Origin of the sequence: Pseudomonas sp. (assembly GCF_035497915.1) — a bacterium.
GTDB lineage: Bacteria > Pseudomonadota > Gammaproteobacteria > Pseudomonadales > Pseudomonadaceae > Serpens.
In genome coordinates this window covers 1-46,452 of the sequence record NZ_DATJCS010000003.1, presented here as the reverse complement: position 1 = coordinate 46,452, position 46,452 = coordinate 1, and the positions used below count along the sequence as shown (strand labels likewise).

General features: G+C 68.2%; 37 protein-coding genes and 3 pseudogenes. 17 read left to right on the top strand and 23 right to left on the bottom strand.

All coding sequences use genetic code 11. From position 1 onward, the window contains the following. Nucleotides 1-300 precede the first annotated feature (300 nt). Nucleotides 301-989, bottom strand: a pseudogene (locus tag VL129_RS00775) (acyl-CoA dehydrogenase family protein); the annotation flags it as partial. 352 nt (nt 990-1,341) lie between these two features. Between VL129_RS00775 and VL129_RS00770 the strand changes: the two are divergent. The 8 genes from VL129_RS00770 to VL129_RS00735 all read left to right on the top strand — a co-directional run bounded on the left by VL129_RS00770 (nt 1,342) and on the right by VL129_RS00735 (nt 11,314). Continuing rightward, on the top strand, nt 1,342-2,463 hold the full coding sequence (locus VL129_RS00770) for a Re/Si-specific NAD(P)(+) transhydrogenase subunit alpha (protein ID WP_325409070.1): 1,122 nt from the start codon (nt 1,342-1,344) through the stop codon (nt 2,461-2,463). Nucleotides 2,464-2,474: 11 nt separating this feature from the next. Next, nucleotides 2,475-2,786, top strand: a complete 312-nt coding sequence (locus VL129_RS00765) for an NAD(P) transhydrogenase subunit alpha part 2 (RefSeq protein ID WP_325409068.1) — start codon at nt 2,475-2,477, stop codon at nt 2,784-2,786. A gap of 3 nt (nt 2,787-2,789) precedes the next feature. Further along, nucleotides 2,790-4,226, top strand: coding sequence for an NAD(P)(+) transhydrogenase (Re/Si-specific) subunit beta (locus VL129_RS00760; protein ID WP_325409066.1), 1,437 nt, complete (start codon nt 2,790-2,792; stop codon nt 4,224-4,226). Nucleotides 4,227-4,397: 171 nt separating this feature from the next. After that, nucleotides 4,398-5,900, top strand: coding sequence for an acetyl-CoA hydrolase/transferase family protein (locus VL129_RS00755; RefSeq protein WP_325409064.1), 1,503 nt, complete (start codon nt 4,398-4,400; stop codon nt 5,898-5,900). Between the two features lie 152 nt (nt 5,901-6,052). Then, nucleotides 6,053-6,364, top strand: coding sequence for a DUF2388 domain-containing protein (locus VL129_RS00750; protein WP_325409062.1), 312 nt, complete (start codon nt 6,053-6,055; stop codon nt 6,362-6,364). Nucleotides 6,365-6,436: 72 nt separating this feature from the next. Next, nucleotides 6,437-8,389: a DUF7844 domain-containing protein gene (locus tag VL129_RS00745; protein WP_325409060.1), complete on the top strand. Its 1,953-nt coding sequence runs from the start codon at nt 6,437-6,439 to the stop codon at nt 8,387-8,389. A gap of 174 nt (nt 8,390-8,563) precedes the next feature. Further along, the gene (locus tag VL129_RS00740) at nt 8,564-9,457 is read left to right on the top strand and encodes an AEC family transporter (protein WP_414705094.1); all 894 of its coding nucleotides are present in this window, start codon (nt 8,564-8,566) and stop codon (nt 9,455-9,457) included. A gap of 159 nt (nt 9,458-9,616) precedes the next feature. Beyond that, a complete protein-coding gene (locus VL129_RS00735; protein WP_325409056.1) occupies nt 9,617-11,314 on the top strand; it encodes a Na/Pi cotransporter family protein in 1,698 nt (565 codons plus the stop codon). Here the strand turns inward: VL129_RS00735 and VL129_RS00730 are convergent. After that, complete coding sequence (locus VL129_RS00730) at nt 11,259-13,811, bottom strand: TRAP transporter permease (RefSeq protein WP_325409054.1); 2,553 nt, start codon at nt 13,809-13,811, stop codon at nt 11,259-11,261. The genes VL129_RS00735 and VL129_RS00730 overlap by 56 nt on opposite strands. 102 nt (nt 13,812-13,913) lie before the next feature. Beyond that, a complete protein-coding gene (locus VL129_RS00725; protein ID WP_325409052.1) occupies nt 13,914-14,882 on the bottom strand; it encodes a TAXI family TRAP transporter solute-binding subunit in 969 nt (322 codons plus the stop codon). A gap of 262 nt (nt 14,883-15,144) precedes the next feature. Between VL129_RS00725 and VL129_RS00720 the strand changes: the two genes are divergently transcribed. From VL129_RS00720 to VL129_RS00710, 5 genes and pseudogenes are all read left to right on the top strand, one after another. Further along, on the top strand, nt 15,145-17,361 hold the full coding sequence (locus tag VL129_RS00720) for a putative bifunctional diguanylate cyclase/phosphodiesterase (protein ID WP_325409050.1): 2,217 nt from the start codon (nt 15,145-15,147) through the stop codon (nt 17,359-17,361). Between the two features lie 82 nt (nt 17,362-17,443). Then, nucleotides 17,444-17,773 (top strand): annotated as a pseudogene (locus tag VL129_RS17060) (PAS domain-containing protein); the annotation flags it as partial. A gap of 375 nt (nt 17,774-18,148) precedes the next feature. Next, nucleotides 18,149-19,060 (top strand): methyl-accepting chemotaxis protein, encoded by a 912-nt coding sequence (locus VL129_RS17055; RefSeq protein WP_414705093.1) that lies wholly within the window; start codon nt 18,149-18,151, stop codon nt 19,058-19,060. A 131-nt stretch (nt 19,061-19,191) separates the two neighbouring features. Beyond that, a pseudogene (locus tag VL129_RS17050) lies at nt 19,192-19,521 on the top strand (PAS domain-containing protein); the annotation flags it as partial. After that, the gene (locus VL129_RS00710) at nt 19,498-20,793 is read left to right on the top strand and encodes a methyl-accepting chemotaxis protein (RefSeq protein WP_414705092.1); all 1,296 of its coding nucleotides are present in this window, start codon (nt 19,498-19,500) and stop codon (nt 20,791-20,793) included. The pseudogene VL129_RS17050 and the gene VL129_RS00710, both read left to right, overlap by 24 nt. On the opposite strand, the gene VL129_RS00705 is transcribed toward VL129_RS00710, so the two are convergent. After that, nucleotides 20,775-22,004, bottom strand: coding sequence for a nucleoside recognition domain-containing protein (locus VL129_RS00705; RefSeq protein ID WP_325409044.1), 1,230 nt, complete (start codon nt 22,002-22,004; stop codon nt 20,775-20,777). The two genes, VL129_RS00710 and VL129_RS00705, sit on opposite strands and share 19 nt — an antisense overlap. A gap of 96 nt (nt 22,005-22,100) precedes the next feature. Here VL129_RS00705 and wrbA point away from each other — a divergent pair, with 96 nt between their 5' ends. Beyond that, entirely contained in the window at nt 22,101-22,697 is a 597-nt protein-coding gene (gene wrbA / locus VL129_RS00700; RefSeq protein ID WP_325409042.1) for an NAD(P)H:quinone oxidoreductase, read from the top strand. A gap of 22 nt (nt 22,698-22,719) precedes the next feature. Here wrbA and VL129_RS00695 read toward each other — a convergent pair whose 3' ends face one another. From VL129_RS00695 to pdxY, 3 genes are all read right to left on the bottom strand, one after another. Then, a complete protein-coding gene (locus VL129_RS00695) occupies nt 22,720-22,884 on the bottom strand; it encodes a DUF1328 domain-containing protein (protein ID WP_027591118.1) in 165 nt (54 codons plus the stop codon). 409 nt (nt 22,885-23,293) lie between these two features. After that, entirely contained in the window at nt 23,294-24,106 is an 813-nt protein-coding gene (locus VL129_RS00690) for an N-acetylmuramoyl-L-alanine amidase (RefSeq protein WP_325409039.1), read from the bottom strand. A gap of 72 nt (nt 24,107-24,178) precedes the next feature. Then, nucleotides 24,179-25,045, bottom strand: a complete 867-nt coding sequence (gene pdxY / locus VL129_RS00685; protein ID WP_325409037.1) for a pyridoxal kinase PdxY — start codon at nt 25,043-25,045, stop codon at nt 24,179-24,181. 129 nt (nt 25,046-25,174) lie between these two features. Here pdxY and VL129_RS00680 point away from each other — a divergent pair, with 129 nt between their 5' ends. Further along, entirely contained in the window at nt 25,175-25,570 is a 396-nt protein-coding gene (locus VL129_RS00680; protein ID WP_325409074.1) for a DUF3301 domain-containing protein, read from the top strand. Between the two features lie 163 nt (nt 25,571-25,733). Here VL129_RS00680 and VL129_RS00675 read toward each other — a convergent pair whose 3' ends face one another. The 13 genes from VL129_RS00675 to mtlD form a co-directional block, all read right to left on the bottom strand. Continuing rightward, nucleotides 25,734-26,615 carry an alpha/beta fold hydrolase gene (locus tag VL129_RS00675; protein WP_325409035.1) on the bottom strand — a complete coding sequence of 294 codons (882 nt, stop codon included), beginning with the start codon at nt 26,613-26,615 and terminating at the stop codon, nt 25,734-25,736. A gap of 67 nt (nt 26,616-26,682) precedes the next feature. Next, nucleotides 26,683-27,645 (bottom strand): CobW family GTP-binding protein, encoded by a 963-nt coding sequence (locus VL129_RS00670; protein WP_325409033.1) that lies wholly within the window; start codon nt 27,643-27,645, stop codon nt 26,683-26,685. 31 nt (nt 27,646-27,676) lie between these two features. Next, nucleotides 27,677-28,210, bottom strand: coding sequence for a DUF3617 domain-containing protein (locus tag VL129_RS00665; protein ID WP_325409031.1), 534 nt, complete (start codon nt 28,208-28,210; stop codon nt 27,677-27,679). A 91-nt stretch (nt 28,211-28,301) separates the two neighbouring features. After that, entirely contained in the window at nt 28,302-28,685 is a 384-nt protein-coding gene (locus tag VL129_RS00660; RefSeq protein ID WP_325409029.1) for a DUF1850 domain-containing protein, read from the bottom strand. Further along, complete coding sequence (locus tag VL129_RS00655; RefSeq protein WP_325409027.1) at nt 28,682-30,706, bottom strand: TRAP transporter permease; 2,025 nt, start codon at nt 30,704-30,706, stop codon at nt 28,682-28,684. The genes VL129_RS00660 and VL129_RS00655 overlap by 4 nt, the downstream gene beginning before the upstream one ends. A gap of 106 nt (nt 30,707-30,812) precedes the next feature. Then, nucleotides 30,813-31,769 (bottom strand): TAXI family TRAP transporter solute-binding subunit, encoded by a 957-nt coding sequence (locus VL129_RS00650; protein ID WP_325409025.1) that lies wholly within the window; start codon nt 31,767-31,769, stop codon nt 30,813-30,815. A gap of 223 nt (nt 31,770-31,992) precedes the next feature. Then, nucleotides 31,993-33,348, bottom strand: a complete 1,356-nt coding sequence (locus tag VL129_RS00645) for a sigma-54-dependent transcriptional regulator (protein WP_325409023.1) — start codon at nt 33,346-33,348, stop codon at nt 31,993-31,995. Then, the gene (locus VL129_RS00640; RefSeq protein ID WP_325409021.1) at nt 33,345-35,177 is read right to left on the bottom strand and encodes a sensor histidine kinase; all 1,833 of its coding nucleotides are present in this window, start codon (nt 35,175-35,177) and stop codon (nt 33,345-33,347) included. Before VL129_RS00640 ends, VL129_RS00645 begins: the two co-directional genes overlap by 4 nt. Nucleotides 35,178-35,297: 120 nt before the next feature. After that, nucleotides 35,298-36,482 carry a C17 cyclopropane fatty acid synthase CfaB gene (gene cfaB, locus VL129_RS00635; RefSeq protein WP_325409019.1) on the bottom strand — a complete coding sequence of 395 codons (1,185 nt, stop codon included), beginning with the start codon at nt 36,480-36,482 and terminating at the stop codon, nt 35,298-35,300. A gap of 68 nt (nt 36,483-36,550) precedes the next feature. After that, on the bottom strand, nt 36,551-37,063 hold the full coding sequence (gene ubiT, locus VL129_RS00630; protein WP_414705090.1) for a ubiquinone anaerobic biosynthesis accessory factor UbiT: 513 nt from the start codon (nt 37,061-37,063) through the stop codon (nt 36,551-36,553). After that, entirely contained in the window at nt 37,057-37,950 is an 894-nt protein-coding gene (locus tag VL129_RS00625) for a U32 family peptidase (protein WP_325409017.1), read from the bottom strand. Before VL129_RS00625 ends, ubiT begins: the two co-directional genes overlap by 7 nt. 10 nt (nt 37,951-37,960) lie before the next feature. Next, a complete protein-coding gene (gene ubiU / locus VL129_RS00620) occupies nt 37,961-38,956 on the bottom strand; it encodes a ubiquinone anaerobic biosynthesis protein UbiU (protein ID WP_325409015.1) in 996 nt (331 codons plus the stop codon). A 107-nt stretch (nt 38,957-39,063) separates the two neighbouring features. After that, a complete protein-coding gene (gene mtlD / locus VL129_RS00615; RefSeq protein WP_325409013.1) occupies nt 39,064-41,217 on the bottom strand; it encodes a bifunctional mannitol-1-phosphate dehydrogenase/phosphatase in 2,154 nt (717 codons plus the stop codon). Nucleotides 41,218-41,814: 597 nt separating this feature from the next. Here mtlD and VL129_RS00610 point away from each other — a divergent pair. Further along, nucleotides 41,815-42,657: a DUF2092 domain-containing protein gene (locus VL129_RS00610; protein WP_325409012.1), complete on the top strand. Its 843-nt coding sequence runs from the start codon at nt 41,815-41,817 to the stop codon at nt 42,655-42,657. Continuing rightward, nucleotides 42,654-43,283 (top strand): hypothetical protein, encoded by a 630-nt coding sequence (locus tag VL129_RS00605; RefSeq protein WP_325409011.1) that lies wholly within the window; start codon nt 42,654-42,656, stop codon nt 43,281-43,283. The genes VL129_RS00610 and VL129_RS00605 overlap by 4 nt, the downstream gene beginning before the upstream one ends. 1 nt (nt 43,284) lies before the next feature. Here the strand turns inward: VL129_RS00605 and VL129_RS00600 are convergent, their stop codons facing one another. The 3 genes from VL129_RS00600 to VL129_RS00590 are packed head-to-tail and all read right to left on the bottom strand — an operon-like array spanning nt 43,285 to nt 46,394. Continuing rightward, nucleotides 43,285-44,286 (bottom strand): hypothetical protein, encoded by a 1,002-nt coding sequence (locus tag VL129_RS00600; RefSeq protein WP_325409009.1) that lies wholly within the window; start codon nt 44,284-44,286, stop codon nt 43,285-43,287. A 9-nt stretch (nt 44,287-44,295) separates the two neighbouring features. Beyond that, entirely contained in the window at nt 44,296-45,705 is a 1,410-nt protein-coding gene (locus VL129_RS00595; protein WP_325409007.1) for an efflux transporter outer membrane subunit, read from the bottom strand. After that, nucleotides 45,702-46,394 carry an efflux RND transporter permease subunit gene (locus VL129_RS00590; RefSeq protein WP_325409005.1) on the bottom strand — a complete coding sequence of 231 codons (693 nt, stop codon included), beginning with the start codon at nt 46,392-46,394 and terminating at the stop codon, nt 45,702-45,704. The genes VL129_RS00595 and VL129_RS00590 overlap by 4 nt, the downstream gene beginning before the upstream one ends. Between the last annotated feature and the right edge of the window lie 58 nt (nt 46,395-46,452).

Genomic DNA, 46,452 nt, shown 5'->3' with positions numbered 1-46,452 from the left:
CATTCTACAGCGGCCGTTTTGCTTGTCAAGCGTTGCTTTGAAAACTTTTCGTTTCAACTCAACTGCTTACCACTGCGAACCGAATCAACCCAGCTCGCTAGCGGGAGGCGAATCATACAGCGCCAAACGACACTGTCAACCCCGCCTCGACCAGCAGCCCGCTTCCTCTAGCGAGCATTCCAACCCAGACCCGAACATCCAACTCATTGATTTACAAGGAGTTTTCAGCAGCTCTGCGCTGGAAGTGGGGCGCATTATAGGTGAGCAGAAACTGTTGTCAAACTTTTTATTGCGCAGCTATCAAAAGAACGCCTGGATGCCAGTCTGGGCCCGCCCCAGGATCAGGACATATACGTCGTGCGTACCTTCATTAGTATTTACCACCTCCAAATTGACCAGGCGGCGTCATACCGAACTCATCACTGATACCGTTGCCACGCGAGATCCAGCACCTGCCGCAACTGTTGCGCTTCATCATCGAGATGATTTCCACGGCAGCAGCCCCCTCATCCCTCATGCACCCCAGAGGCAGACAACCCTGCAATGCCAGGGCAATGTCCGCCTGCATGTCGGCCAGCTTCTTCTGAATCAGCTGGTTGGCGGCATGCCAGCAGGGTTCCGCCACGCCCAACGCGCCCCAGGCAATTCCATAGCGCGCCGAGCTCAGGGGGACCCTTCAAGCCACACGCCTTGGGGAAGGCCGTCCGAACAGAACGCCTCGTCCATGGCGATCGCGACGCACGCAGCCCAACCTTGCCCTGGAGGCCCGAGGCGCTGAATCCCTGCCAGCCAGCACGAAGCCGCGAACCTTTGCGCACCCGGGTGATCATCGCGCCGGGATCGCCATGATCCGACTCGGTCAGACCAAACCAGCCGATCGATTCGCCACTGGCGAGCCGAGCAGATACTTCTGCCGGGAAGCCCCGGTGCCGCACATACATATAGATGGGCACCATCACCAGCGAGGGCTGCACGCTCACCACCGAGCGATTCGACCAGCACAGCCATCCAGCCCGCAATGTAGTCACGGCCAGAAACGACTACATTTTCCGGACCGCAAGCCGGTGACCCACCATCCCCGGATGCACGAAGCCGACCTTTCTTCGACTTCAGCCCCAAGACCCTTATTTCCAGTCAAGGAATTACCGAGAACCGCACGGCAGAGAGATATGACTGAACGGTCATATATCGACTTGTAGTTCAACGGATGTTTTACTTCAAAAATCTTGATGGCCTATTCGTTCACCTGCACAATGCCGCGCCTTCCTCCGGAACTACGACCTTCGGAGGGTGTAGTCCCAGTATTGGCCGGACAGAACAACGATAAATAGGAGAACGGAAGTGCTCATCGGCATTCCCCTAGAAACCCACGCTGGGGAAACCCGCGTGGCCGCCACCCCCGAGACCGTGAAGAAGCTTGTCGGTCAGGGACATCAGGTGGCCGTTCAGGCTTCGGCCGGCAGCCATGCCTGCATCCCGGACAGCGCCTACGAACAGGCCGGCGCACGCATCGTCTCCGCCGCCGAGGCCTTCGCCGCCGACCTGGTGCTCAAGGTAGTCGCCCCCAGCGACAGCGAACTGGCGCAGATGAAGCCGGGCGCGGTGCTGGTCGGCATGCTCAACCCCTTCGACAACGCCAGCCTCGCGCGCATGGCCCAGCAAGGCGTCACCGCCTTCGCCCTGGAAGCCGCGCCGCGCACCTCGCGCGCGCAGAGCCTGGATGTGCTCTCTTCCCAGGCCAACATCGCCGGCTACAAGGCCGTGATGCTCGCCGCCAACCACTACCCGCGCTTCATGCCCATGCTGATGACCGCCGCCGGCACCGTGAAGGCCGCCCGCGTGCTGATTCTCGGTGCCGGCGTGGCTGGCCTGCAGGCCATTGCCACCGCCAAGCGCCTGGGCGCGGTGATCGAAGCCTCCGACGTGCGCCCGGCGGTGAAGGAGCAGATCGAATCCCTCGGCGCCAAGTTCGTCGACGTGCCGTTCGAGACCGACGAGGAGCGCGAGTGCGCCCAGGGCGTCGGCGGTTACGCCCGCCCGATGCCGCAGTCCTGGATGGAGCGCCAGGCCAAGGCCGTGCACGAGCGCGCCAAGCAGGCCGACATCGTCATTACCACTGCACTGATCCCCGGCCGCAAGGCGCCCATCCTGCTGCAGGAAGCCACCGTCGCGGAAATGAAGCCGGGCTCGGTGATCATCGACCTGGCCGCTGCCCAGGGTGGCAACTGCCCGCTGACCGAAGCGGATCAGGTAGTGGTCAGGCACGGCGTCACCCTGGTCGGTCACACCAACCTGCCCGCGCTGGTGCCGGCGGACGCCTCCGCGCTGTATGCCCGCAATCTGCTGGACTTCCTCAAGCTGGTCATCGACAAGGACGGCCAGTTCCACCTCAACCTCGAAGACGACATCGTCGCCGCCTGCCTGATGTGCCGGGACGGTGAAGTCGTGCGCAAGAACGGCTAAGGGGCACGGACATGGACCTGATTTCCGACGGTATCTACAACCTGATCATCTTCGTGCTGGCCATCTATGTGGGCTACCACGTGGTCTGGAACGTCACCCCCGCCCTGCACACCCCGCTGATGGCCGTTACCAACGCCATCTCGGCCATCGTCATCGTCGGCGCCATGCTGGCCGCCGCGCTGACCGTCACCCCGCTGGGCAAGGCCATGGGCACCCTGGCCGTGACGCTGGCGGCGGTCAACGTGTTCGGCGGTTTCCTGGTGACCCGGCGCATGCTGGAAATGTTCAAGAAGAAGGCCGCGAAGGCCCCGGTGGAGAAGTAATCAATGAGCATGAACCTGATCACCGTCCTCTACCTGATCGCCTCGGTGTGCTTCATCCAGGCGCTCAAGGGCCTGTCGCACCCGACCAGCTCGCGGCGCGGCAACCTGTTCGGCATGATCGGCATGGCCATCGCCGTGCTGACCACCGTCGCCCTCATCTATAAGCTCGGCACCGAGCTGGCCACCCAGGGCATCGGCTACGTGATCGTCGGCCTGCTGATCGGCGGCACCGCCGGCTCGATCATGGCCAAGCGCGTGGAAATGACCAAGATGCCCGAGCTGGTGGCGTTCATGCACAGCATGATCGGCCTGGCCGCGGTGTTCATCGCCATCGCCGCCGTGGCTGAGCCGCAGTCGCTGGGCATCGTCACCTCGATCGCCGACCCGATTCCGGCCGGCAACCGCCTGGAGCTGTTCCTCGGCGCGGCCATCGGTGCCATCACCTTCTCCGGTTCGGTGATCGCCTTCGGCAAGCTGTCCGGCAAGTACAAGTTCCGCCTGTTCCAGGGCGCGCCGGTGGTGTTCAAGGGCCAGCACCTGCTGAACCTGGCAGTGGGCCTGGTCATCGTCGGCCTGGGCCTGATGTACACCTTCACCGGTGATGTCATCTCGTTCGCCATTCTGGTGGCGCTGGCCTTCATCATCGGCGTGCTGATCATCATCCCCATCGGTGGCGCCGACATGCCGGTGGTGGTGTCGATGCTCAACAGCTACTCGGGCTGGGCGGCGGCCGGTATCGGCTTCTCGCTGAACAACTCGATGCTGATCATCGCCGGTTCGCTGGTCGGTTCCTCGGGCGCGATCCTCTCCTACATCATGTGCAAGGCGATGAACCGCTCGTTCTTCAACGTGATCCTGGGCGGCTTCGGCGCCGAGGCCGGTGGCGCCAACGCCGGCGGCGAGCAGGTGCAGCGCAACGTGAAGTCCGGCTCCAGCGATGACGCCGCCTTCCTGCTGACCAACGCCGACAGCGTGGTGATCGTGCCCGGCTACGGCCTGGCGGTGGCCCGTGCCCAGCACGCGCTGATGGAGCTGGCCGAGAAGCTGACCCACCGTGGCGTGACCGTGAAGTACGCCATCCACCCGGTAGCCGGCCGTATGCCCGGGCACATGAATGTGCTGCTGGCCGAGGCCGAGGTGCCTTACGAGCAGGTGTTCGAGATGGAGGACATCAACAGCGAGTTCGGCCAGACCGACGTGGTGCTGGTGTTGGGCGCCAACGACGTGGTCAACCCGGCGGCCAAGAACGATCCGAAGTCGCCGATCGCCGGCATGCCGATCCTCGAGGCCTACAAGGCCAAGACGGTGATCGTCAACAAGCGCTCGATGGCCAGCGGCTACGCCGGCCTGGACAACGAGCTGTTCTACATGGACAAGACCATGATGGTCTTTGGCGACGCCAAGAAGGTCATCGAAGACATGGTCAAGGCCGTGGACTGACCCAAAAAGCGTTGAGCGACAGCCACCTGCGCACAATCGGCGGTGGCTGTCGATGTTTCTGAGCAAGCCCCCTCCGTGATGCGCACTTGACCTTCGTATTACAGGCGTGAGGCGAGCGAAACCCTAGACTCGGGGGCTGTTCAGCCCACAAGAAGATCTAGGAGCCGCTGCATGTCCCAGTACGCCGATCGTATCCGCCTCGCGTCCCTCTGCGAAAAAATCACCACCGCCGAAGAAGCGGCCAAGCTGGTCAAGAACGGAAACACCGTCGGCATGAGCGGCTTCACGCGTGCCGGCGAAGCCAAGAAGCTGCCGCTGGCCCTGGCCGCGCGCGCTCGTCAGGAAGAGCTGAAGATCACCCTGATCACCGGCGCCAGCCTGGGCAACGACATGGACAAGCAGATGGCCGAGTCCGGTCTGCTGGCCCGCCGCATGCCGTTCCAGTCCGATGCCGGCCTGCGCAAGGCGATCAACAGCGGTGAAGTCATGTTCATCGACCAGCACCTGTCCGACACCGTCGAACAGCTGCGTGCCGGCAGCCTGCCGAAGGTCAACGTGGCAATCATCGAAGCCTGCGCCATTACCGAGAACGGCGGCATCGTGCCGACCACCTCGGTGGGCAACTCCGCCAGCTTCGCCGAAGCCGACGTGGTGATCGTCGAGCTGAACCTGGCCCACCCGGCCGCCCTGGAAGGCCTGCACGACATCTACCTGCCGGCCAAGCGCCCGAACCGCGGCCCGGTGCCGCTGATCAACGGCCAGGACCGCATCGGCACCCCCTACATCCCGTGCGACCCGGCGCGCATCGCCGCCATCGTCATCACCGACCAGGAAGACTCCTACTCCGCCGTCCTGCCGTCCGATGAGGACACCCAGGCCATCGCTGACCACCTGATCGCCTTCCTCGAAATGGAAGTCGAGCGCGGCAACCTGACCTCCAGCCTGCTGCCGCTGCAGGCCGGCGTCGGCACCATCGCCAACGCCGTGATGAGCGGCCTGCTGAAGTCCAACTTCAGCGGCCTGACCATGTACTCCGAAGTGCTGCAGGACTCCACCTTCGAGCTGTTCGACGCCGGCAAGCTGGCCGCCGCCTCCGGCTGCTCGTTCACCCTGTCCGAGCGCATGTGCCACCATGTGATGGCCAACCTCGACAAGTACAAGGACAAGCTGGTGCTGCGCCCGCAGGAAATCTCCAACCATCCGGAGATCGTCCGCCGCATCGGCATCATCGGCATCAACACCGCGCTGGAGTTCGACATCTACGGCAACGTCAACTCCACCCACGTCAACGGCACCCACATGATGAACGGCCTGGGCGGCTCGGGCGACTTCACCCGCAACTCCCACCTGGCGATCTTCGTGACCAAGTCGATCGCCAAGGGCGGCGCCATCTCCAGCGCCGTGCCGATGGTTCCGCACGTCGACCACAACGAGCACGACGTGGACATCATCGTCACCGAGCAGGGCCTGGCCGACCTGCGTGGCCTGGCGCCGCGCGAGCGCGCCCAGCTGATCATCGACAAGTGCGTGCACCCGGACTTCCGCCCGGCCATGCAGGACTACTTCGACCGCGCCTGCGCCAGCGTCGGCGGCCAGACCCCGCACATCCTCGAAGAAGCCTTCTCCTGGCACACCAACATGTGCAAGACCGGCCACATGCTGGGCAAGCGCTGATTGCAACGGCCCGCACCACCCACCGGTGGTGCGGGCCGCGGCCGTGCGCGCCGGCGCTGCTGGCTTTTAGCTATCTAGCTAATGGTCGCTGTGCACAAAGCTCGTTACACTCGCGGCTCCAAAATCTGCCAACAACCCCCGAGGTAAACCGCATGACTCCGATTCGTCTGTTCGGCGCCGCTGCTCTGCTGAGCCTGTCGTCCCTGGCCAGCGCCTCCAGCTTCATCGGTACCACCGACATGATCGGCAGTGCCCTGATCGGCACCACCGAATCCACCACCGACATGTCCTCCGGCGATGAAAAGATCGTTCTGGCTGCCCGTGAAGACGCCGCCAGCTTCGTTGCCAGCCGTGGCGAAATCCGCGGCGCCCACCTGGAGTCCGCACTGCAGGTGATCCGCGCCAAGGCGCCCGCCCTGCAAGCCTCCGACCTGGAGCTGGCCGAGGCCATCCTCGCCCGCTAAGCGGTACGACGCGCCGTCGACAGGCGGCGCGTGCTTTCCTTCACGCAGTCATCTGGCTGCGGTCCAACCCGCATGACCCATTCCTTCTCGTTTCGCTTCTTCTGCCTTCTCCTGCTCCTGTCGCTGGCCGCCGGCGCGCGCGCCGAACTGCGTCTGCAGCTGGACGAGCAGGGGCTGAACGATGCCCAGCGCCTGGCCAGTCGCCAACTGCTCGACGAAGCCGTCGCGGCATTGCCACCGCGCCTGATCGAACGCCTGGACCGTCGCGTCACCGTGCGCTGGGCCGAACTGCCCGAGGCCGTGCACGGGCGCATGGCCGGCGAGCGACTGTTGCTCAATCGCACCCTGCTGCCGGGGCTGACCGACGGAAGCGCGCACCGCCAGCCGACCGGGCGCACCCATGGCACGCAATACCGCGAACTGCTGGCCACCGTGCTGCACGAGCTGGCGCACCTGTATGACCGTGCCCGCCTCTGGTCCCCCCTGGATCGTCGCCAGCTGGCGCGCTGCAGCCGACTGGCGAGTACGCTGGGCCCGGTTGGCCTGCCTGACGACTGTCGTGGCGAGAGCGCGCGGCGCTTCACCCTGTCCGACGATCCGCGCCTGCTGGAACTGGCCGGCTGGCCCCAGCGCATCGGCGGACGCGGCGAACCGGTCGACGATAACGGCCAGCACGAGCGCAGCCCGGACCGCTACGAGCTGCACAACCCTCGCGAATTCCTCGCGGTCAATTTCGAGTACTTCCTGCTCGACCCCGACTACGCCTGCCGGCGCCCGGCGCTGCAGCAGTACTTCAGCGAGCACTTCGGCTGGCAGCCGTCCCGCGCCGAACCCTGCGGTCCGCGCCTGCCGTTCCTGAACGCCAGCCGCGACTATGAGAAGGCGCCGCTGGCCTGGATCGACCCCGAGCGTGTTTACGAGGTCGATTACCTGTACGCCGAGGCCAACGACAACTGGGTCAGCCGCTGGGGCCACAGCATGCTGCGCCTGGTGATCTGCGCACCCGGCCGGCCGCGCGGCGCGGATTGCCGCTTGGATCTGGAGCACCATCTGGTGCTCTCCTACCGCGCCTTCGTCGGCGACCTGCAGCTGTCCAGCTGGGATGGCCTGACCGGCGTCTACCCATCGCGGCTGTTCATCCTGCCGCTGTCCCAGGTGGTGGACGAGTACACCAAGGTCGAGCTGCGCGACCTGCTCTCCGTACCGCTGCGCCTGAGCCGCGCCGAACAGGACGACCTGGTGCGCCGCGCGGTGGAAACGCACTGGAGCTACGACGGGCGCTACTACTTCCTGACCAACAACTGCGCGGTGGAAACCCTGCAGCTGTTGCGTACCGGCACCGCCCATCCCGCACTGCGCGGGCTCGACAGTGTCATGCCCAACGCCCTGCTCGCCTCGCTGGCCACCCGCGGCCTGGCCGATCTCGCGCCGCTGGCCGACGCGCGTCAGGCGCTGCGCCTGGGCTACCGCTTCGATTCGTTCCGTGGCCGCTACCAGGCGATGTTCGATGTGTTGCGCCAGCAACTGCCGATTGCCCAGCGCAGCGTCGAAGCCTGGCTGGCCCTGCCGGCGGGCGAGCGCCTGCCGTGGATCGCCAGGGCCGACCTGCGCACCAGCGCCGCCCTGCTACTGCTCGAACAAGCCGCCCAGCGCCAGCAACTGCTGCTGGCCCAGGACGAACTGAAGCAGCGCTACCTGGGCGAAACCGCCGACCCGCAGATGAAGCGCACCGGGGAAACTCTGCAGACCATGCTGGTGCAGGCAGGCTTCCTCAGCCGTCCGGCGGAGTTGCTGAAGAGCGGCTACGGGCTGCCACAACCGGCGGAATGGCGCGAGCTGAACGCGCTGACCGAGGAACGCCACCGGTCGCTGCGCCAGCTGAGCGACAACCTCGACCATGACCTGCGCCAGTTGCTGCTGCCGCAACGGCGCAACGAGCTGGCGGCGGTCGAGACCAACCTGACCCGGCTCGGCGAGCGGGTCCGCAGCCTGCACCGCGAAGCCGGCGGACTGCAGTTGCGCTAGCCGCCGCGCGCGCAAAACCCGGGCGGACCACGACAACCTTGTCCGCCCTGCGATCCGCCCACTAGCAAGCGTGCTAATGATCTTGCGTTCGCCGCGCGCCGCAACCAAGATAGCGGCGTTTTCGTTCTCGCCGGCCGTACGCCCGGCTTCGGTGGATATGTGCTGCAAGTCCTGATGGCCATCTGGCCACTTTTCGCCCTGATCATTGCCGGGCACCTGATGCGCCGCTGGCAATTCCCCAGCGACAGCTTCTGGCCCGGCGCCGAGCGCCTCAACTACTTCATCCTCTTCCCCGCGCTGCTGGTGGCCAGCCTGGTCAATGCGCCGCTGGACAACCCGGCCATGCCGCGCCTCGCGCTGGGTGTGTTCAGCGTCCTGGGCATCGGCTGGGTCGCCCTGCTGATCCTGCGCAAACTGTTCAAGTGGGAAACCGCGCACTTTGGCGTGTTCACCCAGGCGCAGCTGCGCTTCAACACCTACCTGGGCCTGGCCATCGTCGGCAACCTGTTCGGCGCCGAAGGGCTGGGCATCGCGGCGGTGCTGCTGGCACTGATGGTGCCGGCGGTGAACGTGCTGTCCGTCTGGGCGTTGAGCGCCGAAGGCGGCGTCAGCCCGCGCACCCTGTTGCTGCCCATCCTCAAGAACCCGTTGATCCTCGGTTGCGTGGTGGGCGCACTGATCAACCTCAGCGGCGTGGGCCTGCCGGCCGGCAGCGACCGGCTGTTGAGCCTGATGGCCGCCGCCAGCCTGCCGCTGGGCCTGCTCTGCGTCGGCGCCGCGCTGCAGCCGCAGCAACTGCGCAGCCAACTGGCGCCGCTGGCCTGGAACACCGGGGTTCGCCTGCTGGTCATGCCGCTGCTGGCCTGGGGCGTGGCCTTCCTGCTCGGCCTGCCGGCGCTGGAAACCGCCGTGGTGGTGGTGTTCTTCGCCATTCCGACCGCGACGGCCAGCTACATCCTCACCCGCCAGCTGGGCGGGGACGCCCCGCTGATGGCCGGCGTGATCACCCTGCAGACCCTGCTGTCGGTCGCCAGCCTACCGCTGATCATCGGCCTGCTGGGCTTCTGATCCCCCCTCTGGCCGGAACCTGGCGGGCCGAGTAACATCAGTTCGCCAGCTGCGTCACCGCCGGCCTCGCTCACCCCATCCATTACTCCCAAACGAATCCGTCATCCGCCCGGTTGTGCGGTTTAGCTGCCTGTCAGGCTTTTTCTGGGAGGCTTGGTCATGCTGACCCTGCTCAACCTGTTGTCCGCCGTCGCCCTGCTGGTATGGGGCACGCACATCGTGCGCACCGGCATCCTGCGCGTGTACGGCTCGCAATTGCGCGAAACCCTCAACCGCAGCACCCGCAACCTGCCGCTGGCGTTCGGCGCCGGCATCGCGGTCACCGCCCTGGTGCAGAGCAGCAACGCCACCGCCCTGCTGACCACCTCCTTCGTCGCCGAGGGGCTGATGACCCTCGGCCCGGCGCTGGCCATCATGCTGGGCGCCGACGTCGGCACCGCGCTGATGACCCGCGTGCTGACCCTGGACCTGCACTGGCTGTCGCCGCTGCTGATCCTGATCGGCGTGGTGCTGTTTCTCACGCGCCGGCAGACACGCGTCGGCCAGTTCGGCCGCGTGCAGATCGGCGTCGGGCTGATCCTGCTGGCCCTGCAGCTGATCGTCGCCGCCGCGCAGCCGATCACCGAATCCGCCGGCATCAAGGTGCTGTTCGCCGAGCTGACCGGCGACATCCTGCTCGACGCGCTGATCGGCGCGCTGTTCGCGCTGCTCAGCTATTCCAGCCTGGCCGCCGTGCTGCTCACCGCCACCCTGGCCAGCGCCGGACTGCTCAGCCTGCCGGTGGCCATCGGCCTGGTGATCGGCGCCAACATCGGCAGCGGCGTGCTGGCGCTGCTCAACAGCAGCCTGCAGAGCGCCGCCGGACGCCGGGTGGCGCTGGGCAGCCTGTTCTACAAACTGATCGGCCTGCTGCTGATCATCCCCTTCCTCGACCCGCTGGTGGCCTGGATGGACAGCCTGGCGTTGGACAGCGCCAGCCTGGTGATCGGCTTCCACGTGCTCTACAACAGCCTGCGCTGCGTGCTGCTGCTGCCCACGGTGGGCGCCATGGCGCGGCTGAGCACCTGGCTGCTGCCGGAGCGTCCCGAAAGCGAGGACGGCGTGCGCCCGCGCAACCTGGACCCGGCGGCGCTGGCCACCCCCGGCCTGGCGCTGGCCAACGCGGTGCGCGAGACCCTGCGCATCGGCGATCTGGTGGAGCAGATGCTCGAGCAGTTCCATCTGGTGCTGCGCGACGACGATCGCAACGCCGGGCAGCGCATCCGCGCGCTGGACGACGATGTCGACGCGCTGTACAGCGCGGTCAAGCTCTACCTGGCGCAGATCAACCGCGACGACCTGTCGGTGCAGGACAACCGGCGTTGGGCGGAAACCATCGAGCTGGCGGTCAACCTGGAACACGCCGGCGACCTGATCGAACACATGCTCGGCAAGCTGCAGAGCCACAAGACCGCCCGTGCCCATGCGTTTTCCGAGGTCGGCCTGCAGGAGCTGCTGGCCCTGCACGCCGGCCTGCGCGACAACCTGCGCCTGGGCCTGTCGGTGTTCCTTGGCGGCGACCGCGCCAGCGCGCAGCGCCTGCTGGACGAGAAACGCCGCTTCCAGGTCTGGGAGCGGCGCCTGACCCACGCACATGTGAACCGTCTCAGCGAGCGGGTGGTGGCCAGCCTGCACAGCAGTGGCCTGCACCTGGAGCTGATCGCCGACATGAAGCGCCTCAACTCGCTGTTCTGCGCCAGCGCCTATCCGGTGCTGGATGCCGCCGCCGCGTCAGCCGACGCGGCGGCAGCGGCCGAGCGCGTCAGCGCCGAGGTGCCCGCCGACGCTGCAGCCATACCACCAGCGCAAACACCATGAAGCCGGGGATCCACATCCATTCCTTGGCCCAGCGATCGGTGGGTGCGCGCACCCGCAGGATCTGCTGGTCGAAGGTCAGGCCCAGGTCGGCGGCGACACTACCGAACGCCACACTGTCGATCAGCAGCTTGCCGTCCTCTTCGTAGAGCATCAGGCCCAGCGCCTCCAGGCGCTGCTCGCCACTCTCGCCGTCCGGCACCGGCAGCAGCAGGGCGAACTCGCGCGGATCACCCACGTCGTCCTCGCCGAGCACGCGCAGGCGCAGCTGGCTGTCGGCCTCCACCTGGCCCAGCGCCTGCACGAACTGGCTGGGCGGAAGGTCCTGGTAGGGATCATGCACCAGGTCCATCCAGAAGCCCGGGCGGAACAGCGTGAAGGCCACCAGCAGCAGCAACACGCCCTCGTACCAGCGGCTGCGCACCAGGAAGAAGCCCTGGGTGCCGGCGGCGAAGATCAGCATGGCGATGGTGGCGACGATAAAGATCAGCACGCCGTGCCAGAAGCCCACGTCGATCAGCAGCAGATCGGTGTTGAAGATGAACAGGAACGGCAGCGCCGCGGTGCGCAGGCTGTAGTAGAAGGCGGTCAGGCCGGTCTTGATCGGATCGCCCTTGGACACCGCCGCGGCGGCGAACGAAGCCAGGCCCACCGGCGGGGTCACGTCGGCCATGATGCCGAAGTAGAAGACGAACAGGTGCACCGCGATCAGCGGCACGATCAGCCCGTTCTGCTGCCCCAGCGCCACCACCACCGGCGCCAGCAGGCTGGACACCACGATGTAGTTGGCGGTGGTCGGCAGGCCCATGCCGAGGATCAGGCTGAACACCGCGGTGAACAGCAGCATGAGCAGCAGGTTGCCCATCGACAGCACTTCCACCACGTCGGCCAGCACCAGGCCGACGCCGGTCTGCGACACCGCGCCGACGATGACGCCGGCCGCCGCGGTGGCGATGCCGATACCGATCATGTTGCGCGCGCCGCCGATCAGGCCCTCGCGCAGGTCGACCACGCCGTCCGCGAAACCGCCATGGGTCTGGCCGCCGTCAGCGCGCATCCACGAGAGCAGCGGGCGCTGGGTGAGCAGGATCACCACCAGCATCACCGTGCCCCAGAACGCCGACAGGCCAGGCGACAGGCGCTCGATCATCAGGCACCAGACCAGCACCACCACCGGCAGCAGGAAATGCAGGCCGGAGAGCAGCACGGCGCGGGTCTGCGGCAGCTCCTCCAGGGGCTTGTCCGGATCTTCCGCCGGCAGCGGCGGGTTGCTGGCCGCCACCTTGAGCAGGCCCAGGTAGACCAGCGCCAGCAGCACGCCGATCACCCAGATGGCCGCCGCGCCGAGCGCCGGCTTGAGCCAGCCCAGGCCGTAGTAGACGGCCAGCGACAGGCCGCTGATCAGCGCCGCGCCGAAGGCGAAGCCGGTCAGCCGGCGCAGCCAGGGCTTGGGCTGGCGCGTGCCGATCGGCTGCATGTCGAGCTTGAGCGCTTCCAGGTGCACGATGTAGAGCAGCGCAATGTAGGAAATCGCCGCCGGCAGGAAGGCGTGCTTGATGATCTCCACGTAGGGAATGCCGACGTACTCGACCATCAGGAAGGCGGCAGCGCCCATCACCGGCGGCATGATCTGGCCGTTGACCGAGGAGGCCACCTCCACCGCGCCGGCCTTTTCGCCGGAGAAGCCGACCTTCTTCATCATCGGGATGGTGAAGGTGCCGGTGGTCACCACATTGGCGATCGACGAGCCGGAAATCAGTCCGGTCATGCCCGAGGCCACCACCGCCGCCTTGGCCGGGCCGCCGCGCAGGTGGCCGAGCAGGCTGAAGGCCAGCTGGATGAAGTAGTGGCCGGCGCCGGCGCGCTCGAGCAGCGCGCCGAACAGTACGAACAGGAACACGAAGCTGGTGGACACGCCCAGGGCGATGCCGAACACCCCCTCGGTGGTGATCCATTGATGGTTGGCCAGCGCATTCAGGCTGACGCCGCGGTGCGCCAGCATGCCGGGCATCCAGGGTCCGGCCAGGCTGTAGAGGAGAAACAGCAGGGCGATGACCGCCAGCGGCGGGCCCAGCGCGCGGCGCGTGGCTTCCAGCAGCAGCGGAATACCGATACAGGCGGTGACCAGGTCGGCGGTGGTCAGGCTGCCGGGGCGCAGCGCCAGCTGCTGGTAAAAGATGAACAGGTACGCGGCGCTCGCGGCGGCCACCAGGCCGAGGGCGATGTCCACCAGCGGCACCCGGTCACGCGGCGAGCGCTTGAACGCCGGGTAGGCCAGGAAGGCCAGCAGCAGGGCGAAGGCCAGGTGGATGGAGCGGGTTTCCGTGTCGTTGAACACCCCGACGCCGAACACGAACGGCAGCGGCGAGGCAATCCACAGCTGGAACAGCGACCAGAGCAGCGCCAGCCCGGCAATCGCCTTGGCCATGGGCCCCTGCGGCAGGCGGGCGCCAACGTCCTGGGCGATCAGTTCCTGGGTGGAGAGAGTCTTGTCTTGCATGGCAGGAGGGCCTGTCTTTCAGGAGGCGGAGACCGCAAAAACCCGCTGCCGGACGGCTCGCGGGTTTTTGCGGAGAACGGAGTCAGCGGCTCCGGTTTCGGCTTACAGCCAGCCACGTTCCTTGTAGTAGCGCTCGGCACCCTCGTGCAGCGGCGCGGTCAGGCCGACCTGGATCATGTCTTCCGGCTTGAGGTCGGCGAAGGCCGGGTGCAGGCGCTTGAAGCGCTCGATGTTCTCGAACACCGCCTTGACCAGTTGGTAGACCACTTCCGGATCGACCTTGCTGGTGGTGGACAGCACCGCCTTGCCACCGATGGACGGCGTGGCGCTGTCGTTGCCCTTGTACAGGCCGCCGGGCACCTCGGCCTTGGTGTAGTAGTGCTTGTCTGCCAGCAGCTTGTCGATCTCCGGTCCGGTGATCGGCACCAGCACCGCGTCGACGGTGGTGGTGGCTTCCTGGATGGCGCCGTTGGGATGACCGACGAAGTAGGTCATCGCGTCGATGTTGTTGTCGCCCAGCGCGCTGGCCTGTTCGGCCGGCTTGAGCTCGGCGGCCAGGGAGAACACCGACTTGTCCCAGCCCTTGACCTTCATGATCTCTTCCAGCGTGTCGCGCTGGCCGGAACCGGGGTTGCCGATGTTGACGCGCTTGCCCTTGAGGTCGTCGAGGCCCTTGATGTTGGCGTCGCGACGCGCCAGTACGGTGAACACCTCGCTCTGCAGCGAGAACACCGCGCGCAGGTCGCCCATCGCGCCTTCCTTCTCGAACGGCGCCAGGCCCTGCATGGCCTTGTACTGGTGGTCGGACTGCATGACGCCGAAGTTGAATTCACCGCTGCGCAGGCCGTTGACGTTGGCCACGCCGCCGCCGCTGGCCGGCGCGTTGCACTTGAGGTTCTCGGCGTTGCGATTGACGAAGCGGCAGATCGACTGGCCCGCCACGTAATAAACGCCGGTCTGTCCACCGGTGCCGATGGTGACATAGCGATCTTGCGCCTGTGCCGAGGCGGTACCGCCCAGGGCAGTGGCCAGGGTGGCCGTCAGGGCCCATGCCAAGGATTGGCCTTTCATGAGGGATAGCTCCTTCTTCTGATTGTCATGGGTACGACCGCCTTCGTGGGGCACGGGTCGTCGGGGGTAACTCTATACCGAAACGACATCTCGATACCCGCCTGAGTCGACCCTGGTCGCTCGCCGAGGTTTCACCCCGCTTTGCTGACGCAGATCAACAGGACCGTTCGTCGCCCTGATTAACTTGATGGCTTTGTGCCAGTTCAGGCCCGTCCTGACCCGCCACGCTCCGGAGAGCCACCGCTCCAGGAAGGGAATTTCCATGAGCCCAGAGCAGGAACTGAAGCCGCTGTTCCAGCGCATCGGCCTCGATCGCGCCGAGATCCACACGCGTTGCCGTTACCTGGACTGGTCGGCGGCCGACGGCGCTCGGCTCAACCGGCATGCCGAGGCGCTGCGTCCGTTCCATGACGCCTTCGTCAATCGCCTCTACGCCCACCTGCAGGCCTTCCAGCCGCTGTCGCGCCTGCTGCGCGACGACAGCGTCCTGCTGCGCCTGAAGAGCAGTCAGCGCGAGTACTACCGCAGCCTGTTCGAAGGCCCCTACGACTACCACTACGTGCACGAGCGCCTGCGCGTGGGCATGGTGCACGAGCGCATCGGCCTGGAGATGAAGTGGTACCTGGGCGCCTATCGCCTGTACCTGGACAACCTGCACAACGAACTGTTTTCCGACAGTGAGCATCTGCCGCTGTTCTCCAGCCTGCTCAAGGCGGTGTTCTTCGACATCTCGCTGGCGGTGGACGCCTATGCCGCCACCCAGCGCCAGGCGCTTGAGGACAGCGAGGCGCGCTTCGCCCGCGCCATGCGCGGCGCCAATGACGGATTATGGGACTGGGACGTGGAGAACGACCGCCTGTACGTCTCCGAGCGCTGGGCGAGCATGCTCGGCCTGACCCGCGACGCGCTCAACGACAGCAGCCAGAGCTGGTTCAACCGCGTGCACCCGGACGACCTGCCCGCCCTGCGCCAGACCATCGACACCCACCTCAATGGCGAAACGCCGACCCTGCAGCACGAGTACCGCATTCGCCGCGGCGAGGGCGGCTACGCCTGGGTACTGGTGCGCGGCATCGCCGAGCGCGACCGCAACGGCGGCCTGCGCCTGACCGGCTCGCAGACCGACATCAGCGAACGCAAGCTGGCCGAGGAGCGCCTGCGCCACGCGGCGCGCCACGATCCGCTGACCGGGCTGGCCAACCGCACGCGCCTGGACGAACTGTTGCAGGAGCTCGAACAGCGCCAGCTGCAGGGCGAGCAGGACGTCGCCGCGCTGCTGTTCGTCGACCTGGACCGCTTCAAGCTGATCAACGACAGCCTCGGCCACAGCGTGGGCGATCAGGTGCTGATCCAGATTGCCCAGCGTCTGCGCCGCTGCCTGCGCCAGGGCGATCAACTGGCGCGCTTCGGCGGCGACGAATTCGTCGTGCTGCTGCACGACATCCGCACCCCGCAGGACGCCGAGCAGGTGGCCCAGACCATCCTGGACGCCCTGCAGGATCCGCTGCCGGTGGCCGGTCAGGAGCTGGCGGTCAGCGCCAGCATCGGCATCGCCCCGCTGAACCAGCCCGGCCAGGTGCGCGAGGCCCTGCAGGCCGCCGACCTGGCCCTGTACCGCGCCAAGAGCGCCGGCAAGGCCCAGTACGCGCGTTTCAGCAGCGATCTGCAGTCGGCGGCGCAGCATCGGCTGGCGCTGGAGAACGCCACCGCCCATGCCCTCAGCCGCGACGAGTTCGAGCTCTACTACCAGCCCATCTACCGCATCGATGAAGGGCGGCCGCAACTGCGCGGCGTGGAAGCCCTGCTGCGCTGGCGGCAGAACGGCAAGCCGGTCGAGCCGGACAGTTTCATTCCGGTGCTGGAGGAGTCGGGGGAAATCGTCCGGGTCGGCGATTGGGTGCTGCGCGAGGCCTGCCGCCAGGTGCGCGCCTGGCAACTGGCCGGCCAGCCGCTGCTCAGCTGCTCGGTCAACCTGTCCAACCGCCAGTTGCTGCAGCCGGGCTTCGCCGCCCGGGTCATGAGCCTGCTGGCGCAGACCGGCCTGGCGCCCGAATCGCTGGTGCTGGAAATCACCGAAGGGGTGCTCATGGAAGACAGCCCCGAGCTGCACGCCAACCTGCGCCGCCTGGCGCGCATGGGCATCCGCCTGGCGCTGGACGATTTCGGCACCGGCTACTGCTCGCTGGGCTACCTCAAGCGCTTCCCGCTGCACAGCCTGAAGGTGGACAAGAGTTTCATCATGGGCGCGCACACCGATCCCGACCTGTACGCCATCAGCCGCGCCATCATCGGCCTGGGCCGGGCGCTGGGGCTGTCGGTGACCGCCGAGGGGGTGGAAACCGAGCAGCACCTGGAATTCCTGCGCCGCGAAGGCTGCCAGCACGTCCAGGGCTTCCTGTTCAGCCGCCCGCTGCCCGCCGCGCAGCTGGAGCAACTGTTCGCCACGCAACCCGACCGGCGCTACGCCTCGGTCGACTAATGGAACGCTCGATGCCGAGCCTCACTGAAAGGACGCACCACGTGACAACAGCAAGCGGGCAGCTTCGCCCCCGGGGACGGCCGTGAAGATCAATCTTCCCGTCAGCGGTCGAGCCGTCGAGCTCGCCGAGAGCATCAACATCCTCTCCACCACAGACCTCAAGGGCATCATCACCTCGGTCAATCCGGAGTTCGTCAAGGTCAGCGGCTTCAGCGAAACCGAACTGCTCGGCCAGTCGCACAACATCGTGCGCCATCCGGACATGCCGCCGGCGGCCTTCGCCGGCCTGTGGAACGCCCTGGAAAGCGGCCGCTCGTGGATGGGCATGGTGAAGAACCGCTGCAAGAACGGCGACCACTACTGGGTCAGCGCCTACGTCACCCCCATCGTCGAGGACGGCGAGGTGGTCGAGTACCAGTCGGTGCGCACCCGTCCGGAACCCGCCTGGGTGGAGAGCGCCGACGCGGTGTACGCCGCGCTGAATGCCGGGCGCACGCCCAAGCCGCTGCGCTGGCGGCCCGGCCTGTTCGCCCGCCTGCTCGGCCTGTGCGGCCTGGCGGTGGGCGCGGCGCTCGGCCTGGCGATCCTGGCGCTGGATGCCGATCCCTTCATTGCCCTGGCCAGCGGCGCGGCGGGCCTCGGCGTGTTCGCCGCCGGGCTCTGGCAGGTGCTCGCCCCGCTGCGCCAACTGCTCGACGAAGCCCGCAAGGTGGCGGTCAACCCGGTCGGCCAGTGGGTGTATTGCGGCCGCAGCGACGAATTCGGCGAGATCGCCTTCGCCCTGCGCATGCAGACCATGGAAGCCGGTGCCATCGTCGGGCGCCTGGCCGAGGCGGCGCGCCAGCTCGCCGAACAGGCCGAGCGGTTGCAGAGCGCGGTGGCGCACAGCGACGCCAGCAGCCAGCGCCAGCAGCAGGAAACCCGCCAGATCGCCCAGGCCATCGAGGAGATGGCCGCCAGCGTGCGCGAAGTGGCACGCGGCGCCCAGCACTGCGCAACCACCGCCGGCGCCGCCGACCACGCCGCGCGCGGTGGCGAGGAACAGGTGCAGGCCACCGGCCGACGCATCGCCAGCCTGGCGCGCGAGATGCAGCGCGCGGCGACGGCGGTGCAGAACCTGCAGGCCAGCAGCAGTCGCATCAACTCGGTGATCGGCGTGATCGAGGCCATCGCCGAGCAGACCAATCTGCTGGCGCTGAACGCGGCCATCGAGGCGGCGCGCGCCGGCGAGGCCGGACGCGGCTTCGCGGTGGTCGCCGATGAAGTGCGCAACCTGGCGATCCGCACCCAGGACTCGACCCGGCAGATCCAGGACATCCTCGGCGGCCTGCAGGGCGAGATCGAGGGCGCGGTGCAGGCCATGCAGGCCGGCAGCCAGGAAGTCGGCCTCAGCGAGCGCCAGGCCGCCGAGGCCTCGCAGGTGCTGGCGGAAATTCATGCCCAGGTCAGCGCCATCACCGCCCTGAACGGGCAGATCGCCGGCGCGGTGGAGCAGCAGGGCGTGGCCAGCGAGGCCATCCACCGCAGTATCGAGGAGATCCACCAGGCCAGCGAGCAGCAGGCGGTGCACAGCCATGACAGCAATCGCGCCGCCGCCGCGGTCAGCCGCCAGGCCGAGCAGTTGCGCCTGCTGGCCCGGCAGTTCTGGCACAAGCGGGTGGGCCCGCCGCGCCAGCGACGCCGGGGCGGCCTGCGCTGAACCCGGTGTCATGTCAATGTCATGATCCGCGACAAGAATGGGGGGTTACACGCAATGTCATTTTAATGGCAATCTAGCGTGCAACTGACCCCTTTCTGGCGCGATCCCGCGCCGAGCGCAGCAGTCCCGCGATGAAACTCAACCTACCCGTCACCGGTCGCCGCATCGAACTGGGCGAAGACAGCAATATCCTGTCCACCACCACGTCCAAGGGCGTGATCACCTCGGTCAACCCCGAGTTCGTCAAGATCAGCGGCTTCAGCGAAGCCGAACTGCTCGGCCAGTCGCACAACATCGTGCGCCACCCCGACATGCCGCAGGCGGCCTTCGCCGACCTGTGGAAAACCATCCAGGCCGGCCGTTCCTGGATGGGCCTGGTCAAGAACCGCTGCAAGAACGGCGATCACTACTGGGTCAGCGCCTACGTGACGCCGATCATGAAGGACGGCCAGATCGTCGAGTGCCAGTCGGTGCGCACCCGCCCGACACCCCAGGCGGTGGCCTCGGCGGAACAGCTCTACCAGGAACTGGCCGCAGGCCGGCGGCCACGCGGAATCACCCGCCCGGCGCTGGGTCTGTTCGGCACGCAGATGGCCCACAGCGGCGTGATCACCACATTGCTGATCGCGTTCGCCTGCCTGCTGCTGGAGGTGCCGCTGGTCACCGCTCTGCTGTGCGGCGCCGTCGGCCTGGCGCTGCGCTGCGCCAGTTTGTGGCTGACCCTCAAGCCCTGGCGCAGGCTGCTGGACGAGGCCCGCAAGATTGCCGACAACCCCATCAGCCAGTGGGTCTACACCGGCACCCGCGACGAGATCGGCGAAGTCGCCTTCGCCCTGCGCATGCAGACCATGGAAAGCGGCGCGATCATCGGCCGCATGGGCGAGGCCTCACGCCAGCTGGCCGAACAGGGCGAGCGGCTGCAGGAGACGGTGTGCCGCAGCGACAGCGGCGCCCGCCGCCAGCAGGTCGAGGCCGAGCACATCGCCAGCGCCATCGAGCAGCTGAACGGCAGTGTGCAGGCGGTCGCCGACAACGCCCAGCACAGCGCCGAATCCGCCACCCTCGGCGACCACGCCGCGCAGGTCGGCAAGGAGCAGGTCGGCGCCACCGCCCAGGCCATCGCCGCGCTGGCCGGGCAGATCGAGCAGACCGCCGAGCGGGTGCTCGGCCTGCAGGCGCACAGCACCCGCATCACCTCGGTGATCGAGGTGATCGCCACCATCGCCGAGCAGACCAACCTGCTGGCGCTGAACGCGGCCATCGAGGCAGCGCGCGCCGGCGAGGCCGGACGCGGCTTCGCGGTGGTCGCCGACGAGGTGCGCAACCTGGCGATCCGCACCCAGGAGTCCACCAAGCAGATCCGCGACATCCTCGGCGCCCTGCAGGGTCAGATCGAAACGGCCGCCCAGGCGATGCACGACAGCCGGTCGCAGGCCGAACACAGCGAGGCCCAGGCCGAACTGGCCAGCCAGGCGCTGATCGACGTACACGAGCGGGTCGCGACCATCACCGGGATGAGTGCGCAGATCGCCCGCGCGGTGGAGGAGCAGTCCGCCGCCTGCACGGTGATCTTCCGGGGCATGGAGGCCATCCGCCAGGGCCACGCCGACAACGTCGGCCACAGCCAGGCCAGTCGCGAGGCCGCCCTGGAGATCGGCGGCCAGGCCGAGCAGCTGCGCACCCTGGCCAGCCAGTTCTGGGACCGCCGCATTCCTCAGGCGAAGAACCAGTAACACACGCCGATGGCCGCGATGACGCCGGCCAGATCGGCCAGCAGCGCGCAGCCCACCGCGTGGCGGGCGCGCTGGATGCCCACCGCGCCGAAATACACCGCCAGCACATAGAAGGTGGTTTCCGTGCTGCCCTGCAGGGTAGCGGCCAGCAGCGCCGGGAAACTGTCCACGCCGTGGGTCTGCATGGTCTCGATCAGCATGGCCCGCGCCGCGCTGCCGGAGAACGGCTTGACCAGCGCGGTGGGCAGCGCCTCCACGAAGCGGTTGTCCCAGCCCGCCCAGTCCACCAGCCAGCGAATGCCGTCCAGGCCGAATTCCAGCGCGCCGGAAGCGCGCAGCACACCGATGGCGCAGAGCATGGCGACCAGGTACGGCAGCAGGCTTTTCGCCACGTCGAAACCCTCGCGGGCGCCCTCCACGAAACTCTCGTAGACCGGCACCCGCCGCAGCGCGCCCACCAGCAGGAACAGCAGGATGATGCCGAACAGTGTCAGGTTGCCCAGCAGCGCGGACAGCGCGGACAGCGCCGTGGCGCTCAGGGTGGCCAGCAGCGCCATGAAGCCGCCGAGCAGCAGCGCGCCGGGCAGCAGGTAGGCGAGCACCACCGGGTCCCACAGGCGCAGGCGCTGCAGCAGCGCCACCGAGAGCAGGCCGGCCAGTGTCGAGGCGCTGGTGGCCAGCAGGATCGGCAGGAACACCAGGGTCGGGTCGGGCGCGCCCTGCTGCACCCGGTACATGAAGATCGATACCGGCAGCAGGGTCAGCGACGAGGCGTTGAGCACCAGGAACAGGATCTGCGCGTTGCTCGCCGTGGTGCTGCTGGGGTTGAGCTCCTGCAGCGCGCGCATGGCCTTCAGGCCGATCGGCGTGGCGGCGTTGTCCAGGCCCAGGCCGTTGGCGGCAAAGTTCAGGGTGATGAAGCCCAGCGCCGGATGACCACGCGGCACCTCGGGCATCAGCCGGGCGAACAGCGGCCCGAGCAAACGCCCCAGGCCATCCACCAGCCCGGCTTTTTCGGCGATGCGCAGAAAGCCCAGCCACAGGGTCAGGGTGCCGAACAGCACCACCATCACCTCGACCGACAGCCGCGCCATGTCGAACAGGCCCTGCACCATGGCGGCGAACACCGCCGGGTCGCCGCCAGCCAGCCAGCGCGCCAGCGCCGCCAGCGCGGCGACGACGAAGAAGCCCAGCCACAGGCCATTGAGCATCGTGCGATCCCTCGTGGATGAATGGCCGGGATGATACGGAGGCGTACCCGGGCGGTCATCTACGCTGACAGGACCCCACCCGTGGAGAACGACGCCATGAAGAAGATTCTGGTCCTGTATTACTCGATGTACGGCCACATCGAACAGATGGCCGAGGCGGTGGCCGAGGGCGCACGCCGCGTGCCGGGCGTCGAGGTGAGCCTCAAGCGCGTGCCGGAAACCATGCCCGAGGACATCGCCCGCAAGGCGGGCGCCAAGCTCGATCAGGCGGCGCCGCTGGCCACGCCGCAGGAGCTGGCCGACTACGACGCCATCCTGTTCGGCACGCCGACCCGCTTCGGCAACATGACGGCGCAGATGCGCAACTTCCTCGACCAGACCGGCGGCCTGTGGGTGAAGGGCAGCCTGATCGGCAAGCTGGCCAGCGTGTTTACGTCCACCGGCACCGGCGGCGGCTCGGAGACCACCATCACCTCGTTCTGGCACACCCTGGCGCACCACGGCATGCTGATCGTCGGGCTGCCCTACAGCGCACCCGAACTCAACGACATCAGCGAACTGCGTGGCGGCTCACCCTATGGCGCCGCCACCGTCGCCGCCGCCGACGGCTCGCGCCAACCCAGCGAGAAGGAAAAGGCCCTGGCGCGTTTCCAGGGCGAACATGTGGCCCGGCTGGCGGTGCGCTTTACCTGAGCCTTCCCTCCGGTTCGGACGCTCACGGCCCCCGGAAGCGTCCGAACAGGAAGGAAGCGACGAACAGCACCAGGAAGATGATGAACAGGATCTTGGCGATCCCGGTGGCCGTGCCGGCGATGCCGCCAAAGCCGAGTACCCCAGCGATGATGGCGATGATCAGGAAGGTAATGGCCCAGCTCAGCATGGCGTAGCCCTCGTGTTGACCCGATGGCGCGGCTCGGGGCCGCTAGAACACCCAGCTCGACGGTTGCGAGCGTTCCAGCCTGGCCGGCTGGTCAACCGGCAGCGTCTGCCGATGTGCGTCTGTTGGATGGACCGCCGCTGCGTCCGGATGTGCCCCTGCAGCCGACGGATGCCCGCTGCCGGTATGCCCGTAGCCGGTATGCCCGCTGCCGCCATGCCCGTCACCAGAGCCCTGCAGGAGGCCCAGCATTGCCAGCGCCAGCAGAGCAGTCCCCGGCGAACACCTCTTGTGGTCATGCATCACTTCACACCCTCGCCTGACGCGGGAACGCGGTAACACGCATACCCGCCACGCCTGTGAGCGTAGCCCGCTCGCACAGCTAAGCCGGTACAGGCTGTCGGGCGGTCGCCTACATGCCCTCTTGAGCGGCAGGCGCCAACACCGCCTGCGCGGACTGCGCCAGCACCTGCAGCAGGGCGGCGGTCTCGGCATCCGGAACGCCATCGTGGCGCGAGGGCCGGTACTTCATCTGGAAGGCGGCCAGCACCTTGAGGGTCGCCTCATCCAGCTCGCCATGCCGTGGCACGCGATAGCCCAGGGTCGCCAGGCGCTCCTGGTACCAGGCGGGCGGCGGCAGGCCGACGGCGGCGAACAGGCGCTGGCGGATGCCCACCTGGGCGTCGTCCGGCCAGGCGATCAGGCCTTCGGCCGCCAGGCGGTACCAGGGGAACAGCGGGCCGGGGTCCACCTTGCGCTGCGGGGCGATGTCGCTGTGGCCGACGATGCTGCCCGGCGGCAGCTCATGGCGCTCAACCAGCTCCTTGAGCAGGCGGATCAGCACATCGATCTGCGCGCGCGGATAGGGATGCCAGTGGCGGTTGCCTTCGGCGTCTTCCTCGTAGCCCGGATGGACCAGCTCGATACCCAGGCTGCTGGCGTTCAGCCAGGTGCGGCCCTGCCATTCGCTGTCCCCGGCGTGCCAGGCGCGCCGCTGTTCATCTACCAGGCGGTAGACCGTGGGCGGCTCGGCGCCGATCAGGTAGTGGGCGCTGACCTCGCCCCGGGTCAGCAGTTCGAGGGAACGCGGCAGGTCGGTGGAGGTGTAGTGCAGCACGATGTACTGCACCCGGCTGCTATGGCCGATGGAGGGATGGCTGGTATCGATGCGCAGCCCGCCACAGCCGGCCAGCACCAACAGCGCCAGAACGAGAATGGCCTTCATGTCGCCGCTCCGTATCGCCCGGCCCGCCGGACGCGGGCCAGACCTGGCGGGCCGGCACGGCCCGCCCAACGGTTATAGCCGATGCGCCGCGAAGCGCACACGCGGCTGGGCCAGACGGTCCTGGGCGCGCACCAGCTGCAGCTCGTAACTGCCGCAGGCCTGGGTTTCCAGCAGCACCTCATGCACGGCGGCGGCGCAGAATTCAAACGCCTGCAGCGGCTCGTCGCCCAGCAGCAGGCGCGCAAGAAACAGGCCGGAGGTCAGGTCGCCGACGCCCACCGGCTGGCGGGGGAAGGCCAGCAGCGGCCGGCGCAGCAGCCAGGCGTCATGGGCGGTGACCAACAGCATCTCGAAATCCTCGGCGGACTTGCCGGGATAGTCCAGGTGCTTGACCAGCACCACGCGCGGGCCACGCGCCAGCAGGGCGCGGGCCATCGCCACGCAATCGGCCAGGGACTCCGCCCGGCGGCCGAGGAAGCTGTCCAGTTCGAGCTGGTTCGGGCACAGCAGATCCGCCTCGCCGATCGCCTCCTCGAGCAGGAAATCACTGACTTCCGGGGCGACGATGCAGCCCTTCTGCGGGTGACCCATCACCGGGTCGCAGAGGTACAGCGCGCGGGGGTTGGCCGCCTTGATGCGGCGCACCACCTCGAGAATCGCCCGGCCCTGGGCGGCACTGCCCAGGTAGCCGGACAGCACGGCGTCGCAGTTGCCCAGTTCGCCAATGTTGGCGATGCCTTCCACCAGTTGCGGAATCAGCGTGGGCGCCAGCACCTCGCCGGTCCACTGACCGTACTGGGTGTGGTTGGAGAACTGCACGGTGTTCAGCGGCCAGACATTCACCCCCAGGCGCGCCATGGGAAACACCGCCGCGCTGTTGCCGGCATGGCCGAAGACGACATGGGACTGGATGGCCAGCAGGTGGGGCGTGCGCTTCATCGAGGGAGGATCCGGGGGTTTCGAAGCGGCGCAGTATACCGGCGCAAACGCGGCGTCGCTTGCGGTAAGCTGGCGCGACTTCACCCGCCGGAGCCCGCCCCCGTGTCCCTCGCCTCGATCTTCCTGCTGATGTGCGCCGGCGCGGCCGCCGCCTGGCTCTGGCATGCCCATGGCGTGCGCGAACGGGCGCTGCGCGCGGTGAAACGGCACTGCGAGCGCCATGACCTGCAACTGCTCGACGATACCGTGGCCCTGCAGGGGCTGAAGTGGCTGCCGGACGCCAACGGCCGCCGCCGGCTGGCTCGTCTGTATGCCTTCGAATTCACCGTCACCGGCGAACAGCGCCATCGCGGCAGCATCCGCATGTTCGGCGTGTACCCGGGCGGCATCCAGCTCGACCCCTACCCGTGCCCGCGCGCCGCCGAGGAGCCCGGCGCGGTCCACGAGCAGGTGGCCGAACCGCCGCGCGCGAGTCAGGGACAGGTCATCCATCTGGAGCAGTGGAAGCGCGAGCGTTCACGCTGAGCGGCGAACCGGTAGGGCCGGCTTTACGCCGGCCAGCGGAGCCGAAGTCGCCGCCTTGCCGCCGCTCCCACCGCCTCGGCCGGCGTAAAGCCGGCCCTACAAGGGTTCATGCGCCTCGAAGCGGCGGCCAGAACGACGCTGACCGCCCTTCATCCGTACCGCCTCAGTTGCCCAGCAGGTAATCCTGCACCAGTCGCGCCGTGGGCTGCGGGCGCTCCTGCATGAAGCAGTGCCCGCCCTCCACCGCCCGGGCCTGCACCTGGGAATTGAGGCGCGGCAAGCGGCGCGCCGAGTCCAGCACGAACGGGTAGCTGTCCTGGCCGTAGATCAGCGTGCTCGGTGTGCGCACCTGGCGCAGCGCGCGCCACAGCCCCTGCGGCGCGGTGCTGAACACCTCCGCCTCACGATCCGGATGACACTTGAGCTGCAGGCCGCCCTCGGGGTGCGGCTTCATGGCGTTGTCCACATAGGCGGTCAGCGCGGACTCATCCCAGTTCTTGAAGATGCCCCGCCCGCGCAGGCGGTTGCGCGCCTCGTCGGCGTCCGCCCAGTGGTTGCGGCGCGCGCGGGCCCGCTTGGCCTTGTCATTCAAGCGATCGTAGAGACCCAGCGCCCCCAGCACCTGCTTGAGGCGCAGCATGTTCGGGGTGAACAGCACCGGATCGAGCAGCACGGCGCGCTGGAACAGCCCCGGCTGGCGGGCCAGGATCAGGCCGCTGAGCACGCCGCCGAAGCTGTGGCCCAGGGCAAAGCGCGGCACCTCGCCGAACGCTGCACGACCGGCCTCGAAGGCCTCCACCGCCAGCTCGGCGCTGCGGTTCCAGCCCACGAAGCGGCCGCCATGGTCGCTGTCGCCATGGCCCTGGGCGTCGCTGATCCACAGATCGAAAGGCTCGGCCAGGTGCCGCAGCAGGGGTTCATAGGCGCGCCCGCAGAAACCGTTGCCATGCAGGAAGTGCAGCAATGGCTTACCGGACGGCGTGCTGTGCCAGCCGCGCAGGGTGAAGCCGGCGGAGCTGGTGTGGGACCAGGGATGCAGATTCATAGGCGGTTTCTACTGCTGAGATGAACAGGGCCGCGGAACGCGGGCTGGCATCTTAACGGGCGAGCCCTCAATCGGCGAATCGACAATCCTGGAACAGGGCGTTCAGCCGCTGCGAATCCTGTGCCCGCTCGAAGATCAGCTCCAGCCGCGAATCCCGCCGCCAGGCGCTCGGCTGCAGCATCAGCTCGGCACCGTCCAGGGCGTTGGCAGCCATCCAGCCCTGTTCGCCCTGCATCACCAGCTTGGCGCGCCGCCACGGCAGGGTGGCCAGCCGGGCACAGAGTCGCGGCAGATCGAAGCGCTGACTCGGGTGCCAGCGCCAGCCGATACTCCAGCCCTCCTCGGCCTCGCGCATCTCGCACAGCGGCTGCGCCGGATCGCGCCACAGCGCGCCGGCTGGCGCCGGGGCGGCGTCCGGCCAGGCGGCCGCCGGCGTTTCCGGCAGCGGCGTGGTCGGCAACTCGGCCAGCGCGATCCGCCCCTGCTCGGTCCAGCGCAGCGGCGTGGCCGGCCAACGCGCCGCCAGTGCCTCACGCTGGGCCGGCGACAGGGATTCCGCCTTGTTCAGAATCAGCAGCCCGGCCTGGTCGAGCACCGCCGCCTGGCTGTGCGGCAGCGGCGCACCGGCGGCCAGCGCGGCGGCATCCAGCACCAGCACCAGCGGCTGCAGGTGCAGCACGCCGCGCCAGGGCGCCGCCGCCAGCTGGCGCAACAGCTCGGCCGGATGGCCGAGGCCGGACGGCTCGATGAACAGCCGCTGCGGCCGGCTGCGGCGCAGCAGCCGGGCCAGGCCGACCTGGAACGGCGCGCCGCTGACGCAGCACACACAGCCGCCGGCCACCTCGGCCATGGCAATACCGTCCTCGCCGGTTTCCAGCAGCGCGGCATCCAGGCCGATGGCACCGAATTCGTTGATCAGCAGCGCCCAGCGCTCCTCGCCCGGCTTCTGGGCGAGCAACTGGCGCAACAGGCTGGTCTTGCCGGCACCCAGCGGGCCGGCGATCACATGGGTGGGGATCTGTTCGAGCATGGCGCTATGGTGCGCCTTCGCGCGGTGGCCGTCAGCCGTCCCGTGGCGCCAGGCCCCCACAGTCGGCGCCGAGCCAGCGGGCGTGGGATTCCAGGCGGCCATGCCCGGGGCGGGCGGAGCGCAGCGCGAAACGTCCATCGAGCCGGGTGACGAACTCGCGCTCGCTGAGGAACTGCGTTTCACCCTCGCCCCGGGCATCGCGGCAGTCGAACGTGAAGCGCCACAGCCGCTCACCGCGCTCGGTCAGCTGCGGGCGGCAGCCGGGACCCTGGGGCAGCACGAAGTCGGTGGTGCGCAGCTGCGCCTCGCCGAGGCACAGCTGCACCGCGCGCCCGGCCAGTTGCACGCCCTGACGGGCCAGTTGATCGAGCAATTGTTCGCGCTGCGCGCCGGAGAGGTTCTCCAAGCCGACCAGCAGCCGATCCAGGTCGGGCAGCGGCTGACCATCGACCTGCAGATTGCGCGGGGTGAACTCCCACAGGCCCGGCAGCGGTTCCACGGCGTGGACGGCCAGGGATGAGCACAACAGGACACCTGCCAGCGACAGGCGAAGCGGAGGGGGCATGCGGCGATCCTTGCGTGATGGATGCCGCAAAGCCTAGTTCAGCCACCGGGGGAGACGCGGGGGTCGCGGCTAAAGCCGCTCCTACAGATGCCTACCGTTCGCAGGGCCAGACTTCGACGGCCGGGCGATCGTGGCGCGGCGGGCCGAGCCAGTCGGCCAGCGGCCGGCAGGCGCCGGCCTGACACAGCTGGTAGTCGCCGGCCTCGGGGGTGCGCCCCAGGCGCAGCTGCGGCAGGACCGGCAGCTGCGGATGGTACTGCCAGCTGCCGTCACGCAGCACGGCACCGTCCGGCACTTCCATGCCGGCGCCGGTGCCGCGGATGCGCGCCGCGTCGAGCCGCAAGCCCTGCGGCGTGACGCGGTAATCCTCTTCCCAGCGGATCTTCTCGATGGTGTGGGTCCAGGCCAGGGTGAACTCGGTGGTGGGCACTTCTGCCCACACCACCCCGGCCAGTCCCAGGCACAGACCGATCATGCGGCGATCGGCTGCGCCCGGCGCGCGCGCCACAGGTGCTGGGCGACCAGCAGGATGCCGAGGCCGAAGCCCAGCTGATCGCTGATCGGCAGCGCCAGCACCAGCGAGACGCCGGCGGCGAACGCTATCAGCCGTTCCCACCAGGCCAGCGGCCGGCTGATGAAGCCGACCACGGCGAAGCTCCACAGGCCAATGGCGAAGGCGCCCTTGACGAACATGTAGATAATCGCTGCCAGGCTGTCGCCCTGCATCATCAGCGCCGGATCATAGACCGCCATGAAGGGCACCACGAAGCCGGCGGCGGCGATGCGCACCGCCCACAGGCTGATCTTGAAGCCGCTGGCCCGGGCGATCGGCGCGGCCGCGAAGCAGGCCAGCGCCACTGGAGGGGTCAGGTCGGCCATCAGCCCGAAATAGAACACGAACATGTGCGAGACGATCAGCGGCACGCCCAGGTCGAGCAGCGCCGGCGCGGCGATGGAGCTGGTGATGATGTAGTTGGGGATGGTGGGGATGCCCATGCCCAGCACCAGGCAGGTGATCATGGTCAGCACCAGCGACAGGAACAGGTTGTTCTGTCCGATGGCCAGGATGTAGCCGGCGAAGGTGGTGGCGATGCCGGTCAGCGACACCACGCCGATGATCACCCCGACCAGGGCGCAGGCGATGCCCACCGGCACCGCGTGGCGGGCGCCTTCGGCCAGCGCGTGCACGCAGGTGCGCAGGGTTTCCCGACCGCCCTTGACGAACCAGCAGGCCGCCACCAGCGCGGCGATCACCCCGAACACCACGCCGATGCCGAGCTTGAAGAACCCCGCGCAGGCGATGCCCAGGGCGATCCAGAAGACCATGCGCAGGGCATTGGAAGACACCTGGAGGATCAGTGCCGAGCCGAGGATGACGATGGCGGTCAGCGCCAGGCCGACGGTACCCGAGAACATCGGCGTGAAGCCGGAGAACAGCAGGTAGACCAGCACCACCAGCGGAATCAGCAGGTACCAGCGCTGCTTGACCGCGGCCAGCGCGCTCGGACATTCGTCCTTGGGCAGGCCCTTGAGGCCGGCGCGCTTGGCTTCCAGGTGGACCATCCAGAACACCGCGCCGAAGTACAGCAGCGCCGGCAACAGCGCGGCCTTGGCCACCTCGACATAGGGCACGTTGATGGTCTCGGCCATGATGAAGGCGACCGCGCCCATCACCGGCGGCATCAGCTGGCTGCCCATGCTGGAGGTGGATTCCACGGCGCCGGCGAATTCCGGCTTGTAGCCGAAGCGCTTCATCAGCGGGATGGTGAACTGGCCGGTGGTCACCACGTTGGCCACGCCGGAGCCGGTGATGGTGCCCATCAGCGCCGAGGACGCCACCGAGACCTTGGCCGGACCGCCGGTGCGGTGGCCGAACATGCCCATGGCGAAATCGGTGAACAGCTTGATCATCCCGGCCTGCTCCAGGAAGGCGCCGAACAGGATGAACAGGAAGATGTAGGTGGCCGACACATAGGTCGGCGTGCCGTAGAGGCCTTCAGTGCCGAAGGACAGCTGGTTGACGATCTGGTCGAAGCCGTAGCCACGGTGGGCCAGGTCGCCCGGCAGGTACTGGCCGAACAGGCCGTAGGCCAGGAACAGCGCGCAGATCAGCGGCAGGGCGATGCCCATCACACGCCGCGCGGCCTCGAACACCAGCACGATCAGCAATACGCCGACGAACATGTCCTCACGGGTCAGATCACCGGAACGCTGGATCAGATCGGCCTCGAAGTGCCATTGGTAGAACGCCGTGGCCATGCCCGCCAGGCCGAGCAGCCAGGCCAGCGGTTGCCAGGGACGGCTGGCGCCACGCGCCGGGTAGGAGAGGTAAATCAGCAGCAGCAAGAAGGCCACGTGGCCGGCGCGCAACACCTGGGTGGATACCGGGTGGAAGGCGGCGGTGATGATCTGGTAGGCGGAAAACAGCAGGGCGACATAGAACAACGTCTTCGGCCACTGGCTGGGGCTGACGTTCAGCCCTTGTTGCTCGCTCATGGAAAACTCCCCGGAGACGGCGTGGAATCAATCGAAAGGAACGACCAGACCCCCGGCTGTCGTCGGGGGGCTGGCAAGGCGGGCGGAGGCCCGCCGGGGATCGTGCTTACTTCAGCACGCCCACTTCACGGTAGTAGCGCTCGGCACCCGGGTGCAGCGGAATCGGCAGGCCCTTGACCGCGTTTTCCAGGGTGATGCCCTTGGCCGCGGAGTGGGCGTTGCCCAGGCGCTCCAGGTTCTCGAAGGCCAGCTTGGTCATCTGGTAGGCAACCTCGTCGGAAACCTTCTCGTGGGTGACCAGCATGTTGGTGATCGACGCGGTCATCACGTCCTTGTCCTGGCCGTCATAGGTGCCGGCCGGAATCGGGCGCGACTGGTATACCGGGCTGCCGATCTTCTCGACCACGGACGTGGGGATTTCCACGAAGGTGGTCGGCATCATTGCCGCCAGGTCACGGATCGCCGCCATGCCCAGACCGGAGGACTGCAGGGTGGCGTCCAGCTGACGGTTCTTGATCAGCTCGACCGACTCGGCGTAGGGCAGGAACTCCACGCGGCCAAGGTCTTCGTAGCTCAGGCCGGCAGCCTTGAAGATGGCGCGGGCGTTCAGCTCGGTGCCGGACTTGGGCGCGCCGACGGACACGCGCTTGCCCTTCAGGTCGGCCAGGGTCTTGATGCCGGATTCCTTGCTGGCCACCACCTGGATGTAGTTCGGGTAGATGGCGGCGATGGCGCGCAGCTTGTTCAGCGGCGCCTTGAAACCGGCGTCGGCGTTGCCCTTCCAGGCGTCGTCCACCGAGTCGCCCAGCGAGAAGGCCAGCTCGCCGCGACCGGCCTGCAGCAGGTTGAGGTTTTCCACCGAGGCCTTGGTGGCCTGCACCGAGGTGCGGGCGCCATCGATGCCGTTGCCGTACAGCTGGGACAGGGCCACGCCGATCGGGTAATACACACCGCTGGTACCGCCGGTGAGTACGTTGATGAAGGTGGGTGCGGCGACAGCCGCAGTGCTGGCAGTGAAGGCGACAGCGGCCGCGAACAGGCCGAAGCGTTTGCTCATGCGCATGGGTTGCAACTCCTTTTTTATTGGGCAGACCCCGCAAGGGGCGAAGCCATTTCGACCCGACGGTCGAAGGGCTTCCCAATACCCTAGCAGGAGCTGTGCCAGCGGCTCCGCAGGCCCGGCGCAGGCCCGCCTGGCGGACCTTGGCGAGCCTCTGGCGGTTCTCCGACGCCAGAGAATCAGCGGGAATCCGCTCATTACCGGTCGGGCATCGGCAAGAATCCGCCTATTCCGACTCCGTATCGCTGACCCCGGCCGGCAGATAACGACTGCGTTGCAGGCCATGGCGCTGCATCTTTTCGTTGAGGGTGCGCCGCGGCAGCTGCAGCAAGGCCATCACTTCGGCGATGTTGCCCTGGCAGCGTTGCAGTGCCTGGTGCAGGCACTGCGCCTCGAAGGCTTCCATCTGCGCGGCCAGCGATTGGCTGGCCGGCGTCCGCGCCAGCCCCGGGCTGCCCAGGCCCAGCACATGGCGTTCCGCCGCGTTGATCAGCTCACGCACGTTGCCCGGCCAGTCATGGGCCAGCAGCCGCGCCATGTCCGCCGGCTGCAGCGGCGGCGCGGCGCGGCCATGCCGCTCGGCGGCCTGGCGGGTGTAGTGGTCGAACAGCAGCGGAATGTCCTCGCGCCGCGCGCGCAGCGGCGGCACTTCGAGCTCCGCCACGTTCAGGCGGTACAGCAGGTCCTCGCGAAAGCGGCCGGCGCGCACCTCGTCGTGCAGGTCGGGCTTGGCGGCGCTGATCACCCGCACGTCGACGCGGATGCTGCGGTTGGAGCCCAGGCGTTCCAGGCTCTGCTCCTGGATCACGCGCAGCAGCTTGACCTGCTGGGCCAGCGGCATGCTCTCGATCTCGTCGAGGAACAGGCTGCCGCCGTCGGCGTGCTCGATGCGCCCGATGCGCTTGCCCTGCGCGCCGGTGAAGGCGCCGCTCTCGTGGCCGAACAGCTCGCTCTCGAAGATGCTCTCCGGAATCGCCGCGCAATTGAGGGCGACGAACTCGCGCCCGGCGCGCGGGCTGAAGTCGTGCAGGCTGCGCGCCACCAGCTCCTTGCCGCTGCCGGTCTCGCCACGGATCAGCACGTTGACCGGCGCGCCGGCCAGCTCCAGCACCTGCTGACGCAATTGCACCATGGCCGGCGAAGCGCCCAGCAGCAGGCCGTCCAGCTGCCCCTTGCGCGCCACCTGGGCGCGCAACTGGCGGTTTTCCATCACCAGCCGGCGGGTATCCAGGGCGCGGCGCACGCTGTCCAGCAGGCGCTCGGGACTGAACGGCTTCTCGATGAAGTCGTAGGCACCGCGCTGCATGGCCTGCACCGCCATGTTCACATCGCCGTGGCCGGTGACCAGGATCAGCGGCAGCTCGCGGTCGATGTCCGCCAGGCGTTCGAGCAGTTGCAGGCCATCACAGCCGGGCATGCGCACGTCGCTGACCAGCACGCCGGGGAAGTCGCGGCCGAGCAGCGGCAGCGCCTCGGCGACCCCGGCGCAGACGCGCACGCTGACGCCGGACAGCTCCAGCCACTGGCGCACCGCCTGGCGGATGGCCGCCTCATCGTCGATAAACAGCACTTCGGTGCTCATGCCCGTTGCCTCTCGTTCCTGCCTGCATCCTCCACCGCCGGCAAACGCAGGGTAAAGATGGCGCCCTGCTCGCCGTTGGCGGCCTGCAGGCTGCCGCCCAGGTCGCGCAGGATGCCATAGGAAATTGCCAGGCCCAGCCCCAACCCCTCGCCCACCGGCTTGGTGGTGAAGAAGGGGTCGAACAGGCTGGGCAGGTGCTGCGGATCGATGCCGCCGCCGTTGTCGGCCACTGACAGCGCCCAACAGTCACCGTCGCGACGCGTACTGATGCACACACAGGGCGCCGGCTGGTCAGCGCAGGCGTCCAGGGCGTTGTCCAGCAGGTTGACCAGGACCTGCTCGACGCGGATCGCCTCGCCCAGCACCTCGGCGCGCGGGTCCACCGCCAGCTCCACGCGCACCTCCGCCCCCCGCAGGCGCGGCGCCAGCAGCTGCAGCGCGCGCTCCACCACCGGCGCCAGGTGCAAATGTTCGCGCAGCCCGCCGGGGCTGTTGCGGGCGAAAGTCTTCAGGTGGCCGGTCAGCGCGCTCATGCGCGCGACCAGCGCGTCGACCTGCTCCAGTGCCTCCGCCATGTCGGCGGCGCGACCGCTGCGCTGCAGCAGCTGCAGGCTGCCCAGCTGCATGCGCAGCGCGGTCAGCGGCTGGTTCAGCTCATGGGCCAGGGCGGCGGACATCTGCCCCAGCGCGGCCAGCTTGGCGGCCTGCACCAGGCCGTCCTGGGTGCGGCGCAATTCCTCGGTGCGCTCGACCACCAGGCGTTCCAGCTCGGCGCGGCTGCGCCGCAGCAGCTGGCGGTTGCGCCGACGCTGCAGCCCGTAGAGGGTGCCGAAGGCCAGTGTCATCCACAGGGCGGCGGCGATCAGCCGGTAAGCGAGGACCGTGTTGGCGACCACTGCGGGGTCCTGCAGCAGGTGCAGGGTCCAGTCCTCGGTGGGCAGCGCCTGGCGCTGCCAGAAGTAGTCGCGCGGGCCGTCCGGCCCGTGCAGGCGACGCAGCTCGCCATCGGCAAAGTCGAGGCGCGGCTCGCTGTGCAGGGCACGCAGGTTCTGTTCGGCGTACTTGCGCTCGGCCAGCAGGCGCGCGCGCTGTTCGGGGCTCAGCGGCTGCAGGTGGCCGAAGCGCCAGGCGGGCCGGTTGCTGAGGATCACCACGCCGTGGTCGTCGCTGATCAGCAGGGTGCCGTGCTGACCCACCCAGTCGCGCTGCAGCTCCTCCAGCTCCAGCTTGACCACCAGCACGCCGAGCGGCTCGCCATCCTCTACCCGCCGCGAGAAGAAGTAACCAGGAATCCCGGTGGTGACGCCCACCGCGAAATAGCGGCCGGCGCCCTGCTCCAGCGCATTGCGAAAATACGGGCGGAACCGGTAGTCGTGGCCGACGAAGCTGCTCGGCTCGTTCCAGTTGCTGGCCGCCAGCGTCTGGCCATCGCGATCCAGCACGTACAGCACGCTGGAACCGGCGGCCTGGTTGAGGCGCTCCAGCCGCTCATTGAGTGCCTGGCGCAACGCCGGGTTGTGCGGGTCGCGCAGCAGGCGGTGCACGGCGCTGTCCTCGGCGAGCAGCGCCGGCAGGGCGCGGAAGCGCTCCACCAGGGTATGCAGGTTCTGCCGGTACAGCTCCAGTTGCGCGCGGCCCTCCAGGCTGCGCGCTTCCCAGGCGCTGCGCTCGCCCAGCCGGCCGCCCAGCCAGGCACAGAACAGCCCGCCGCAGACGATCAGCAGCACGGTGAACAGCACGGAACGACGCAGACGGGGCACGACACGACTCGGCAGACGAAAGGACCGGCATGGTATGCCAGGCTGCGCGCGCGCGCAGCCCGCCTCCATCGGGTCGCGCCGCCCCCGTTTGTTGTAGGAGCGGCTTCAGCCGCGAGCTTTTGGCCATGACCGCACGAAAGGCATCGCGGCTGAAGCCGCTCCTACGGCCGCTCCTACAGGTTCGGTGCCTCAGGCGTACAGGTCGGCGCGGCTCCAGGGCAGCCTGTGCGACCCGTCGGCCAGCGGCCGCACGGCGAGGATCTGGTGCAGGTTGATCCAGTTGTGCCGGAACCCGTAGGCGCAGCCGGCCAGGTACAGGCGCCAGATGCGCAGGATCTTCTCGTCGACCAGTCGGGCGGCTTCCGCCAATCGGGCCTCGAGGTTGCCGCTCCAGAACTCCAGGGTGCGCGCGTAGTGCAGGCGCAGGCCTTCCACATCCACCACATCCAGGCCCTGCTCGCTCATCTGGGCGATGGCGGTGGACAGGTGCGGCAGTTCGCCGTGGGGGAACACGTAGCGCCCGATGAACTCGCCGGCGCCGCGGCCGACCTGCCGGCCGTCCGGATAGCGCGCGGTGATGCCGTGGTTGAGCACCAGGCCGCCCGGCTTCACCGCGTCGAACAGGTGACGGAAGTACAGCCCCAGGTTGGCGTGACCCACGTGTTCGAACATGCCGACGCTGACCACCTTGTCGAAGCGACCGTCGCCGGGCAGGTCGCGGTAGTCCATCAGCTCCAGGCTCACGCGATCCGCGAGGCCCTCGGCGGCGACCCGCTCGCGGGCCAGCGCCAGCTGCTGGCGACTCAGGGTGATGCCGGTGACCTGGGCGCCGTACTCCCGGGCGGCGAAACGCGCGAGGCCGCCCCAGCCACAGCCGACATCCAGCAGCCGATCGCCCGGCTGCAGGCGCAGCTTGCGGCACAGGTGATCCAGCTTGGCGCGCTGCGCCGTGGCCAGGTCTTCCGTGCCGGTCGGGAAATAGGCACAGGAGTAGACCATCTCCGGATCCAGCCACAGGGCATAGAAGGCATTGGACAGGTCGTAGTGGTAGGCGATGGCGTCGGCGTCGGTCTGCCGGTCATGGGCCTCGCGCGCCTCGGGCGTGACGCTGTCGCCCACCCCCATGGCGGTGCTGAGCTGATCGGCCAGGGCGATGACGTCGGGCAGCGGCCCCTGCAGGTCCAGGCCGCCGTCGATATAGGCGCCGGCCAGGGCGTCCAGGCGCGGGCTCGCGAGCAGGGCGAGCAGCGCCGGGTCCTTGATGTCCAGGGTGACGCGCGGGTCCGGGCCAAGCTCCAGTTGCTGGCCATCCCAGAGCCGCAGACGCAGCGGCAGGCGCAGCGCGCGCAAGGCCGGGGGGAGAGTCGCCTGCATGTTCCAGTTCCTCCGTTGGGGGTCTGGAACTCAAGCGTAGACCAGCGCGGCGGCGCGCCGCCGCGCGGTTACAGGCTGGCGGCGGGCTGTGCCGGCTGGGCGTCCGCCTTGGCCGCCTCGCCCAGCGTGCGCAGCAGCTGCCAGAGCCAGGCCGGCATGTCGTCCGGATCCAGGCTGTCGAGCAGGTTCTTGATCGCCAGGCCCAGGTCGGTGTCGCCCTCGATCACCAAGCGCCGGCGGAAGAACAGCGTGTCCGGGTCTTCCTGGCGGCTGGCCAGCAGCAGGAATTCCTTCCACTGCCCGCGAATGCACACGTCGGCGCTGTCGCCGCGCACCAGCCGCAGCCCGCCCGGCGTGCGGGTGATGTTCCAGGCCAGGCCCAGGTCGCTGACTTCCAGGCGCAGCCAGCGGCCGTCGAGCAGGTCGAAGGCGCCGTCGGCCAGCGGCGCGGCGAAGATGCGCGCCACCGCGCGCTCCAGCACCTGCTTCTGGACGATGAAGGGCACATGGCGACTGAGGGGCAGCAGCGGTGCGCCGACTTTCAGGGCCAGGCGCGCCAGTTTCGGACTGAGGGTCAGCACAGGCCCACCTCCTCGGCACGCAGCATGCCGGGCTGGCCGTACCAGTAGCCGTTGCAGCCGTCGATGGCCAGTGGCGGCAGGGCGCCGCCGCGCACCGCGTCGAAGCCGCGGACGATCTCGGCCATGCCTTCGGCGCGCGGGCTCAGGCGCAGGATGTCGACGCCGCTGTCGCGCAGCTGCGGATATTCGGCGAGCAGGTTGCAGACCTTGGCCGACATGGTCTGGATGCCGTTGATGGTGAACATCGCCTCGCCCTCCTGGCTGAGCAGCGGAATGCCTTCCGGGTAGTTCTGGCAGACGAATTCGCAGTCGTCCTTGGGGCGGTTTTCGGCGCGGGCGGTGAAGCAGCGCGCCGAATAGGCCAGCGGCAGGTGACCGTAGGCGAACAGCTCCACTTCCGGGCGGGCCACGCCCAGCGCATCCAGCTGCTGCAGGCTGTCACGCACCAGTGCGCCGGAGACTTCCACCGGCGGGCACCAGCGGCGCATGCCCATGTCGATCAGCTCGGCCAGCGCGTGACCGTTATAGATGTTGAGGGCCGGGCCGGCGACGAACGGCAGACGGCTCTCGCTGAGCATCTGCACCGCACCGATGTCGTTGGCCTCCACCAGCAGTTCGCCGTTGTTGCACAGGCGGCGCAGGCTGGACAGCTCGCTGGCCGCCTCGATCAGCGTCAGTCCGGAGAGCACCAGCTCGGCCTGGCAGCCGGCTTCGCGCAGCTCGCGGGCCAGGCCCAGCCAACCGTCGAGGCTGAAGGCGCGGCGCTTGGAGCACACGGTTTCGCCCAGGTAAATGATGTCCAGCGGCTGCTCGAGCATCTCGGCGTAGAAGTTCTGCAGTTTTTCGCGGGTCCAGTAGAACAGGACCGGTCCCAGACTGAGTTTCATGCGGCTCTCCTCACTGCCAGGCACGGTGGTAGGCGCCCAGGGTGGTCTGGCTGCCTTCCGACAGCCCGCCCAGCGCGGCGCGCCAGCCGGGCTGCACGGTGAAGCCCTTGGGCGCGCGCTTGTAGGCATCCAGCGCCTCGCGCCAGACGTGGGTGACCTGCTCGACATAGGCCGGGCTGCGCTGGCGGCCTTCGATCTTCACGGCGGCAATCCCGGTCGCGGCCAGCTCGGGTATCAGGTCCAGGGTATTCAGGCTGGTGGGCTCTTCCAGGGCGTGGAAGCGCTGGCCGTTGACCATGAAGCGGCCCTTGCACAGGGTCGGGTAGCCGGCGGCCTCGCCGTCGGCGTAGCGGTCGATGAGCACGCCGTTGAGGCGCGAGCTGAGGCCCTGGGCCTCCTGTTCCCAGCGCACCGCCTTGGCCGGCGAGCAGACGCCGCACAGGTTGGGCGACTCACCGGTGATGTAGGACGACAGGTGGCAGCGGCCCTCGGCCATGATGCACAGGCTGCCGAAGGCGAAGACTTCCAGCGGCACCGTGGTCTTCTCCGCCAGCGCCTTGACCTGCGCCAGCGACAGCACGCGCGGCAGCACCGCGCGCTTGATGCCGTAGCGCTGCTGGAACAGCGCCAGCGCGGCCGGATTGGTGGCCGAACCCTGCACCGAGAGGTGCAGGTTGAGCCGCGGATGGCGCTTGCTGGCGTAGGCCAGCACGCCGGGGTCGGCGCAGATCAGCGCATCGACGCCCAGGTCGGCGGCGCGATCCACCGCCGCCTGCCAGCGCTGCCAGCCGCCGGGCTGCGCATAGGTGTTGACGGCGATGTACAGCTGGCGGCCTTCCTTTCGAATCAGCTGCAGACCGGTGTCCAGCTGCTTGTCGTCCAGGTTCAGGCCGGCGAAATGGCGGGCATTGGTGTCATCGCGAAAGCCGACGTAGATCGCATCGGCACCCTGCCGCACCGCGGCCTTCAGGGCAGGCAGACTGCCCGCCGGACAAACCAGTTGCATGGCAACACCTCAAGCGCAGTAAACCGACCGCACTTTAGGCGCATGTCGCGCAATCACCCTTGATGGTCGTCAATCAAACCGTGCCGCGGGCAGGGCGTGCCGGGCGTTCACGCCGTTTCGCGAGCGGGGTCCTTCGCCAACGGCCAGTCCCAGTGCGACGCTTGAGGATCCTGCAGGCGTTCCACATGGCCGGCGATCCGGGCGATCAGGGCCCGATCCGCCAGCGCGTCGAGCCCGGCGTAGGCACGTCCCTGGTAGTCGCTGGCATCGGTCAGCACATCCGCAACCGAACGGCGCCGCTCATACACCTCGCGGATCCACAGGCACTCCTTGTCTTCCGAGCCGGAGTAACGCAGCGCATAGACAATGCCCAGGGCCGTGCCGAATTCCAGCATCGGCGTCGCAATTCCGTGGCGGGCGGCCAGTTCGATGTTGCCGAGGATCCGCTCCTTGCGCTGCAGCTTGCGGCGCGGATCACGACCGACACGCGCGCAGGCATCCTTGAAGGACTCCTCGCAGCGCTTGAGGAAGCGCTCGACAAAGGTGTCGATGTGCGTCTTCAGCGCCGGGTTGTGCGCCAGCATCGCCGGCCTGATCTCCTGCTCCAGCAGGCGACGCACCAGGCGTCGTACCCGTTGGTCGCCCATGCCCTGACCGATGGTGCGATAACCCAGCAGCGCCGAGTACCAACCGATGATCGCGTGGGTGCCGTTGAGCATCTTGTTCTTGATCGCCTGGATCTCTCCGATGTCGTCCACCGTGCGCACCTGGCGCAGGCGCTCGAGGATGGCGCTGCCGCGCTCGGCGTACAACGCCATCTCCGGCCCGCTGTGGAACAGCACGATGTTCAGCGCCGCCAGGGCCCGATCCATTTGCGCCGCTTCGGTCAAGCGGTCCACCAGCGACTCGACACCCAGCACGCCAGGCTCCCGCGGCAGCATTCCGAACCCGCCGTCCGGGACGACGGCGGAAAAGCTGCCGACATTGATACGCACCTGCTTGAGCAGCGCCTCGCGGGAGACCCGCGACACGATACGGTTGACCACCGTCTCGGCGAAGGTTGTCGCCGCCAACACCTCGGCCACCTCCTCCGCCGCCAGTCGCTGCTCCAGCGCCCGGCCGACGCAACGCCGCACATAGGCCGCCCCACCCACCTTGTTCAGGGCCACCAGCACGGTCAGCGGTCCGCGCCGCGCCCGCTGGCGCGCAATGAGGCCGTCGGCGATCAGCCCGGCCTGCTGGGCAATGGCGCCTTCCGGCAGGCTCAGGCCGACGATTTCGGCCTGTGCATAGAGCGCGATCACCGCCGCCTCATCGTCGGCGGCGATCAGGCGCACCCGGTCGATGGTCTGCTCGAACGCCTGATCCGGGTAATGCACGCTGTACTTGCCATAGGCGTTGACCAGGTCGCGCAGCAGCCGATTGTTGGTCACGCCGACGATTTCCGCCGGTCGGGTATAGCCATCCCAGTGGGCGAACAGTTGCGCCAGGTAGCCGCCACCGATGGCGCCGAAACCGTGGATGGCGGCGATATGTTCGTTATAGGACTGCGGAAAGGGATCGGTCGGCGCCGGCACCGGCAGCAGCGGCGTGCAGGGTGTCAGGTCTTCCAGAAACGCCTCCAGACTCTCGTAGGCGCGCAGGGCCTTGGCCTTGATCGCCGGGGCCGGCTCCTTGATGTCCTTGAGCAGGATCGGCAGGCCTCCGCAGGCCGCACCGGACAGCAGGCCGTTCTCCGAGTCCTCGAAGACCAGGCAGTGTGCCGGCGCACAGCCCAGGGCTGCCGCCGCGCTCTGGAAGATCTCGGGATGGGGCTTGCCCTGGCTGACCTCGTCACCACAGACCGTGGCATCGAAGTACTTCAGCACATTGGCGTTGATCAGGTACTCCTCGGCGATGGCGCGCCGGCTGGAGGTTGCCACCGCCAGGCGCAGGCCGCTTTTCTTCAGGCGCTCCAGGACCTCGTAGAGTCCGGCCTTCACCGGCACGCCATGGGCGCGCACATGGGCCAGCTCCAGCGCATCGGCGCGGGCGCGGATCTCGACATAGGGGTAGTCCGCACCGTAGCGCGACTTGGCCAGTGCCTCGGCCTTGAGGGCGCTCAGCCCGAGCGAGCCCAGCAATATCTCGTCGTCGATGGCTGCGCCGAACAGCTCAGTGGAGGCTTGTCGTAAGGTCTGAAAACGCAGGCGCTCGGTATCGAACATGGTGCCGTCCATGTCGAACAGCGCGGCCTGGATGAAATGTCCATGGAAGTTCATAGGGATTCTCCTTGACTTCAGCCACCGCCGATTGACGCGACGATTGCTGGCCCTGCACGCGCAGGGCCTCCCGACGCCGGCGGTGTGAGGATGGGCCGTCACCACGGGGGTGACGCAAAGGGAGGGCAGTGACGAGACCTGTCCAGGTCCCACAGCCGGCTCGGCCCGGCAGGACCATCCGAGGGAAGGCGCGCCGGACAACGATGGGCGTGCAGACAGCGATGCGGAGTTCCTCCTTCGATTTCGGCCCGCAAGGGCCGCCGAATTAGGCGAACCGCCCAAGGACAGTACGTCTCGCACTGAAAAGGCAGTGAGCAAGGTGCTCAACAAGAATGCAGATGAAGCATCTGCCGCCATTGATGGCAGCCGGGGAGTCTACCCCACCTCACCCCCAAAAACACATTCGCGGCGGATGGGCGCAGATCGCAGACGAATGATCGTAGATCCTGGGGACTGGCTGGCCACGACACGGCAGCTCGGCCGCAGGCGATGCCGTACGCCCGCCTGCCCCACGCATTGACCGGAGCGAACTACAGTGAAACACGTGGCCTCCCGAGGCCCCGTTGCCATCCCCTGCAGGGGAACGTGCGAGGCCGTATGGATAAGCATCCGAAGCATTCGCCAATCGCCCGGCTTCTGGGTGGTCTGACGCTGATCGCCCTGGTGCCCTTCACGCCGGGCAGCGTCCAGGCCGAAGCGGACGAGGCCATGGACATCCTGCTGGGCATGACCGACTTCCTGGCCGGCCAGCCCCGCTTCAGCGTCGCGGTCCAGAGCAGCTATGACGCGGTCCAGCCGGACGGCCAGAAAATCGAATTCGCCGAGACGCGGCGCCTGCTGCTGGCGCGGCCCGATCACCTGCGGGTCGAGCTTGAGGAAAGCGACGGCCTGCACCACCAGCTCCTCTACGACGGCAGCCAGATATCCCTCGCCACCCCGCAGAGCCGGGTCTATGCGCAGGTCAATCGGCCGGGCACGGTGGACGACGCGGTCAGATTCTTCATCCGCGACCTCGACATGCGCCTCCCTTTCGCGGTGTTGCTGGTCAGCAGCGCCAGCGACGATCTGCGACGGCGCACCCGGCAAATCGATTACGTGGAGGAGACCCGCCTGGCCGGCGTGACCGTCCACCACCTCGCCGGCCGTACCGACAGCGTCGACTACCAGGTGTGGGTCCGCGACGGCGACACGCCCCTGCCGGTGCGCCTGGTGCTGACCTATCCGGATGCCGACGGGCAGCCGCAGTTCCGGGCGGACTTCCGCGACTGGGATCTGGCACCGGCCCTTCCCGATGATGCGTTCGTCTTCACGCCGCCCGCCGACGCCCGGCAGATCTCCTTCGCCAGCGAGCTGCCGGTCAGCGTGATGCCGGCGCCCGACGGCGCTACCCCGCCGGCCGAAAGCCCGGCGGGCGGCGAGCGGACCGGAGAGCAGCCATGAACTCGCTCGCCAGAACCCGCCTGACCGGCCTGATCGCCACCCTGTTGCTGCTGGGCCCCGCCCTGCAGGACAGCGACGCCCTTGGCCGTGGCGGTGGAGGTTTCTCCCGGGGGGGCGTGGCCGCCTCGGGCGCCTTTTCCGCGCGCGTCAGTGCGCCCGGTCACGCCGCAACGCGACCGGAGATTTCCCGGCCCACTCCGCCACCTTCGGCCGAGCAACGGCCGCCACGGGAGCGGCCGCCGCCCACCAGTCAGCGGTTGCCGGGGGGCTACCCGCCGCCGGGTAGCCAGCAGCCACCGGAAGGCCGCCCGCCGCCGCTCCCACCGCCGCACGATCACGACATCGATTGGGACGACGACTGGGACCATTCGGACGCGGCGGCGGGCTTCGTCGTCGGCGCGGCGGCCGGCGCGCTGGTCAACGAAGCGCTGCAACCCGACGTGCAGGTCACGGAGGTGACGGCGCTGACCACCAGCGCCCCCGCGCCGGTGGCCGTCACCAGCCTGCCCTGTTCCCCCGCGTCCAGCCTGGTGGGCGGCGTCACCTACTACCGCTGCGGCAGCACCTATTACGTCCAGGCCTACGCACAGGGCAGCCTGCTGTACGTACCCGTGGCGCCACCCTGATCTACGGGGCCCGGAGCGCCGGCCGCTCCGGCGCTTCGAGCCGCGAGGTCAGCTGCCGCTCGAGGGTGTCGTCCAGGTAGTGCACCCCAGCCATCACACCACGGTCGCGGCTGCGTAGCCATTCGCGCCATTCCGTGTCGAACGCCGCGCTCATGCTCTTGCGCAGCAGCGCTTCCTGCTCCGGCCGCTGGTGCTCACGCATCAGCGCAGTCACGCCCATCATCCCGAAAGACAGCAGTGCACCCGCCGGGCCGATCATGGCCGACACCACACCCGTGATGCCGCCGGCAGTCAGCTCATTCGTCAACTGGCGGCTGGCCTGCGTTGCCACGGACGAGATACCGCCATCCTCGGACCAGAGTGCGACTTCGGCGGGCGCCTTGTGGATATGTGCCGTCAGGGCGCGATAGGCGGGCAGCCGGTCGAGACGCTCGTTGCCGATCAGTTGCTGAAGCGAGGCATTCCGGTTCGGCGGCGGGGCCAGGGCGATGGCGGGAATCCCCTCCAGCCAACGCTCGAACTGGTCGGCGGGCACCCCGTAGCGCGGTGGAATCCTCGCCAGCAGCTCGGCCATCAGCCAGACATAGAAGCGCACCGTGCGCTCCCTGATCCGTACGGGATCGGTCTCCCGCGCCACCGGCACCAGCACGCGCTTGCGGTATTGCTGCTGCAGGTAAAGCGCCAACCGGTCGACCACCTCATCGTTTTCATCGCCAGCGCTCAGTCGGTACCAGGACAGCTTCACGCTCAGCCACTGGTGGGTCCGGTAGCTGAAAAACCAGGGGATGAAATCCGTCTCGGTGCGCTGATAGACCAGCGTGCGCCACTCCTGCATGGCGTCACGGGCGAACTGCTCGGCCTGCTCGGTGGCATTTTGCGAGGCGGCGAGGATGTCGCGGTCGATCTGCCGCCAGGTGCCCGGCGCAACAGTCACCGGCGGTGGGCGGGCCGCGCAACCGGCCAACACAACCATCCAGACCACCAGCAGCAGGCACTTCATCATGCGGCGGCCTCACTCCGGCGCCTCGTCGGCCAGCCACCCGCCACCGAGCGCGCGGTACAAGCTCACCACCGCGCTCAACTGCTGCTGCCCTGTCTGCGACTCCAGCAGTTCCGCCTGGAACAGGCTGCGCTCCGCATCCAGCACTTCGAGGTAACTGACCAGGCCACCGTCATACCGCGCCCGCGACAGCCGCGCCGCGTTGCGCGCCGCCGCCAGTTGGCGCTGGCGAGCCAGATGCTCGTCGCGTGACGTGCGCACGCGGGTCAGGGAGTCATCCACATCGCGCAGGCCATTCAGGACAGCCTGCTCATAGCCCAGCCGCGCCTGTTCGGCACGCTGCCGCTGCGTTTCTTCCACCGCCCTGAGCTGCCCGGCGTTGAAGATCGGGGCAAACAGGTTGGCGAGGAGATTCCAGCTTTCATTGCCGCTGTCCACCAGGTCGCTCAGGTCTCGGCTGGCGTAGCCGAGGCTGCCGGTCAGCGACAGGGACGGCAGCCGCTGAGCGCGCGCGATGCCGATGCGCGCGGTCTCGGCGGCCAGTTGTTGCTCGGCGGCCAGGACATCCGGGCGCCGCTCCAGCAGGCTGAGCGGCAGGCCTGCCGGCACCTCGACCGGCAGGCCTTGCCGCGTCAGTTGCGCGCCGCGCGCAATGACCCGTGGCCGCGAGCCGACCAGTACGCTCAGGGCGTTCTCGGTCTCGCGCACCGCGCGCTCGAAGGCGGCCACCGATGCCTGGGCGTCGGCGGCCTCGATCTCGGCCTGGTTGACGTCCAGCTCCGGCACCGTGCCCTTGCCGTACCGCTGGCGGATGATGCTCAGCGAGTCCTCACGCGACGCCTGCGTGCGGATGGCGATGCGATGCCGGTTGTCCAGATCCAGCAATTGGAAATAGCTGATGGCCACCGAGGCGATCAGCGAGATGGTCACGTTGCGCGCGGTCGCCTCGGTGCTCAGCAGATCCGCGCGCGCCGCCTCGGTGGCCCGGCGCAGCTTGCCCCACAGATCGATCTCGAACGACGCCACGCCGCTGAGGGAAAAACTGTTGTCGGTCACGCCGCCACCCAGCGCGTCCTCGCTGGTCGACGCCCGGCCCGCGCCCGCCTGGATGTCGAAGAAGGGGAACTGGTTGGCGCGCACCACGCTCAGGATCGCCGCCGCCTCTTCGATGCGCGCCAGGGCGACGCCGAGGTCGCGGTTGTTGGCCAGCGCCTCCTCGATCAGCGCCTCGAGGGTGGGATCGGCGAACAGCCCCCACCAGGGCAGGTTGGCGAAGGTGTCATCGACCGGTGCCGGCTCGCGGTAGCTGGGTGGCATGTCGAGGGGGGGCCGCTGGTAATCCGGCCCGACCATGCAGCCAGCGAGCAGCAGGCCGCCCGCCAGCAAGGCGATGTGCACGGGGCGCGCCGCGCCGCCGCTCATGGCTCGGCTTCCTCGCCAACCGTGCCGGCGGCCGGGGCCGGATGCTTGCGGCGGGTGAGGTAGCGCTCGACGACCACGAACAGGCCGGGCACCAGCACGACGCCCACCAGGGTGGCAGTGAGCATGCCGGCGAACGCGGTCATGCCCATGATCTTGCGCGCCTCGGCGCCGGCGCCACTGGCCAGAATCAGCGGGATCACCCCCAGGATGAAGGCGAACGAGGTCATCAGGATCGGCCGGAAGCGCAGCCGCGCAGCGGCCAGCGCAGCCTCCACCGGCTCCTTGCCGCGCTCGATTTCCGTGCGGGCGAATTCGACGATCAGGATGGCGTTCTTCGCCGCCAGGCCGATGAGCATCACCAGGCCGATCTGGGCGAACACGTTGTTCTCGTAGCTGGCGCTGAAAAAGCGCGCGACCCACAGGCCGAACATGGCCCCGCAGATGGCGATCGGTGTGCCAAACAGCACGCCGAAGGGCAGCGACCAGCTTTCGTACTGCGCCGCGAGGATCAGGAAGACGAACACCAGCGCCATGACGAACACCAGGCTACCGGAGCCCTCGGCCGCCTTTTCCTGGTACGACATGGCGTTCCAGGCATAGGACATGTCGCTGGGCAGCATCGCGGCGGCCACCTCCTCCAGGGCCTGCAGCGCCTGCGTCGAGGTATAGCCCGGCGCGGCCGAGATCACCGGCCGGCCCGCGCCGGGCTATACCTCCTCCAGGGCCTGCAGCGCCTGCGTCGAGGTA

Bases quoted from the DNA above. Each gene is read 5' to 3' on its own strand.
- pdxY (WP_325409037.1), bottom strand. From the start codon at position 25,045: ATGAAGCGCACGCCCCACCTGCTGGCCATCCAGTCCCATGTCGTCTTC.
- VL129_RS00725 (WP_325409052.1), bottom strand. From the start codon at position 14,882: ATGAAAGGCCAATCCTTGGCATGGGCCCTGACGGCCACCCTGGCCACT.
- VL129_RS00735 (WP_325409056.1), top strand. From the start codon at position 9,617: ATGCTGACCCTGCTCAACCTGTTGTCCGCCGTCGCCCTGCTGGTATGG.
- VL129_RS00695 (WP_027591118.1), bottom strand. From the start codon at position 22,884: ATGCTGAGCTGGGCCATTACCTTCCTGATCATCGCCATCATCGCTGGG.
- VL129_RS00750 (WP_325409062.1), top strand. From the start codon at position 6,053: ATGACTCCGATTCGTCTGTTCGGCGCCGCTGCTCTGCTGAGCCTGTCG.
- VL129_RS00675 (WP_325409035.1), bottom strand. From the start codon at position 26,615: ATGAATCTGCATCCCTGGTCCCACACCAGCTCCGCCGGCTTCACCCTG.
- VL129_RS00710 (WP_414705092.1), top strand. From the start codon at position 19,498: ATGAAGGACGGCCAGATCGTCGAGTGCCAGTCGGTGCGCACCCGCCCG.
- VL129_RS00760 (WP_325409066.1), top strand. From the start codon at position 2,790: ATGAGCATGAACCTGATCACCGTCCTCTACCTGATCGCCTCGGTGTGC.
- VL129_RS00610 (WP_325409012.1), top strand. From the start codon at position 41,815: ATGGATAAGCATCCGAAGCATTCGCCAATCGCCCGGCTTCTGGGTGGT.
- VL129_RS00670 (WP_325409033.1), bottom strand. From the start codon at position 27,645: ATGCTCGAACAGATCCCCACCCATGTGATCGCCGGCCCGCTGGGTGCC.
- VL129_RS00600 (WP_325409009.1), bottom strand. From the start codon at position 44,286: ATGATGAAGTGCCTGCTGCTGGTGGTCTGGATGGTTGTGTTGGCCGGT.
- VL129_RS00680 (WP_325409074.1), top strand. From the start codon at position 25,175: ATGTGCGCCGGCGCGGCCGCCGCCTGGCTCTGGCATGCCCATGGCGTG.
- VL129_RS00720 (WP_325409050.1), top strand. From the start codon at position 15,145: ATGAGCCCAGAGCAGGAACTGAAGCCGCTGTTCCAGCGCATCGGCCTC.
- VL129_RS00755 (WP_325409064.1), top strand. From the start codon at position 4,398: ATGTCCCAGTACGCCGATCGTATCCGCCTCGCGTCCCTCTGCGAAAAA.
- VL129_RS17055 (WP_414705093.1), top strand. From the start codon at position 18,149: ATGCAGACCATGGAAGCCGGTGCCATCGTCGGGCGCCTGGCCGAGGCG.
- VL129_RS00705 (WP_325409044.1), bottom strand. From the start codon at position 22,004: ATGCTCAATGGCCTGTGGCTGGGCTTCTTCGTCGTCGCCGCGCTGGCG.
- VL129_RS00765 (WP_325409068.1), top strand. From the start codon at position 2,475: ATGGACCTGATTTCCGACGGTATCTACAACCTGATCATCTTCGTGCTG.
- VL129_RS00655 (WP_325409027.1), bottom strand. From the start codon at position 30,706: ATGAGCGAGCAACAAGGGCTGAACGTCAGCCCCAGCCAGTGGCCGAAG.
- mtlD (WP_325409013.1), bottom strand. From the start codon at position 41,217: ATGAACTTCCATGGACATTTCATCCAGGCCGCGCTGTTCGACATGGAC.
- ubiU (WP_325409015.1), bottom strand. From the start codon at position 38,956: ATGCAACTGGTTTGTCCGGCGGGCAGTCTGCCTGCCCTGAAGGCCGCG.
- cfaB (WP_325409019.1), bottom strand. From the start codon at position 36,482: ATGCAGGCGACTCTCCCCCCGGCCTTGCGCGCGCTGCGCCTGCCGCTG.
- VL129_RS00605 (WP_325409011.1), top strand. From the start codon at position 42,654: ATGAACTCGCTCGCCAGAACCCGCCTGACCGGCCTGATCGCCACCCTG.
- VL129_RS00595 (WP_325409007.1), bottom strand. From the start codon at position 45,705: ATGAGCGGCGGCGCGGCGCGCCCCGTGCACATCGCCTTGCTGGCGGGC.
- VL129_RS00665 (WP_325409031.1), bottom strand. From the start codon at position 28,210: ATGCCCCCTCCGCTTCGCCTGTCGCTGGCAGGTGTCCTGTTGTGCTCA.
- VL129_RS00690 (WP_325409039.1), bottom strand. From the start codon at position 24,106: ATGAAGGCCATTCTCGTTCTGGCGCTGTTGGTGCTGGCCGGCTGTGGC.
- VL129_RS00640 (WP_325409021.1), bottom strand. From the start codon at position 35,177: ATGGAGGCGGGCTGCGCGCGCGCGCAGCCTGGCATACCATGCCGGTCC.
- VL129_RS00745 (WP_325409060.1), top strand. From the start codon at position 6,437: ATGACCCATTCCTTCTCGTTTCGCTTCTTCTGCCTTCTCCTGCTCCTG.
- VL129_RS00730 (WP_325409054.1), bottom strand. From the start codon at position 13,811: ATGCAAGACAAGACTCTCTCCACCCAGGAACTGATCGCCCAGGACGTT.
- VL129_RS00645 (WP_325409023.1), bottom strand. From the start codon at position 33,348: ATGAGCACCGAAGTGCTGTTTATCGACGATGAGGCGGCCATCCGCCAG.
- VL129_RS00625 (WP_325409017.1), bottom strand. From the start codon at position 37,950: ATGAAACTCAGTCTGGGACCGGTCCTGTTCTACTGGACCCGCGAAAAA.
- VL129_RS00740 (WP_414705094.1), top strand. From the start codon at position 8,564: ATGGCCATCTGGCCACTTTTCGCCCTGATCATTGCCGGGCACCTGATG.
- VL129_RS00660 (WP_325409029.1), bottom strand. From the start codon at position 28,685: ATGATCGGTCTGTGCCTGGGACTGGCCGGGGTGGTGTGGGCAGAAGTG.
- wrbA (WP_325409042.1), top strand. From the start codon at position 22,101: ATGAAGAAGATTCTGGTCCTGTATTACTCGATGTACGGCCACATCGAA.
- VL129_RS00650 (WP_325409025.1), bottom strand. From the start codon at position 31,769: ATGCGCATGAGCAAACGCTTCGGCCTGTTCGCGGCCGCTGTCGCCTTC.